Source organism: Microbacterium sp. MYb45 (assembly GCF_002979655.1).
Lineage (GTDB): Bacteria > Actinomycetota > Actinomycetes > Actinomycetales > Microbacteriaceae > Microbacterium.
Map to the genome: position 1 here is coordinate 1 of NZ_PCPG01000014.1, position 57,671 is coordinate 57,671.

Sequence of the window (57,671 nt, forward strand, 5' to 3'; positions counted from 1 at the left end):
GCGTCGCCGACATCGGCCCCCTGTGCGGCGATCCCGTAGATCGCCTTCAACGTGGGCACCCCGGTCTGCACGCGGATGGCCCTGTATCCCTGTTCCTGGTGCGCGCGGATCGAGTCGAACAGCTCCGGCAGTTCCTTGCCCGACGCGTGCCCGTACGCCATCAGGCCGTTCCGCGACGCTCCCCCGAGCAGCTGGTAGACGGGGAGGCCGGCGACCTTGCCCTTGATGTCCCACAGCGCCATGTCCACTGCGGCGATCGCGGCCATCGTCACCGGGCCCCGCCGCCAATACGCGCTCCGGTACAGGAACTGCCAGGTGTCCTCGATGCGCGACTCGTCCGCCCCGATCAGCAACGGCACCACGTGCTCGGTCAGATACGCGACGACGGCGAGCTCCCGGCCGTTCAACGTCGCATCCCCCAGCCCGGTCACGCCGTCGGTGGTCGTGATCTTGAGTGTGACGAAGTTGCGGTCGGGACTCGTGACGATCACGTCAGCCCTGTCGATGGTCATGTGCTTCTCCTCTGCGTGAAGGCGGTAGGTCAGGCGTCCGCGCCGGGCTTGCGTCCGTCGAGCCCCCGCCAGCGCTGGCGCAGAGCGAACGCGGCGGACTTCGGCCGGCGCTCGCGGGTGAAGATGCCCTTCTTGTTGCCACCCACGCGGTGCAGGCCGTTCGTCGTGGCGAAGTCGGCGAAGTTCCAGATCTGCTCGCCGACGAACTGCGGGAAGCGATCGAAGACGCGGTGGTACATCGCGAGCAGGTCGGTCTGGTACTCCTCTGTCCACACCTGGTCCCACACCGAGTGCAGACCCGGCATCGTGTCAGCGCCGTACTCCAGCATCATGATCGGCTTGCCGGTGCGGTCGATCCAGCCTTGGATGTCGCCCTGCAGATACATCTCGGCCGTGGCGAGGTCGCCCGCGTTGATGTACCAGCCGTAGTAGCGGTTGAGGCTCACGACGTCGAACAGATCGATGATCTGGTCGTTCTTGAAGGTCGCGAACATGACCATCGAGTAGGTGATCGGACGCGTCGGGTCGAGCTCGCGCACCAGGTCCACCAGCGGCTCGAAGTACTCGCGTGCGCCGTCTTCGTTCGAGGCGGGCTCGTTGGCGATGCACCACAACACGACGGACGGGTGGTTCTTGTCGCGTCCGATCAGCTCACGCAGGTGCTGCGCGTGCGCCGCGTGCGTCTCCGCCCCGGCATACTGCTCCGAGAAGGTGGGGAACGGCGGGGTGCCGCTCAGCCCGCCGACGACACCCATGTTCAGCCCCACGGCCGCTGTCTCGTCGATCACCAGGATGCCGTGGCGGTCGGCGAAGTCCAGGACGTCCTCGGCGTACGGGTAGTGCGAGGTGCGGAACGAGTTGGCGCCCGTCCACTCCATCAGCTGGAAGTCGTGCACCATGTAGGCGTCGTCATGACCCTTGCCACGCACGAACGTGTCTTCGTGCTTGCCGAATCCGGTGAAGTAGAACGGCTCCCCGTTGACGAGGAATTCCTCGCCGCGCACCCCGACCGTGCGCACTCCGACGGCCAGCGAGTACGTGTCGAGCACGACGCCGGCGTCGACGGCCTCGACCGTCAGTTCGTAGAGGTAGGCGGCGCCCGGCTTCCAGAGCACGACGTCTGCGATCTCGAGACGTCCCTCCGGGCCGGATGCCGTCGCCACGACGACGCCGGTGGCGTCCGCCAGGCTCACCCGCACGTCGGCACCGCCGACCGTCTCGACGCGGTAGTCGACAAAACCGGTCGAACCCTCGAAGGTCGTCACGACCGTGACGTCATCGACGTGCACCTGCGGCAGTGAGTACAGCGACACCGATCGGGCGAGGCCCGCGTAGTTGTAGAAGTCGTGGAAGTAAGTCTGGGTCTTGGCACCGGTCATGCCGACCTCGATCTTGCCCGGCGGGATGGTGGTGTTGCTGAGATCGGGGCTGACCGCGACCGTGAGCCGGAACGCGGTGCCCGGCTTCACGACATCGGTGACGTCGATGTCGAACGGTGTGTACCCGCCGACGTGTCCACCGACGAGCTGGTCGTCGACATAGACCTTCGCCGAGTGCGTGGCGGCGTCGAAACGCAGGAGGATCCGCTCCCCCGCCCAGCCGCGCGGCACCTGCACCGACCGCTGGTAGTAGACCCAGCCGACGTGATCGCGGATGGCCGGATCGGTGAAGAGATCGTTGTAACTCGCCGGAACGGCTGCTTCGAGAGGCGTGTCGAGAGCGGCGAGCCAGGGCTCCTCCGGGAGGCGGGAGTCGATCCCGAACTTCCAGACTCCGTCGAGCTTGACGAGGTCACGGGTCGCGGTGGCGATGGGCTTGAGCATCAAGGGCCTTTCGTGCGCTTCTTTGCGTTCTTGGTTTCAGTACAGCAGAGTTCAGAAGAAATGGCAACCGATTGCCAGTCAGATGGTCTCCCCGGCGTCGGCGAGCAGAGTGCTGCCCGTCATGACCATCGAGAGGTCGCTGGCGCAGAACAGCACTACGCGTGCGATGTCGTCGGGGGTTCCCTGACGGCCGATCAGACTCTGCGACATCGCCGACGGCATGGTGGAGGGATCGATGCCGGCGGCCGCCATCTGCTCGATCGCCGCGGCCGCCATCGCCATGTTCCCCTCGGTGGGCACGTAGCTGGGGGCGACACCGAGCACGCGGATGCCCTGGGGTGCGAGCTCGAGGGCGAGCTGCTTCGTGAGCCCCCGCACCGCGTGCTTCGACGAGACGTAGGCCGACAGGCCGGGCGCAGTCCCGCGGAAGCCCGCGGTCGAGACGATGTTGACGATCACGCCGCCCTGCGGCATCCGACGGGCCGCCTCGCGCGCGCCGTTGCGCACACCTCGGGTGTTGACCGCGAAGACCTGCTCCCAGGTCTCGTCGCTCATCTCGAGCAGCGACTGGCTGGGGAAGATCCCGGCGTTGTTCACCCAGATGTCCGGGACACCGACCTCAGCCGCCGCGGCGTCGGTCGCCGCAGCCATCGACGCCGCATCGGTCACATCCATTCGCACGCCCACCGTCCGCACCGAGAAGCGCTCGCCGATCTCGCCCGCCGCCGCGCGCGAGCGACCCTCGTCGACGTCGGCGATCACGATGCTCGCACCGGCCTCGGCGAGCCGATCCGCGATGGCACGGCCGAGGCCCTGAGCGCCTCCTGTGACGAGCGCGGTGCGGCCCGCCAGATCGATCAGCGAGGCGAGGGGGTTCGACGAGACATCAGGGAAGGGAAAGGACATCATTGCTCCGTTTCGAATGGGCGGTGATCAGCGGACGCTGCGCACCGAGAGGGTGATGACGAGCCCGCCGGCGAAGGCGAGCGCGGCAGCGAGGATATACAGCGCGGTGAAGTTCTCGGCTCCGGCGCCGATGGCCAGCACCGCCCCGCCGAGCACTGGGGCGAAGACCCCCGGGATCTTCTGCGCGAACAGGGCGATGGCCATGTAGCGGCCAGCTTCCCTCTCGCGATCGGGGAGCACGTCGAGCAGCAGCGCCTGGGCGACGGCCGAGAAGGTGGCGATTCCGAGAGAGTTCAGCAGGGTGCCGACCATGAGAGTCGGCAGATCGTGGGCGAACGCCGAGACGCTGCATCCCGCCGCGAAGAGAGCGGCTCCCGCGAGGATGAACGGCTTGCGCCTGCCCACCCGATCGCTCAGCCATCCGCCTCCGAGTGAGCCGAGGGTGGCCGTCACGATGCTCGACGCCGAGACGATCGCGAGCACTCCGGCGACATCGGGTACCCGCAGCTCGAGTCGCTGGGCGACGAAGAACACGGTGAAGCTGGTGGTGAGGGTCAGCCCCGAGAAGAAGATGAAGCGGCCGAGCCAGTTCCAGGCGAAGTCCGGCGCCGTCCGCGGGTCGAAGCCGTAGCTGCGCAGCAGTCCGCCGACGGTCAGCCGCCGCTCGAACACCATCCCCCTGCTGTCGGGATCGCGCACGACGGCGAGGAACGCGACCACCAGCACGACGCCGATCGCAGCAGGGAGCGCGAACACGAGGAGGACCTGGTCGCGGAAGAATCCGACGAGGATGATGCCGACGACGGGCGCGACCTGCATCGTGACGCCCGTGAGGCCCGAGACGCGACCGCGTTGGTGGGGCGGCAGGCGATCGGCCTGCCAGTTCCCGAGCGAGGCGGCCGCGGTTCCCCACCCGACGGTCGAGAGCGTCCATCCGATCGCGAGCACGCTGAGATTCGGGGCGAGGGCCATGACCGGCACCGAGGCCGCGCCGATCAGCAGACCGATCACGGTGAACGGACGCCGCCGCCCCCAGCGGCTGCGCAGCCTGTCACTGAGGACACCGGTGAGCGGCGCGAGCACCAGAGTGGCGGCCGACCCGACCGCGAGGACGACGCCGAGGGCTTCGGTGCGCCCGGGCGCCAGCTGATCGAGACGCACGGCAAGCGAGTACGCCATCGGCACGATCATCGCCATGCCAGCCCCGAAGGTCGCGGCGACGAGCAAGACGATCGACCACGCCGAGACGTTCCCCGCCTCGATCACATCGGAAGAAGGATCCGGCACGACCGCAGAGGGAGGCTGCGGGAGCGCGAGGTTGCCCTCGGGAACGCGCCCCGCAGCCCCCGCAGGGCCTTCGCCCTGGGAATCGTCGACGTCGACGGTCATCTGCTCGGCCTCTGTGCGTGGCTTCGGTCAGGCCAGACCGTTGCGCTTCGCGACCTCGCCCAGCCAACCGAGGCTCGGCTTGGGCGTGCGGACGAACGTCTCGCGATCGACGGCGATCAGGCCGAAGGTCGGAGCCCAGTGACCCCACTCGAAGTTGTCGAGCAGCGTCCAGTGCAGGTAGCCGCGCACGTCGATGCCCTCGTCGATCGTGTCGGCGAGTCCGCGCAGCGCAGCATCCGTGTAGCGGATCCGCTGGGTGTCGTCGGCCGTGGCGATGCCGTTCTCGGTCACGATCACGGTGACGCCCTCGGAGACCTCCCATGCGTGGCGCACGGCCATGGCGAGCGAGTCGGGGCGGAAGGCGGTGCCGACGAGGGTGTTGTCGGGGTGCGGCGGGTGCGGCACAAGACCGTCGGCATCGACCTCCTGCGACGAGTACGCCTGCACTCCGACGAAGTCGTCGCCGCGGGACCCCTCCCAATAGACGTCTTCCTTGCCGTAGCGGATCTGCTTCAGCTTCTCCTCGCCACCGGGGGCCGCGGTGAGCGCGCCTGCGGCGATGGTCCAGCCGACCTTGGCGTTCGTCTTGGCGCGCACGATCTCTCGGGCGGCATGGTGGATCTCGACGAACGCGCGGCCGATCTCGGGGTCTGCGTCCTGGAGGAAGGAGCCGTGCTGCTTCTTCTCTTCTTTCTTTTCCGCAGGTGCGTCACGCTCGACTGCATCCGCCTCGACCGTGGGGCTCTGCCACTGTCCGCCCTGAGCGGCCATGCGGCGCATCGCCGTCATGATGGCCGCCTGCATGTTCGGCTCGTTCATGGTCGCGACCCACTCGACGCCGTCGAGGATCGTGGTGGCCTGGGTCACGAAGCTCAGGAAGCGATCCTTCGCCTTCGGCGACGTCCACCCGCCGTCGTTCGCGAACCAGCGCGGCGTCGTGAAGTGCTGCAGCGTGACGAAGGGGGTGACATCGCGCGAGAGGCAGTAGTCGATCACTCGACGGTAGTGCGCGAGCTCTGCGCGAGAGAACTGGCCCTCGATCGGCTCGATGCGCGACCATTCCAGGCTGAAGCGGTAGGTGTCGAGGCCGGCGTCGGCGAGCAGGTCGATGTCCTCGCGGAAGCGGTGGTAGCTGTCGACGGCGTCGCCGGAGGGTTCCATGCCCGGCATGGTCAGCTCGCGCTCCCACCAGTCGCTGTTGACGTTGTTGCCTTCGATCTGGTGTCCGGCGGTGGCGGCGCCCCAGAGGAAGCCGGTGGGGAAGTTCGTCATTGAGGGATCCTCTCGATCGTGAGCAATCGTGACAACCGATTGCCAGCTAACGGTAACATAAAATAGTAAGTCCTCACTATTTTTCTCGCCGGAGGTATCGATGGCCCAGTACGCCAAGACCGCAGCCGTCCGCCGCGGCATCCTCGACGCCTGCCTCACGATCTTCGGCGAGTCCGGGTTCCACGGGGCCTCGATGGCCGAGATCGCTCGTGGGGCGGGCATCAGCCACACCGGGCTGCTGCATCACTTCCCCCGCAAGGAGGACCTGCTCATGGCGGTTCTCACGCTGCAGGACGAGCGCAGCGCCGACTATCTCGCACGCAATGAGGTCTTGAGCGCCGGAGCCGATCCGCTCGATGTGCTCCGCGGCATGGCTACGACTTTGATCGAACGGGATCAGCGGGTCGGCCTGGTGGAGCTGAGCGCCGTGCTCACCGGAGAGGCCACGGCGCCCGCTCACCCGGCGCACGACTACTTCGAGACGCGCTACCGCAACATCCGCTCGTTCGTGACTCGCCTGTTCAGCCGGCTTGGTGATGAAGGGCGCCTGTCGACGGACCTGCCCCCGGCACACCTCGCAGCGATCACGATCGGCGCGATGGACGGGCTGCACACGCAGTGGCTCTTCGATCGTTCGGCGATCGACGTAGATACCTGCGTCACGTCGCTGATGTCGACCTTCGTGCCGGAGCTGCGGCCTCGCTCGCAGGACTGATCACTCCGCAGCGGCACCCGACTCGTACTCGAAGCGACTGACGACGACCTGGTCTCCGAGAGCCTCGACACCGATGACCCTGCCCGTGAATCCACCGGCCACCTCGGTCGACAGATAGCGGCCGTCGAGTGTGGCCAGTTCGACGAATCCCTCCGCCGAGACCAGGCCGGTGCGCAGCAGGTCGGGTCCACGACGCGCACCGCGCTCGGCTTCGAACTCCGTGGCTCTGATCTCGAGCACCGCATCCACCGGAGCTTCCGCGCGCGCGACGACGTCGCTCAGCGGCCCGATGACGATGCGTGCGCGCACCTCTGCGCCGCGGCGTTCGATCAGCAGCTGGTGCGCGTCGTCCATGCGCACCGAGAGCGCGACGTCGCCCGTCGCGTGCAGGCGGGCCGACCAGAGTTCGTCTTCGGCACGCACCGCGAGCAGCCTTTCGGCACTCTCGGCGAGCGCGTCCCTCCCCCGCTCGAGGAGCAGGCCGTCGGTGCTCGTGCGGGCGAACGACGACGGTGAGATTCCCGGCGATATCCACCGCGGATGCAGTTCCTCGCCTCTGAAGTCCTCGACGAACGAGGTCTTCGCAAGCGGCACCTCGTAGCGCGCTTCGTCGATGACGGGCCACGCGTCGACCCAGTCCACCCCCGCGAGGAAAGTCTCGCGCCCGTTGGTGTGCCAGCGCGGGAAGGTGCCGCGGGGCCGGGTCGCGAGGAACACGAGGGCCCAAGTGCCATCGGCGAGCTCGACGAGATCGGAGTGCCCTGTCGACTGCACGGCCGCGCTCGTGCTGCGGTGCGTGAGGATCGGATTCGTCGGCGCAGGCTCGAAGGGTCCGCTGATGCTCGAGGAACGTGCGACCGTCACCATATGGCCGGGCCCCGTACCACCCTCGGCGACCAGGAGGTACCACCACTCCCCGCGGCGGATCAGGTGAGGCCCTTCGGCGTGCGCGCCGCCCGTTCCCGCCCACAGCGACCGCGGCTCCGACAGCACGTCACCGGTCAGCGGATCGATGACGGCCTGCGAGATGCCGCCGCGCATCACGTCGCTCCAGGTCACGAAGCAGGTGCCGTCGTCATCCCAGGCGATGTCGGGGTCGATGCCGATGAGACCGGCGACGTAGACGGGTTCGCTCCACGGGCCGGTCGGGTCCTCGGCGTGCACGAGGATGTGTCCGCGCCCGACCTCGTGGATGTTCGTCGTGATCATCCAGAACCGGCCGTCGTGATGCCTCAGTGTCGGGGCATAGATCCCGCCGCTCGCGCCCGCGAGTCCGGTGCGCACGTCGAGGTGCTCGGGGCGATCGAGGATGTTGCCGATCTGCGTCCACGAGACCAGGTCACGGGAGTGGAACAGCGGCACGCCCGGCGAGTACTCGAAGCTGGAGTTCGCGAGGTAGTAGTCGTCGCCGACGCGGCAGATCGACGGATCCGGGTGGTAACCGGGGATGATCGGATTCTGGATCATGATGCCTCCATGATTCGGCGGCGCTCGAGGCGCCGATCGCGCTGACGTGCAGGGTCAGCGACCGGCGCCGCGAGCAGCAGCTTCTGCGTGTAGGGATGGTCGGGGGTCGAGGTCACATGCTCGGCCGATCCGGTCTCCACCAAGTCGCCGCGGTACAGCACGGCCACCCGGTGACTGATGTGGCGGACGACCGAGAGGTCGTGCGACACGAAGAGATAGGCGACCCCGGTCGCTCGCTGGATCTCGACGAACAGATCGAGCACGCGCGCCTGGGTCGAGAGGTCCAGAGCAGACACCGGCTCATCGCACACGATCAGGCGAGGCTCGGGAGCCAGCGCGCGCGCGATGGCTACACGCTGACGCTGACCGCCCGAGAACTCCCGGGGCAGTCGCTCGACGGCATCCGAGGGCAACCCGACCTGGTCGAGCAGGGTCTTGACCCGCGAGCGGGCATCCTTCGCCGTCGCGCCCTGGATCACCAGCGGCTCGGCGAGGATGTCGCCGATAGTCATCGACGGGTTGAGCGACGTGTACGGGTCTTGGAACACCACCTGGATGTCACGAGACAGGCGACGGCGATCCCGAGGTGAGATCCCGGCGATCGACGTCCCGTCGAACCGGATGTCCCCGCCGGACGGCTTCACCAGGCCGAGCACCGCGCGTCCGATCGTGGTCTTGCCCGATCCGGATTCGCCGACCAGCCCCAGGGTCTCCCCCGGCGCGACGTCGAGCGAGACGCCGTGCAGCACCTCCACCGGTTTGGCCCGCCATCCCCGTCCAGGGAAGGCGACGCGAAGCTCATCGACCTCGAGGAGGCTCATCGGTCAGTCCTTTCATCGGAGACCGCGACGGGCGGATCGGTGCGAACCGTGCTCTCGTCGAGGATCGAACCGAGCAGCATCTTCGTGTACTCGTGCGTCGGGCGCGAGAAAACCTCCGCAGCGGTGCCGGACTCGACGATCACGCCGTTCTGCATCACCGCGATGCGATCGCAGAGGTCGGCGACGACGCCGAAGTTGTGAGTGACCAGGAGGATCGCCATGTCGAGCTCGGACTGCAGGTCTCGCAGCAGGTCGAGGATCTCGGCCTGCACCGTGACATCCAGCGCGGTCGTCGGCTCGTCGGCGATCAGCAGCTTCGGCCGACTCGCGACGGCGCCGGCGATCAGCACTCGCTGCGCCATGCCGCCCGAGATCTGATGGGGGTAGGAATCGAAGGTGCGCTTCGGGTCAGCGATGCCTACCCGCTCGAGCAGCGCGAGCACCCGACCGGATGCCTCCGCGCGCGTCACACCGAGCGCCGACCGCACGCCCTCGACGAGCTGTGCGCCGACCTTGTACGACGGGTCGAGGTTCGACATGGGTTCCTGGGGGATGTACGCGATCTCCTTACCGCGCAGCGGACGCATCTGCGCATCCGTGAGTCCGACGAGCTCGCGCCCGTCGAAGCGGATCGACCCGCGGGTGATCACCGCCTCGTTGGGCAGCACCCCCAGCGAGGCGAAGGCTGTCTGTGATTTCCCCGACCCGGATTCGCCGACCAGCCCGACGATCTGTCCGCGGGCGATCGACAGGTCGACGCCGCGTACGACCTCGTTCAGGCCGCCGCTCGGACGCGGATAGGCGATGGCGAGGTCGTTGATCTCGAGCAGCCCCGTCCGCGCGGCCGTCGCCTCTCCGGCACTGTCGAGCACACGCTGACCGCGACCCACCTTGGCCGGTTTCGGCATGGATCCTTCGAGGATGTCGCGCAGAGCGTTCCCGAGCAGCACGAGTGACGCCGTGATGACGCCGAGCAGCAAACTCGGCCAGAGGAACTGTGTAGGAGCGATGTAGAGGTTGCGGAAGCCAGACGAGATCATCGAGCCGAAGCTCGGGATCTGCAGCGAACCGACGCCGAGGAAGGCGAGACCCGACTGCACCGCGATCGCAGAGCCCGCCATGAAGGCCGCGGCGATGATGATCGGCCCTCTCACGACGAAGAGCACGTGGCGACCGAGGATGCGCAGGTTGCCGAGCCCCGACACCCGGGCGGCATCGACATAGAGCTCGTTCTTCACCCCCAGCACGAGATTGCGGACGATGCGGTAGATGCCCGGCGACAGCAGCACGCCGAAGATCAGCATCGTGAAGCGGTAGTCACCGCCGGTGACCGGCATCAGGATGATCAGCAGCAGGATGCCGGGGAACGTCATGATGAGGTTGAACAGCCACTCGGTGGTGGCCCGCGTGACGGTACCGAAGTAGCCGCCGATGAGACCGGCTACGACTCCGACGACCAGAGCCACACCGGCTCCGATCAGAGCCGAGATGGCCGCCGTGTTGATGGAGTGGAGCAGGCGCGAGAGGATGTCGCGACCGGCCTCGTCGGCACCGAGCAGGTACCCGGGGGTGCCGACCGGCGCGTTGATCATCGAGAGCTCGGCGTCGTTCGGGCCGTGCGGTGCGAGCCAGGGCGTGAGCAGACCGAGCAGGAAGATCACGGCGAGAAGCCCGAGCGTCACGACCGCCTGCGGGTCGCGCAGAATACGGCGCCAGGTCGACGTGCGGGTCTTCGCCGCATTCTCGAGGGTGACGAGCACCTCGGTGCTGGGAGGCGTCACGGTACCGGTGGTGGTCTGGGGTGGGCGTTCGTCGCTCAATGGACTCTCGCTTTCGGGTTCAACCAGCCGTTGGCCAGGTCGGTGAGGAGGTTGACGACGGTGACGAGCAGCACACCGAAGGCAGTGATGCCCATGATCACGGGGATGTCGCCCTGAAGAGAGGCGTTGAACGCGAAGCTGCCGTAGCCCGGAAGAGCGAAGACGTTCTCGATGATGAGTGCACCGCCGAACATCTGGATGAACTCCAGCGACATCACCGTGAGCGCCGGGCTCGCGGCGTTGCGCAGCGCGTGCTTGATGACGATCGATGTCGTCGACGATCCCCGCGTACGCAGGGTTCGGATGTAGTCGCGACGGAGCTCGTCGATCATGCGGCCACGTACCTGAGCCGCCATGTTGGCCACACCGCCGATGGTGAGCACGATCACCGGGATCGTGATGCTGCGGACCCATGCAGCGGGATCCTCCGCGAACGGAGTGAATCCCGTTGCCGGAAGCCACTTGAGCTGCACGGCGAAGACCACCACGAGGACGATCGCCAGAAGGAGCCCGGGGACGATGTACCCGATGAGGGAGATCCCCTGGGCGATGCGGTCGACGATCCCGCCGCGCGATGCCGCCCAGACTCCGAGGAAGACGGAGAGGATGACCGTCAGGATCAGCGCTGGGACGATGATCGAGAGCGTGACCGCGAGCCGCTGCAGGACCGACGGACCGACCGGCAGCGATGTGTACACGGAGACACCGAAGTCGCCCTGCACGGCGTGGATCAGCCAGTCGAAGTACTGCACGAGGACGGGTCGATCCCACCCCTTGGCGGCGATCAGATCGTCGACCACCTCGGGCGTCGCCGACGTGCCGAGGATCGCCTGAGCCACGTCACGGAACGAGGTGCTGAGGAGCAGGAAGGTGATGAGGGTGACCAGTATCGCGAGTACGACGCCGGCGCCGAGTCGGCGGAGGATATAGCTGAGCATCAAGAGACTCCCGGTGTGTGGTGGGGATGCGGCGCGCCGCACCCCCACCCGTCACTCACTCGGTGACGTCGAACTGTCGGATGGTTGCGAGCGTGTTCGCCTTGCCGACGTACGTGATCCCGTCAGCGGTCGCCCACGTCGCGCCGATGTAGGCGATCGGGGCGACGAGCGCCTGATCCACGACGTACTCGTTCAGCTCCTTGTAGACCGGGAGAGCATCCGCGAAGTCGACGGTGTTGTTGATCTCGTCGAAGTAGCCATCGAGCGTCGGATCGGTGTACCCGGTCGGGTTGCCGAAGCCGGCGGCGCCGATCGTGGTCGCGAGATCTGCCGAGTCCGAGTTGAATCCGAGGATCTGGTAGTACAGCCCGTAGTCACCGGAACGGGCAGCTGCCTGCGCCTGCTGCGGCGGCACGGTCACCCACTCGAGGGTCAGACCGATGTCAGCGAACGCCTGCGTCAGCACGGGCTCGATAGTCGTGCTCAAGAAGGTGCTCGGGATCTGGAAGGTCTCGCCGGCGTAGCCCGCCTCTTCGACGAGCTCCTTGCCCTTCTCGGGGTCGTACTCGTACTCGTCGTTCAGCTTCTCGTCGTAGATCTCGCCGAACGGGCTGACCAGTTGAGTCGTGGCGATGCCCACTCCGCTGAAGATGCCCTTGAGAACGCCCTCGCGGTCGATCGCCATGTTGATCGCCTGACGAACCTTCACGTCACCGAGCGCGGGGAACTTCTCGCCTGCGCGATCGAGGATGTTGAGGTAACCCACGGCCACCGCGTCGTTCACCGTGATGGTGAACTTGCTAGCGTCGAGCTGCGAGACGACCTGCGACTGCACGGTCGCCGCGTTGAGCTCGCCCGCCTGCAGTGCATTGAGCGATGCCGTCGGATCCTGCAGCACCTTGACGGTTAGCGTCTTGAACGGCACGTTGTCGGCATCCCAGTAGTCATCGCGCTTGACGAGGACGTAGCTGCTGCCCGGGACCGTCTTTCCGACATCGAGGGTGAACGGGCCGGAGCCGATTGGATCCGTGGCCGTGCGCTCTTCGTCCATGGTCGCCGGGTCACCGATGGCGCCGGGCCCCTGGGCGAGGTTGTCGAGGAACTGGGGGTCGAATGCCGAGAAGCTGATGACGACCGTCTTGTCGTCCTCGGCCACGACGTCGGCGACCGCGGCGAGGCGGCTCTGCACGGCTCCCGGCGTCGCCTTCGAACGCAGCAACGTCGCGGTGACGGCCGCAGCATCGACCGGGTCCCCGGAGCTGAAGGTCATGCCGTCGCGCAGAGTGAGGGTCAGCTGAGTGCCGTCCTCGTTGTACTCCCACTTCTCGGCGGCGCCTGGAAGCAGTTCACCGGTCTCCGGGTCCTTGCGCAGCAGGGTGTCAAGGACCGACGACCAGACGAACATCTGCTGTCCGTCGACGATCTGAGCGGGATCGAGCGAGTTGGGGGCAGACACCGCGGCGACTGCGAGGTCCTTCTCGACGACGGCCGCCGACGTGCCTTCGGGCGTCGAGTCGGTTCCGGCAGCGCAGCCGGTGACCGCGAGTGCGGTGATGAGGATCGCAGCGGGCAGAGCCACACGGCGACGGTGCTTACGGGTGTTCCACATTGTTCATACTCCTTTGGATGAAACGACATGATGCGCAACCGCTTGTCACTGAGGGTGAAGCGGACAAGGACGGCAGCGGCTGGTGCCAGTAAAGCAGGGTTTGGGATTGATGACAACCGATTGCCAACTTGTTACCGAAGCGTGAGATCGCCGATCGATCGTCGGCTCGCGAGCACTGCGTCGACGAACCCCGCGTCGGCGCTGAGCACGGGGCTGAGGTCGGTTATCGCGCATTCGACGGACGAGCGGTCCGTTCCCCGTCCGTCGATCGCCAGCCATGCGGCTACGACCTTCGCACACGCGTCGGCGGAACGTCCCGCGCTGCGTTCACGCTCAGCCACCGGCGCGATACGCACCCGCATCTTGGTATCGGCATCGAGACCGATCTGCGCGAGAAGATGCCGGATGCGAGGGTTTCGGAAGCGATCGAGCAGCGCCAGGCGGTACTCCCGCAGTCCGAGTTCCGGGGGAAGATGTCGGCAGGCTTCGTCCCAGTACGCCTCGACAGCACGAAGACAGTCCGCGTCTGCGATGGCGTCGGAAACCGTGTGATTTCCGCGAAGCCGACCGAGCGAGGCGAGAAGGGTGTGAGCACCGTTCAGCAGCCAGAGTTTTCGCGCCTCCCACGGTTCGAGCTCGTCGGTGAAGCGAGCTCCCGCCGCCTCCCACTGCGGTCGGCCCGCAGGGAACTCCCCGGCGATGACCCAGTCGGAGAACGGCTCGGCGACGACCGGCGCACGATCACCGTAGCGCTCCGCGAGCTCAGCCGCCTCATCGTCCGTGAGTCGGGGCGTGATCCGATCCACAGAACTCGACACGAACGACACGTGCGCATCGATCCAGTCGACGAGACCCGGCACCCCGGCTGCCACTGCGCGGACCGCATGTCGGAGCACTTCCCCGTTCTCAGGCAGGTTGTCGCAGGAGACCAGAGCGACCGCCCCGGAGTCCGCGCGCCGGCGCGCCTCGAGACCGAGCACCAAACGACCGATAGCGGTGACAGGGCGCACGCTGGCGAGGCCATCGCCGACCGAGTCTGCGAGCAGGGCTCGATCGAGAGACGCCTGCTCATCGGCGTAGGCGGCCTCGGTGATCGTCAGACTGACGATGGCTGTCGCGGGAGCTGCGAGGTCGTTCACAAAGGACGGGATGTCGGTGCCCGGATGGGCCCGGACGATACTGCCGATCCGTTCCGCATCGTCGCCTTCCGGCGAGCGCACGACCAGTGTGTAGAGGCCGTCCTGGGCGGTGAGGTCATCCGCGAGGCCGGCGCTTCGTCCGGTGTACGCCGCGATCCCCCACCCCGCTGCATCCGCGGCATGGGCCGTATACCAGGCCAGATGGGAGCGATGGAAGGCGCCGAGCCCCATGTGCACGATCCGCACGGGCGGAGCCGGCGACTCGCGCACGCCGAGTGTCGTGGCGCTCACAGCTTGAACACCCGCTTCGGCTGCGGACCGACGATGTCGCCGATGATCGCGGCCGCCGCCTCCTCGCTCACCCGACCCTCGGCCACGAGGCGGGCCAGGAAGGCGGCATCCGCCCGGCGAGCCGTGTCGTGCCGGGCGGGGATCGAGAGGAACGCGCGGGTATCGTCGATGAACCCTGACCCCCGCGAGAATCCTGCGGTCTCGGTGACCGCCGACCGGAATCGGGCCATCGCGTCGGGGGCGTCGAGGAACCACCACGGCGCGCCGATATAGACGCTCGGATAGAAGCCGGCCAGCGGCGCGACCTCCCTCGAATAGACAGTTTCGTCGACCGCGAACAGCACAAGGTGCAGGTCGCGCTCGAGCCCGAACCGCTCGAGCAGAGGTCGCAGGCCGCCGACGAAGTCGGTGCGACGGGGAATGTCGTGGCCGGTGTCGGGCCCGAACCTCCCTGAGGTCGCCGTGTTGTGGTTGCGGACGACCCCGGCGTGAATCGTCATGACCAGACCGTCGTCGACGCTCATCCGGGCCATCTGCAGCAGCATGTGGGCACGGAAGGCGTGGCGATCGGCGGCATCCGCATCTCCGGCCATCACTCGGGCGAACAGCGCCTGCCCCTCGGCGGCGTCGAGATCGAGGGTGTCGGGGACCTCGACGCCGTGGTCGGCCGAGACGGCCCCGTGTTCGATGAAGTACCGCCTGCGCTGTTCGAGCGCTGCGAGGTAGCCGGCGAAGGTGCTCGTCTGCCCCGTGGTTTCGAGCAGGCGTCGGACGTTCTCGGCGAAGCCCACGGCGTCCGGGTCGAGGTAGCGGTCGGGCCGGAAGGTGGGAACGACCCTGCCGACCGCGCCCTCGGCGGCGAGCGCCGCGTGCCCTGCAAGGTCGTCGAGCGGATCGTCGGTCGTCGCGAGCACCTCGATGCCGAAGCTGTCGAAGAGGGCGCGTGGGCGCATGCCCGGCTCGAGGAGCTTGGCGGCGATGTGGTCGTAGGCGTCGTCAGCGGTCGCGGCCGTGAGCGGCGTCCGCAAATCGAGCACGTTCTCGAGCGACTCGGTCAGCCAGTACCCCGACGCCGTGCCGGCAAACAGCGGCCAGCGCTCGGCGAACAGCCGCCACACCTCCCGCGGATCTGCGGGCGCCCCGCCGACGCCGAGCTCATCGAGCCCGACACCCGAGGCATGCAGCAGCCGGGTGACGTAGTGGTCGTGCGTGATCAGCAACGATGCCGGGTCGGCGAAGGGGCGGTCCTCGACGAGCCACTCCACGGGCACGTGGCCGTGCGGCGAGACGATGGGCGCGGACGACACGCGCTCGTAGAGGGATCGTGCGACGGAGCGCGTCGCCGGGTCGGCGGGAAGCAGGCGGTCGCGGTCGCGGCGTTGCGGCTGGAGCATTTCTCTATCAGACCGGTTTCCGGTGATTTTGTCAATCGGTTGCCAAATTCCTTGCTCTCCTGCCGGCATACCCCGACGAGACGGCTGGCGTACGATCGGGGAACCGGATGCCGGTCGCAGCGAGGGGAACCGCACACCATGTCGATGGACGATCCGACCACACCCGATGAGGCGCCAGGCAGCGGTGGCGCCCCTGCCCGCCGAGCGACCATCTACGACATCGCACAGCGGGTCGGCCTCAATCCCTCGACCGTCTCCCGCGCTCTGAACAAGCCGGGTCGCACGAACGCGTCGACCGAGGAGAAGATCCGCGCAGCGGCCGCCGAGCTCGGCTACCGCGCCAACCCGATGGCGAGAGCTCTTCCCACCGGGCGCTCGGGCACCTTCGCGATCGTGCTCCCCGATATCACGAATCCGGTGCACTTCGAGCTGATCCGCGGCGCGGAGCAGGTCGCGCGCGCCGGCGGCTTCACCCTCGTCGTGTCGGAGACCGAGGCCGCAGCAGACATCGAACGAGAGACCATCGAGACTCTGCAGTCGTCCGTCGACGGTCTGCTCGTCGTCGCGTCGCGCCTCGACGATGCAGCCCTCGCAGACCTGGCTCGCGTGAAGCCGATCGTGGCGGCCAACCACTCGGCACCGTCCCTGCCGAGCGTCATCCCCGACCTGGCGATGGGACTGACCGCAGCCATCGACCATCTGCGAGATCTCGGGCATCGGTCGGTCGCGTACCTCGGCCTGGGCGGCCTGCAGATCAATCGCTCCCGTTGGGAGCTCACGCTCGACCTGGCGATGTCGCGTGACATCTCGCTGGTGGAGATCGCCGTGGACTCGCCGACCGTAGACGCAGGTGCGGATGCGCTCCGGCGCGTGCGCGCCAGCGGCGTGACCGCCGTTCTGGCTTACAACGACCTGGTCGCTCATGGTCTGCTCCGAGCGGCCCGCGGCGCCGGCCTCACGCTGCCCGAGGCGTTCAGCGTGATCGGGTTCGACGACATCTTCAGCGCCGAGCTCGCCGTCCCCGCGCTGACGACACTCCGCTCTCCGCTGCGGGAGATCGGCACGAGGGCCATGGAGACACTCATCGACCCCGAGCGGAATCGCATCCCCTCGAAGGTCGTCCTTCCGCTGGATCTCGTCGTGCGCGAGTCGACTGCACGACCCGTCGAGCGACCTCAGTAGGGACGAAGCGTCCCATCCATCAGCGACAGATGGGACGCTCACGGCCCCTCACCCGCCGTTGGACTGCCGGATGCCCTCCCCGTAGGCCTCGAAGGTGTGCACGAAGCCACCGGCTGGGCCGCTGACCACCACGTAGCCATCCGTCGTGCCGGGCGCGATGGCGATGTTCGTCGCCGACTCCAGCCCCTCACCCGGCACGCGGATCCTGCCGATCTGCTCACCGGTCTTGGCGAAGACCACGATCTCGGCCTTCTCGTGGAACATCTGATAGATGTTGCCCTCCGCGTCGACCGCGGTCGAGTCGATGCGTCCGATCCCGCCGTCGACGTGGATCGCGGGATACGCCGAGACGACCCGGGTGCGCGTCTCGTCGAGAGCGAAGTAGTCGATCCGGTTCGCGTTGTACTGCGCGACCCAGAGCCCCGCATCCTCCTCGTCGAAGACGATGCCGTTCGGGGAGGGCAGATCGCCCGCGAGGGTCGACGCCTGCCCGTCGGCGCCGATCCTCACCACACGCCCCGGGGTCTCCCATCCGGGACCGTCCATGCCGCGGGTGTCGGTCACGAACATCGTGCCGTCGGGATGGAACGCGATGTCGTCGGGCAGCATCGCGATGCCGTCGACGTCGCCAGAGAAGTGCACCTGCGGGTCTTCTCCCTCTGCCGTGATGCTCATGACGCCACCGCCGAGGAAGTCGGTGAGGTACAGGCGACCGTCACTCGGGTGGAACTGCGCCGAGGTGAACGCGCTCGTCTCATCGGTGAACACCTGATCGACCGTGCGCTCCTCGACGTCGACGCGCAGGACCTTCGCCTCCCCGGCGGGCGCCATCACGTCGACCATGAACAGCGGCCCGTCTTCGTGAAAAGTCGGCCCCTCGAGCAGCGTCCCACCGGTGAGCTCATGCGGCTCCGTCACCTGGAGCAGCTCTTCCGAGCGCTGTTCCGCAGCAGGCCCCTCGGCCGCATCCGTCTGCGCCGCATCCGGAGCGGCGGGCGCACACCCCACCAAGAGGGCCACCACCCCGACCGCGCCTGCCGCAGTCGCCAGCACCGCCCTCATGCCGACACCCCGATCTCCGCCGACTCGCGCACGCGTTCGTCCGCATCGTCGACGACGAGCAGTTCCGCCATGTCTCCCGCACGCCACTCGCGCAGCAGGCGGTGGAACGCGACCGGTCCCGGCGAGTACGTGAGCCCGCCGATCGTGCGCGAACCCTCTCCGTTGTAATAGCCGGGCGTGCACTGGGCCTGGAACTCCGATACATCTCTCGAGGTCTCCACGACCGTGCGGCACCAGGCGTCCTCGGCCTCGGCGGTCGGCTCGATGCGGCGCGCACCGACCTGCTGCGCACGCGCGATCACAGTCGTGATGTGCAGCGCCTGCTCCTGCAGGATGTGCACGAAGTTCACCGAGTTCGCGTTCTGCATCGGGCCGAGCTGGAACAGGTTGGGGAACCCGTGGGTGGTGAATCCGTGCAGCGTCCGCGGCCCCATCCCCCAGGCCTCGAGAAGGGCTCGACCTCCCCGCCCGGACACGGGCAGGGTGCCCGACACCACCCCTGAGACCCCGACGTCGAATCCGGTGGCGAAGATGAGGCAGTCCACCTCGTACTCCGCGTCGCCGACCACGATCGACGTCTCCGTGAGCGCCGTGATGCCGTGCGTGTCGGCCGTGTCGACGAGCGTCACGTTCGGGCGGTTGAAGGCCTGCAGGTAGAGATCGCTGAACCCCGGCCGCTTGCACATGTACCGGTACCAGGGCTTGAGGGCGTCTGCGGTGGCGGGGTCATCGACGGTCGCATCCACTCGAGCTCGCAGAGAATCCATCTTCGCGGCGTCATCGAGCTCCTCCTGCAGCAGGCGGTCCTCCTCCGTCAGAGTCCCGTCGACACTGCCGGAGAGGATGCTCCGCTGCAGCCGCTGCGTCGACGTCCACCCGTCCTGCACGAGGGGCTCGACGGGCTCGCCGGCCAGCACCTCGAGGAAGTTGTCCATCCGCTTGCGCTGCCAGCCGGGAGATAGCGTCGCCACCCACTCCGGATCCGTGGGCCGGTTGTCACGCACATCGACGGTCGATGGCGTGCGCTGGAAGACCAACAGCTCACGCGCATGCTCGGCGAGGTGCGGGATCACCTGAAGCCCTGTCGCGCCCGTGCCCACCACGGCGACCCGCTTGTCGGCGAGCTTCGTCAGCCCGCCGTCCGCCGATCCGCCCGTGTAGGCGTAGTCCCAGCGGCTGGTGTGGAAGGTGTGACCCGTGAAGCGCTCGAAACCCGGGATGGCGGGGAGCTTCGGCTGCGTCAACGTGCCGGAGGAGGTGATCACGTAGCGCGCGCGGAACACATCGCCTCGGTCGGTCTCGATGGCCCACTCGGATGCATCCTCGTCCCAGGTCAGACCGGTCGCACGGGTGTGGCCGATGAAGTCGCGGTAGAGGTCATAGTGCTCCGCGATTCGGACCGCATGCTGACGGATCTCTTCGCCCGGCGCATAGCGCCTGCTCGGGATGTAGCCGGTCTCCTCCAGGAGTGGCATGTAGACGTACGACTCGATGTCGCAGTGGATGCCCGGGTAGCGGTTCCAGTACCAGGTTCCCCCGACGTCTCCTGCCTCGTCCATGAGGCGAACAGAGTCGATCCCCGCATCACGCAGCCCGGCGCCGGTGAGCAGCCCGCCGAAACCCGCTCCGATCACGAGCGCCTGGACGCGGTCACGCAGCGGCTCGCGCTCCACGCGCGGCGTGTACGGATCCTTCGCGTAGTAGCCGTATTCGCCGAGAGCCGATCGATACTGGGTCGCTCCATCGGGGCGGACCCGCCGCTCCCTCTCCTGCGCGTACTTCTCTCGCAGCGCCTGGAGATGCTGGGTCTCACCCTCGGTGCTCTGTGCCTCGTCCGTCATGGTTCCGTCCTCCTGTCGCCGGGGCGCGGGCGCAGGTCGGCGCGAACTGGGGACGGCGCGAACATGAACCCGACACGACCCCGGATCGGTTCCTTGTCAGAAGGTTAGCCTGAGGCTAAGTAAATATCGCTGGGAATACCCCCAGAGCGCGTTACGGTACAGGTGTGAGCGATGACCGGAGGCGTGCGGAGGCACTGGAGAACATCGATGCCCTCACCCTGGCGGTCTCGGTGCGCTCACTTCCCCGGATGATCGGCTCCCTGCTGAGCACGCAGCTGACGATCCAGCAGCTCAAGGTGCTGACATCCATCGTCGTGTCGGATCGCAGCACGATCAGTGGCCTCGCGTCGTCGTTCGAGGTGTCACTCGCGACGATGTCGAAGCTCGTCGAGCGGCTCGTCGACCAGGGGCTCGTCGAACGGCTCACGGATGCCGTCGACCAGCGCGTGCGACGCTTGATGCCCACGCCTCTCGGGCGAGATGTGATCGGGAAGATCATGGCGGCTCGCCCCGAGATGGGCGCGGACATCCTTGACGGGCTGACGATCGACGAGCTGGAATCGCTTGCCGTCGGCCTGCGGGCGATCAATCGACAGCTGCAGGCCGCGGCGACACGCGACGGCTGATCCGCGCCCTCAGCGAGCCCCGGCGCGACCGCCCGTGCCCGAGAAGGAACCGGGTCCGGCCGCCCGCGTCGTCCCGTCGGGGAAGACCACGGTCGCGCGACTCCCTGCCGGGATGTCCGCCTCGACCACCAGCTCGTCCCCCTCGATGCGCCACTCCACCCGGATCCGCCCCTGAGGGCTGTCGAGGTGTCCCTTCGCCCAGGTGACCCCGCCGCCCGGGAGCGGCGCGATCGTGAACGACTCCCAGGCGATCGACCCCGGACCCTGACGGAGACCGAGCGTGTGGGTATGCAGGAAGCGGATGACCGCACCCTTGCTGTAGTGGTTCAGTGACTCATGGGCGACACCTTCGCCGTCGATGCCTTCCCAGTCCTCCCAGACCGTCGTCGCACCCCTGTCGATCATGTACATCCATGAGGGTGCGCTCCGCTGGAAGAGCAGGTCATAGGCGACATCCGCATGCCCACTGTCGGCGAGCACCGGCAGCAGGTCTCCCGTCGAGAGGAATCCGGTGCCGAGATGGGTACCGGCGTCGCGGATGAGTTCAACGAGGCGCTGCGCGGCGGCCGGGCGCAGCGATTCGGGAATGAGCCCGAACGAGAGCGCCCGCACGTAGGCGGCCTGGGTGTCCTGCACCGTACGCCCGTCATCGGTGACGAACTCGGTACGCCACGCGTCGAGCACGCGCTCGGCGATCGCGGCATACTTCGCCGATTCGCCCGTTCGGCCGAGCACGGCCGCGGCATCCGCGAGGATATGAGCGGAGCGATACAGGTAGGCGGTTCCCACCTCTCCCTTGTCGGCCATGAACCAGGCCATGGGGTTCGTCTTGATCGGGTCGAGACGCGACCCGTCCTCCGCCTTCGCGACGGGCTCGGTCCACTCCCCCCAGTGGAATGTGCCGTCCCACAGATACTCCTCGTGCGGCTGCGGCTCGGCAGAGCGCTCGACGCGAGAATGATGCCGATTCGCACGGGCGGCCCCGAGCTCCCACTCCACCCACCGCACCATCGCGTCCCAGTTCTCCTCGAGAACTCGAACGTCGCCGTATGCGGAGTACATCTCCCACGGGACGAAGGTGATCGCGTCACCCCACCCGGAGGAGCCCGTCATCATGGCGAACTGGTCGTCGAGCTTGTGCTTGATGCGACGGCCGTCAGGCGAGAAGTTCGCGACGCGACCGTCGTCGAGCTGATCGTCGCGCACCGACTGCAGCCACTTGCGAGTGAATCCGAGCACGTCGTACAGGCGCGCAGCGGTCGGCGCGAACACCTGGTAGTCGCCCGTCCACGCTAGACGCTCACGGGTCGGGCAGTCGGTCGGCACATCCACCGCATTGCCGCGGAAACTCCAGTCGGCGATGTCGTGCAGCCGGTTGAGGTCGGGATCACTCGACTCGAAAGATGCGGTGCGACGCAGATCCGTCTGCACGACCTGCATCTGCGCGGACGCCGGGTCGAACGGAGCGCCGTGGCGCGTGATCCTGGCGTACTGGAATCCGTGCACCGTGTGACGCGGCTCGAAGATCTCTCCGCCTCCGGCGGAGACCACTTCGTCGTGCTGCACGAAGACGACGTCGGGCTCCCCCGGCTTCGTGGAATCGAGGTGCGACGTGTCGAGATCGCCATCCGGCCCCACGTACTCGCCGTAGTCGACGACGGTGCGGATGCCCGCAGGCCCCAGATCCGCCAGCCGCAGCCAGCCGGAGGCGTTCTGACCGAAGTCGAGCACCCAGGTGTCGTCCGCGAGGCGGGTCGCGTTCACCGCGTCGCGCGTCTCCACGACCCGGACGGGTGGAGCCGGCGACCACGAGATCGACGGACCTTCGACCGCGCCGACGATCACGGCTTCCGCAGACCCGGCATCCGCACGGAAATCGGTCGTCTGCCCGTCCATCAGGTCGGCGCGGATCACTCTGGACCGAGCGCTGGTCCAGTCTCCGTCGGTGCGGATCACCTGTCGCGAGCCGTCGGAAAGCCCGAGGTGAAGTTCAGCTCGCGCTGCGAGAGTCGTGCCCCACCCCGCCGGCAGACGGAACGCCCCGACCTGCCCGCGATACCAGCCGTCGGAGAGCTCGATCTCGAGCGAGTTCTCGCCATCGCTCAGCATCCGTGTCACATCGGCAGCCTGTGCGTAGAGGGTGCGGTCGTACGAGGTCGACCCCGGCGACAGCTCGGCCGTGCCGACCCGCTCGCCGTTGATGCGAGCTTCGTAGACGCCGAGTGCGGTCGAGTACAGCCGCGCCGAGACGATGCCACTGGCCCCGAAGGTGTGAGCGAGCGTGTGAGCACCCCGCGCCCCGTATCCGGGATCGTCGTGTTCGACGGGACTGATCCACTCGGCGGTCCAATCCGCGTCGAGCAGTCCGCACTCGAAGGATGCCCAGTCCGACCATTCCGAGAGACGATCCCCGTGGTTCGCACGTGCGCGCCACTGGACCCGCTGACCGCTCGACAGCGGAACCCACGGCCAGTCGATGAAGAGGTGCGCGTCGGCGCCGAGCGGCACCAGTGCCCGACGCTCACCGTCGACGATCGCCTCGAGCTCGAACCCGGTCCACGCCGCCGCGGCGACCGGGACCGTGAACGACAGCCGCGGCGCACCCTCGGAGACGGTGAACTCGTCGCCGCCGCTGTCGATCCGCAGATCGTAGGGCGCGGTGGGCACGGATGCCGGGTTCGATGTGAGCGTCATCTCAACGCACTCCCTTGACCTTGAACATGATGATCAGACCGCCGATGAGGGCGAACACTGCGCCGATCAAGTAGAGCAGCGTGTAGTTCTTCTCGGCGCCCACGGCCCCGATCGTGATGATCAGCGGAGCGACCAGCGGGGCGATCGCGCTGGGGATCTTCTGGGCGAACGCCACGACGGCCATGTAGCGGCCGGACTCGGCGCGGTCGGGAATGATCGCGTACACGATCGCCTGGTCGACGGTGGCGAACACCGCGATCGCGAGCTGCATGAGGACGGCACCGATGATCAGCTGCGGCAGCGACCACGCGAAGGCCTCGGCGAGCGCACCGCCGATGAAGATGAACGCGGCGATCAGCACGAAGAGTCGACGTCGCTTGAGCTTGTCCGAGAGGAAACCTCCCAGCAGCGCGCCACCAGCGGCGGCGACGACTCCGAGCATGCCGACGGTGGCGACGACACCCGCGACCTCGCGCACCGGCAGGTCGAGACGCTGGGCATAGAAGAACGTGCCGAAGGTCGTGTTGAAGTACAGGCCGATGAAGAACACCATGCGGCCGACCCAGTTCCAGGCGAAGTCCGGGTACTTGCGAGCGTTGAAGCCGTAGCCCGCGATGACCTTCTTGAGCGTGACGCTCGAGTCGACGACCAGGTCCTTCGAGCTGCCCTCCTTCTTGAAGGTCGGGAGCAGCACGAGCAGCACGACGCCGATCACGGCGGGAACGAAGAACACCAGGAAGGTGCTGTACGACACGGCGTAGGCGATTCCGATGCCGAGCACCGGCGCGACCTGGGTCATCAGACCCGTCAGGGCCGAGACCTTGCCGCGCTGCTCCTCGGGCAGCTTGTCGGCCTGCAGAGTCTGGATCGCCGCGCCGGCAGTCGACCAGCCGGTCATGGCGATGACCCAGCCGGCACCGACGAGCAGCAGGTTGGGGGCGAAGCCGATGATGACCGCGCCGACGAGACCGAGGGCAGCGCCGAGGAACAGGAAGGGGGTGCGTCGCCCGAAGCGCGACCGGGTGCGGTCGCTCCAGATGCCGATCATGGGGCTGAGCACGAGGAAGATGAGCTGCGCGGTGCCGGTGACGTAGCCGAGCACCTCTTCGTGCCCCGGAGCGAGCTCGGTGATGCGCAGTGCGAGCCCGTAGGCCAGCGGCACCATCATCGCGATGGATGCACCGAAATTGGCCAGCATCAGCCAGAAGATGTACCCGCCGCTGACCTTGGCGGTCGGCTCGGAGCCGACGGGGGTTCCCTCCAGCGGAGTGCCGTCAGGCGTGTTCCCGCCTACCGGCTGTGCCGCAGCGATCGAGTCGATCGTGTCGCTGCGGTCGAATTCACTCTTGGTCACCTGGACTCCTTCATCGTTCAGTGATCCGCGGCGCCCATCAGTGGGCGTCGTCGCGAGATGTGATCGAAATCCGTTTGGCAACCGATTGTCGATCCTGAGCGATAGTAACCACTTTGGTAACAGAAGGCAAAAGTGAGAGGGTGGGAACATGACGTCGCCGCTGACAGCCGAGCCCTCCCCGCGCCGCCGAGGGCAGAGTGCTTCCACCCCGGCGAGACGCGCGGAGATCGTCGAGGCCGCGCTCGCGAGCTTCGCCGAACACGGCTACGAACGGGCATCCCTCCGTGACATCGCCAGTCGCGCAGGCCTCACCCACGCGGCACTGCTGCGCCATTTCTCCGGCAAGGAGGAGCTGCTGCCCGCCGCCCTCGCCCAGCGCGAAGAGCACGAGGAAGACCTCGCCGCTCGGATCATGACGGCGCACGTGCCCGGCGAGCAGATCCTGAGCGCTGTACTGGCCGACGAGTTCGCGCACCCCGACTTCCAGCGCAACTGGATGGCACTCACGGTGGCCGCCACGAACCCGGAGCATCCGGCGCACGGCTTCTTCCTCGGACGCCGTGAGCGCATGCGCTCGCGCTTCACCGACGGCCCGCTGCCCACGAAAGAGGATGAACTGCTGACGGCGGACGAGAAGATCACCCTCGTCCTCGCGATGGTCGACGGTCTTCGCATTCAGGCTCTGCTCGACCCGACGCGAGATGCCCTCGGGCTGCTGGCGACCTTCATGAAGCTCATCGCTGCCCAGCCGCCCACGGCATCGTCGGAGGGCGCGCAGTGAACGAGCGCCCGCTGAAGGCGATCCAGCAGATCCAACTCGGCACTGTGCTCTCGACCGAGCAGCAGGCACGCGAGACGCTGGGGCTGCTCGAGCGTGCCGGGTTCGAAGGCATCGAGCTGAACGGCTTCATGACCCGCCCGACGCCCCTGTTCGTTCGGGCGCTGACGAGAGCATCCGGGATGCCGGTCGGCCGCGGCGGACGGCTCGATTGGCCGGAGCTCATTCGCGGCACGTCACTGAAGGTCGTCGGCCTCCATGAGGACCTCGGCACTGTCGAGCGCGAGCCGGATGCTGTGATCTCGCGAGCGGCGAGCTTCGACACCAGACACGTCGTCATCACCGGCATGCACCGGTTCGACTACACCGACGAGGCACAGGTACGAGATCTTGCCCTGCGGCTCAACGTCGCGGGCCGCATGCTCGCCGCCGGCGACGTCTCCCTTCTCTACCACAATCACAATGTCGAGTTCCGTCGCCTGCCATCGGGGCGCACGGCATTCTCCGTCCTCATCGCAGAGACGGACCCCGCAGCCGTCAACTTCGAGTTCGACTGCTATTGGCCGACGACGGCAGGGGTAGACGCCCTCGCACTCATGCGCGAACTCGGCGAGCGGGTCGTACTGTGCCACACCACCGACCGCGGCACCCGCCGCAGAGGCTCTTCGCTGACCCCGATCGACAAAGCGGATGCCGTCGAGCTGGGCCTCGGGAACATGGACATCCCCTCGTTCATCGAGCAGGCGAAGCTCGCGGGAACACGGGCGGTGATCCTCGAGACACATCGCAACTGGATCGAAGGATCACCGATCAGAAGCTTTCAGACGAGCGCCGAACTCCTGAACCGTCACCTCTGACCGCGGCCACCACCTCATCCCGTCACCAACCGTGAGGCCGCCGCGTACGTTGTCACTCGGAGACGGTTACCGCTGCGTTACCGCAAACCTCCCTCCGAGCATGACGAAGGCCCCTCATCCCAGTGTTTCCAAGGGATTCGGGGCCTTCGCGGTGGCGGTGACGGTGGGATTTGAACCCACGGTAGGGGGTTACCCTACACAACTTTTCGAGAGTTGCACCTTCGGCCGCTCGGACACGTCACCGCGGAATAGCTTACGCGACGCGGGGCGAGCGCGCGAATCGAGCGATGCGGGTCACCAGGCGGCGGCGACCTCGGCGTGGGTGCGCAGGATGCCCTCGGTCGAGCCGGCGGGTGCGCGACCGATGCCGCACTCGGTCGCGACGCCGAACTCGCCCGCGTACGGGGTGGCTGCGGCGATGCGGCGCGCGGCCCCTTCCGCGCCGTCCTCCCGGTGCACGAGCCCGAGATACAGCTCGTTCACGGGCGCGAGGTCGGCGAGCGGCGCGAAGTAGGCGGCATCGTCGTGAGCGATCGGCACGGGCAGGTGGAGCCACGTCAGCGGGCGGGCGGATGCCGCGGCCACGGCGTTCGCATAGCGCACGAGGTTCGCAGCATCCGTCGGCTCGAAGAAGTGCTTCTCCCCCGCGTCGCCGTAGCAGAGGTGCACGCCCACCTCGACTCCTGCGGGCACGGCGTCGACCAGCGCGGCCAGGCGCTCGACGAGCCCGTCGAACGGATCGCCGGGCCACCATGCCTCCATGACCGCGCCGTAGCCGGCCGCGCGCTCGATGATGCCCATCTCGCTGGCGACGTCCCACTGCACCGCGAGGTCCTCGTGCGGGATCGCCGCGAGGACCTCATCGAGCTCCCGGAGGATGGCTGCGGTGTACACGGGTTCGATCGCGGCCCGATCGTCGCCGTGGAAGAACGAGGAGATCACGGCCAGCGGGGTCGGCAGCGACACCTGGAATCGGATGCCGGCGGGCACAGCTCCCTCGGCGCGGAGACGCGCGAACACGGCGTACGACTCGATCGCAGCGGCGGCGTAGCCGAGCGGCGGCAGGGCGATGCTCGCGGCATCCACTCCCTCGGCGATGCGCAGGCCACGCGCGTCGATCCCTGCGGGGAACGGGATGGGCTCGTCGCCGATGCGCTCGATGCCGTCGGCCCGGCCGATCACGTCGGGCTGGAACATGATCCAGTGGAATCGCGTGCCGACCTCGCCGTCCGGGATGCGGCGGAGCCGATCGCCGAGAAGCTCTGCCGCCGTGCGCATCGTGGTCTCGGCGTCGTCGAAGTTCACACTGCCCACGAGGAGGGCGCCCTGCGGCTGAGTCATGCCCTCAGAATATCGGCGCGCAGGACCGGCGCCCTCGTGCTTTTGCACGGCGGGATCCCTCCGCGCGCGCGGCCGAACCGGGTTAGGATTGCCTAAGAACCCGCCGCCTGTGGGGGCAGCGATGACGGGAAGGGTACTCATCATGGGCTTCATCACGTCCGAGGCACTGGCCGAGACGGGCTACGTCGTCCTCGACGACCACACGTCGGCCGCCGATCCGGCCGAATGGCTCGATCTGGAGTACGTCGGGTGGCGCTCCTCGGGCATCACGCGCTTCGCCCCGCTCACCAGCTACGCAGGCGACGTCGACTGCAACGGCTTCTGGAACCACACCCCGCCGCGGGCCGACAAAGACGGCGTCTGGGTCGAGTCGCAGATCGCGATCGCCCCCACGCTCCAGCGCCGGGCACAGGAGCCGGGCTCCGGCATCGGCCGCTGCCGCGTGATCGAGCTGCAGCCCAACGAGTACGCCGACGCGATCTACAACCTGCATCAGGACGACAACAACCGCCTCAACGAAGAAGGCACCGGCTGGGTGGTCCGCGGGTTCTTCAACCTCTCGGACGACACCGAGTCGATGCTGATCCTGCGCTCCGACCGCTTCGACCCGGCGACCGAGATCCGCCTGCCGCTGCGCGCGGGCTCGCGCATCATCGTCGACACCCAGCGCTTCTGGCACGCGGTCTGGCACCGCGGCACCGCCCCGCGCTACGCCCTCATCACGTCGTGGACGAGCGGACCCGAGCTCGACGCGTACATCGCCGCGAACCACGGCGACCCGCATCCGCCGACCGTCGACCTCGACCCTCAGTTCGTCGACGACGCGCAGGTCGAGCTGCACCGCCGCATCGAGGAGCGCCGCCGCGCCTTCGAGGCACAGGGCATCGTGATGGAACCGCCCGTCGACATGAGCGTCTGACCGCTCATGTCCGGCACGCTCGACGCTACCCTCGGCCTATGACCTCCGCCGCCGTGCTCACCGTGTCCGATCGCGGTGCGGCAGGCACCCGCGCCGACACGGCCGGTCCCCTCGCCGTCGCCGCGCTCCGCGAAGCGGGGTTCGACTGCGCCGACCCTGTGATCATCCCCGACGGCGCGGATGCCGTCGAGCAGGCGCTGCACGAACTCCTCGCCCGCGGTCTGCGGCTCATCGTCACCACCGGCGGCACCGGCATCGCCGCGCGCGACGAGACCCCCGAGGGCACCGCACGCGTGCTCGAGCGACAGCTTCCGGGAATCCCGGAAGAGCTGCGGCGGCAGGGTGCCGCGAGGTTCCCCGCCGCGATGCTCAGCCGCGGCCTCGCCGGCACCGCGCAGGGCGCGCTGATCGTGAACCTGCCCGGCTCCCCCGGCGGCGTCGCCGACGGCATGCCGGTCATCCTGTCGGTCGCCCCGCACGTGATCGCCCAGCTCGACGGAGAGGACCACCGATGACCGTCACCCTTGCCGCGATCAGCGACACAGCCCTGTCTCTCGATGCGCACCTCGCCGCGGTGGACGACGCCCGCGCGGGCGCGGTCACGACGTTCCTCGGACGCGTCCGCGACCACGACCCGGATGCCGCCGGCGAGGTCGTCGCCCTCGAGTACTCCTCGCACCCGGATGCCGAGCGGATCCTTCGCGACCTCGCCGAACGCGCCGTCGCCGCAGGTGTCAGCGGAGAGGCGATCGTCGCCGTGAGCCACCGCATCGGCCGCCTGCCCGTCGGCTCGGCCGCTGTCGTCGTCGCGGTCGCCGCCGCACATCGCGACGAGGCGTTCGTGGTGTGCCGCGAGATCATCGAGGCCATCAAGCGCGAGCTCCCGGTCTGGAAGCGTCAGGTCGAGGCCGACGGCACCACCGCCTGGAAGGGTATCGGCGGCTGAGCCTCAGCCTCCGGCGAACGGAGGCAGCACGTCGACGGTCCCCACCCCCGCCAGCGCGAAGTCGTCGTCCACCCTGGCGCCGTCCACGAGCAGCGCACAGCGGTCGAGGATCGCTCCGAGTGCCGGATGCGCGTCCACCAGCTCGGCCCGCAGCGCGCCGAGGGTCACAGCATCCGAGGGCTCCGTCGCCCGGCCCGCCGCATCCTCCGCTGCCGCGAAGTAGCGCACCGTCGCCATCAGCTCTGCTCCTGAGCCGCATGCGCGTTCGCGAGCTCGACGATCGCGGCGACCGCGGCCCGCACATCGTCGGGCGAGCCGCCCGCACGACCGGCGACCAGACCGGCGACGAAGGCGCTGAACGGCGCGGCCGGGCGCGCGACCCCGTTCGCGACATCTCTCGCGAGGTCGAGGATCAGCGCGACCGGCACATCGTCCGCCCCCAGGTCGAATCGTTCGCGCAGCTCGGCCGCCCAGGCGTCGAGCGCCTCCGGAGGAAGAGTGCGGCTGTTCTCGGTCATGGCGTCTCCTCGAATTCCTGTCGTGCGCGAGCCAGGTCGGCGGGCGAGTCGATGTCGGCGGTGGTCCCCTCCTGGTCGACGACCCACTCGATGGCGAGACCGCCGAGGAGGGCGTGGACCGAGGCGTTCCGGTCGGTCTCGATCACGTCGAGCGCGCCGCGGACCGATGCCGTGCGATACAGGCCGGCCAGCCACTGCGGCTGCCCGTCTGCAGAGAACACGACACCGTCGACGGATGCCGCTGCCCCCGCATCATCGGCGCGGTGGGAGAGCAAGCCGTGCACGACCGCATCCGGTCGCGCGAGGTCCCCGGCGAGGATCAGCACCCTCTCCGCCGGCATCCGCGCGAGTCCCGCAGCGATCCCCGCCACCGGGCCGCCGAGCGGCGGCTCCTCCCGCGTCCAGACCACGTCGGCCGACTCCTCGAGCACCGGACCGACCGCCACGATCGGCCCGACCCCGCCTGCGACCAGCGCTTCCACGGTGCGGGCGAACAGCGATCGCCCCTCCAGCGTGAGAAGAGGCTTCGCGATGCCGCCCATCCGGCGACCCTCGCCGCCGACGAGCAGCACGGCGCCGACCCCGGCGTGCGGCGACGTGGTCACTCCCCGGGCCTCCGCCAGGACCCGCTGCGCCCACCCTCCTTGGCGACGATGCGCACGTTCTCGATCGTCACGGCGCGATCCACACCCTTGATCATGTCGACGACGGCGAGAGCGGCGACCGAGACGGCGGTGAGCGCCTCCATCTCGACCCCGGTGCGATCGGCCGTGCGCACGGTGGCGCTGATCCGGATCCCGGTGTCTTCGATGTCGAGGTCGACGACCGCGCCGTGCACGCCGATGACATGTGCGAGCGGCAGCAGTTCGGGCGTGCGCTTGGCCGCCTGGATGCCGGCGATGCGCGCCACCGCGAGCACATCACCCTTGGGCACGGTGCCGTCACGGAGCAGGGCGACCGTCTCCGGCGCGCAGCGCACGAAACCCGCGGCGGTCGCGGCCCGCACGGTCGGCTGCTTCTCGGTCACATCGACCATGCGCGCATGGCCGGCCGAATCCAGGTGGGTGAAGGTCATGACAGCTCCAGCACGTCGATGAGGTCGCCGACTGAGACCTGTTCGGTCTCGGCGGCGACGATGGCATAGGCGGTGGCGGCCCCGAGGCCGACCGCGAGGTGCGAGCCGGATCCCCCGCGGGTCGCCGGATGCACGCGGCCCTCCGCGTCGATCACGGCGGGCAGATACTGACGACGACCGGGAGGGGTGCGCCACCCGACGCCCGCGGCGAGACGTCTCCGTGGGCGCTGGATATCGCGGCGACCCTGCAGACGCAGCAACGCCGGCCGCACCAGCACCTCGAAAGAGACGGCCACGCTCACCGGATTACCGGGCAGGCCGAACAGCAGCATCCCCTCAGCCGTCGCCCCGAACCCCTGGGGCTTGCCCGGCTGCATCGCGACCTTCACGAACTCCATCGCGTCGCTCAGCCCCTGCCGCACCGGCTCGTATGCACCGGCGCTCACGCCCCCGGAGAAGATCACGGCATCGAGCCCGAGCGCGGTCGCACGGGCCACAGCCTCGGCGGGGCCCGCGCCTTCGTCGCCGACGACCTCCCGGAACACGACCTCGGCCCCGGCCTCGGCTACGAGCCCGGCGAGCAGCAGCCCGTTCGATTCCGGAATCTGCCCTCGGGCCAGCGGCTCCCCCGGCGGGACGAGCTCGGCGCCGGTCGAGACGATGGCCACCTGCGGCCGCGGGGCGACGGCGACCCGAGCGATGCCGACGGATGCCAGTGCGGCCAGCTGCCGGGCGCCGAGCAGCGTGCCCGGCTCGAGAACGACGGCGCCGACCGCGGCATCGGCCCCCGCCCGCCGCACATGCGCGCCCTCCGCCGGTGCGCGAACCACCCGGATGTCCCCCAGCGAGTCGGCGAGGCCACCCACGGTGTCTTCGAAAGGCACGACTGTGTCGGCCGCAGCCGGCACCGGAGCGCCGGTCATGATGCGGGCGGCCGTGCCCCGAGCGAGTGGGGGATCCTCCGCGCTGCCCGCCGGGACGTCCGCCACGACCCGCAGCACGGCCGGATGCTCCGAGGATGCCGTGGCGACGTCGGCGAAACGCACCGCGAAGCCGTCCATCGCGGAGTTGTCGAACACGGGGACGGGGTTCTGCGCGCGAGCAGGCTCCGTCAGCGTGAAGCCGATCGCCTCGTCCAGAGTCCGGGTGACCGCCGGACGACTCCGCACGGCGGCGAGCACCACAGCGAGCTGCTCTTCGACCGTGCGCATGCCGCTCATCGCGCGCTCCAGGCGTCCATGCCGCCGGTCAGCACCACGGCGTCGACCCCGGCGTCCCGCAGGGCTGCCGCAGCGCGCACTGCCCGTAGTCCGCGCTGGCACACGACCACGATCCGGCCCTCGGCGGAAAAAGCCTCGGGACGACCGAGCACTTCCGCCAGCGGCGCGTGCCGGGAGCCGGGGATCGCCCCGAAGGAGACCTCATCCGCCTCGCGCACATCGAGCACGAACGCTCCGGCGGTGACCTCGTCGTCGAGTGCGTCCGCGGCGACGTGAGGTACCGCCGGGCGCGCGGGAACCGAGGTCGCCTCGCTGGTCGTCGCCGCACCGGCCCTCTCCGCGCGCCCGCGCAGCGGAACCTCACTCATCCGTCCCCGCAGCGCGTCGATCAGCAGCACGCGACCGAACAGCGGCTCCCCGATGCCGGCGATGAGCTTGATGGCTTCCATCGCGAGCACCGAACCCACCTGGAGGCAGAGCGCCCCGAGCACTCCCACCGCCGCGCAGCTCGGCAGTTCGCCGACCCCCTCGGGCGGGTACAGGTCGCTCAGCACGACCGGCGGCACTCCGGCGGGTGGTGCCGACCAGAACACCGTCACCTGCGCGGCGAACTCCTGCACCACACCCCACACCAGCGGCACCCCGAGCCGCTCGCACGCGGCAGCGACGAGCGTGCGGGTCTCGAACGTGTCGGACCCGTCGATCACGAGGTCGGCCTCGGACAACAGCGCCTCGGCATTGGCCGCGGTGAGTCGTTCGCGCACGGGACGAACGGTCGTCTCCGGCGCGAGATCCGCCGCGACGCGCACCGCGCTGTCGACCTTGGGCGCGTCGACGTCGGCCAGGCGGTGCAGCACCTGACGCTGCAGGTTCGAGAACTCGACCACGTCGTCGTCGATGACCGTGAGGGTGCCGACGCCGGCTGCGGCGAGCGCGAGCACGACGGGAGATCCGAGCCCACCCACACCGACGACGGTGACGTGGGCCGCGCGCAACCGTCGCTGTCCGATTTCGCCGAGGTCGGCGAGGACGAGGTGCCGGGCGGTCCGCTGTGCTTCCGCGGCGCTGAGTGCTGCGACGGGCTCGACGAGCGGAGGCAGCGGCATGCGCTCAGGCTACCCCGGGACGCGTGGCAGCGGGCCCTCCGAGCGCCGGAGAAATCCCCCGCCGAAGGACCGATGATGCGGCAGATCTCCGCGGATGCGGAATATGCACGGCAGATGGCCTGGATCTGCGGAACTCGCGCCTTTAGGCTCGGTCTGTGACCACCTATCGCATCGCCGAAGCCGCACGGCTGCTCGGCGTGAGCGACGACACGGTGCGGCGGTGGGTCGACCAGGACGCACTGCCGGTCACCGCCGACAGTCCCGCCCGCATCCCCGGTGCGGCCCTCGCCCAGCACGCGGTCGCCCTCGCCGCGGCCCCACCCACTCCGGGCGATGTGCTCTCCAGCGCCCGCAACCGCTTCACGGGACTCGTCACCCGCGTGCAGATCGACGGCGTCATGGCGCAGGTCGACATCCAGGCGGGTCCGCATCGATTCGTTTCCCTGCTCTCGGCCGAGGCCGTTCGCGAGCTCGATCTGCAGCCGGGGTCTCTCGCCGTCGCGGTGATCAAGGCCACCACCGTGATCGTGGAGACGCCGCGGTGAACCACCGGCTCCTCACCGGGTCGGCAGCGCTGGTCCTCGCCCTGCTGCTGGGCGGCTGCTCTGCCGTCTCCTCCGCCGATCCGTCGCCCTCCCCCGCCGAGGGAGAGCTCACCGGCGAGGTCACCGTCTTCGCCGCGGCCTCGCTGAGCCCGGTCTTCGACGAGATCGCCGCGGCCTTCACCGCGGAGCACCCGACGGTCGACGTGGCTCCGATCGTCTACGACGGGTCGAGCGTGCTCGTGACGCAGCTCGCCGAGGGCGCACACGCCGATGTCCTCGCCACCGCCGACGAACGCACGATGCAGACGCTCATCGACACCGGCCTCGCCGACGACCCGGAGCCGTTCGCGACGAACACCCTCGTGGTCGCGGTGCCCGCAGGAAACCCCGCCGGCATCACCTCTCTCGCCGACCTCGCAGACGCGACCACCGTGCTGTGTGCGCCCGAGGTGCCCTGCGGGGCGGCATCGCAGACGCTGCTCGACGCCGCCGGCGTCTCGGTCACGGCGGCGAGCCTCGAGCAGAACGTCTCCGCGGTCCTGCAGAAGATCGTCGCCGGCGAAGCGGACGCCGGTCTGGTCTACGCGACCGACGTGGTGGGCGCAGACGTCGAGAGCTTCGCTCCGGAGGGCAGCGACGAGGTCGTGAACCGCTACCCGATCGTCGCACTCGACGGAGCCACGGATGCCGGAGGAGCATTCACCGAGTTCGTGCGGGGTCCGGTCGGCCGCGGGATCCTCGCCGACCACGGCTTCGGTACGCCGTGATCGGGGATCGGCCCGCGAGGCGGAGCATGACGGGGATGCGACGGGTCGACACGGGAGCGGCGCCCCCTTTCCTCCTCGTCGCGCCCGCCGTGCTCGGCATCTTCCTGCTCGCGCTGCCGCTGGTCGCCCTGCTCACGCGCGCGTCCTGGTCGACCTTCTGGACCGACATCACCTCCACGGTGGCACTGGATGCCCTCCGCCTCTCACTCATCACCGGACTCGCCGCGACCGCGCTGTGCATCGTGCTCGGCCTCCCGCTCGCGCTTCTCATCGCCCGCTCGGGGCCGCGCACCTCCGCCCTGCTGCGGGCTCTCGTCGCGGTGCCGCTCGTGCTCCCGCCGATGGTGGGCGGGGTCGCCCTGCTGTTCCTCCTCGGCCGCTCCAGTCCGCTCGGGGGCCTCATCGCCGCGTGGTTCGGCACCGGCATCCCGTTCACGCCGGCGGCCGTGGTGCTCGCGCAGGCGTTCGTGGCGCTGCCGTTCCTGGTGCTCGCCGTCGAGGGGACGATCCGCAGCACGGGGAGCCGATACGAGCGCACCGCTGCCACACTCGGGGCCTCGCCGAGCACGGTGCTGTGGCGGGTCACGCTGCCCCTCGCCGCGCCCGGCATCGTGGTCGGGGTGATCCTCTGCTTCGCCCGCGCCATCGGCGAGTTCGGGGCCACGGCCCTGTTCGCCGGCAACGCCCCCGGCGTGACGCAGACCATGCCGCTCGCGATCTACACCGCCTTCAACGGGGCCGGTGCCGGCCGCGAGACGGCGGTGGCCCTGTCGATCCTGCTGCTGGGGACCGCCGTCGTCGTGCTGCTGCTCGTGCGGGCGTGGCGGCCGGGGGCCCTCCGATGACCGGCGACGTCGGCTCGCTTGACCACGGCGCCCTCGACACTCACGTCATCGTGCGGCATGCGGGTCTCGATGCCGCGCTCCGCGTCGCCGCGGGCGAGTTCGTCGCGATCATGGGCCCGAGCGGCGCCGGCAAGACCTCCCTCCTGGAGGCGGTCGCCGGGCTCGTGCGACTCGACGAGGGGCACGTCGACCTCGATGGGATCCGCCTCTCCGGACCGCGGCAGCACACGCCGCCGTCACGCCGTGCGATCGGCCTGCTCGGGCAGGACGCCCTGCTGTTCCCGCACATGACCGCGGCAGAGAACATCGCGTTCGCCGCCAGGGCCGCCGGACGCACCCGCGAGGAGTCCACCCGACGCGCGACGGAGTGGCTGAACCGCATCGGCCTCGCCGGGTATGGCGATCGGCGGCCCGACGAGCTCTCCGGCGGACAGCGCCAGCGCATCGCCCTCGCCCGAGCCCTCGCCGCCTCGCCGCGGCTGCTGCTGCTCGACGAGCCGTTCACCTCGCTCGACGTCGAGGCCGCGGCCCAGCTGCGCGAGGTCGTGCGCGAACAGCGCGGAGCCACCACGACGATCCTCGTCTCCCACGGCATCCTCGACGCCCAGGCTCTCGCGGAGCGGCTGGTGATCGTGCAGGCCGGGCGCATCGTTCAGGATGCCGCCGTCGCTGAAGTGCTCGCTTCCCCGGCGACCCCTTTCGCGGCCGCCGTCGCCGATTCGGCACGCTGACTTCCGCACGCGCCGCGCCTGCCGGAAGCTGAGCGGCGAGCGATCAGCCGCCGATGGCGTTCATCCCGCGCGCGGGCTGCAGGAATGAGGGGTCGTTGATGGCGTGACCGGGGAGCTTCGCCCACACGCATCCGCGGAGCACAGCGTCGATCGCCGCGTCGGAGTCGCCGCCCCCAAGCCGGTCCGCGCGCAGGACCGGGAGGAGGTCGAACTCATCGGCGGAGAACAGGCAGTTGCGCAATTGTCCGTCGGCCGTGAGCCGCAGGCGGTCGCAGTCTCCGCAGAACGGGGCCGTCACCGACGCGATCACGCCGACCGTGTGCTCGCCGTCCAGCAGCCACCGCTCGGCCGGCGCACCCCCTCGGCCCGGCATCTCGGACAGCTCCCACCGCTGCGAGAGCGCGGCGAGGATCTCGTCTCGCGTCACCATCGTGCCGCGATCCCACTCATGCCCCGCGTCGAGGGGCATCTGCTCGATGAAGCGCATCTCGGCACCGTGCGCGATCGCGAAGTCGACGAGGTCGCAGAGCTCGTCGTCGTTCACCCCCCGCATGGCGACCGCGTTCAGCTTGAGTGGACGAAGGTCCGATGCGGCCGCCGCTTCGATACCGCGGCGCACATCATCGAGCCGGTCGCGGCGGGTCAACGCGGCGAACCGCTCGGGCCGCACGGTGTCGATCGAGATGTTGAGACGCTGCAGCCCGGCCGCGATCAGGTCGTCCAGCGCGTCGTCGAGACGGATGCCGTTCGTCGTCATCGCCACCTGCACCGGCCCGTCGACGGACTCGATCGCGCTGAGGCGTCGCACCACCTCGACGATGTCGCGCCGCAGCAACGGCTCCCCGCCGGTGAGCCGGAACGTGGTGATGCCGGCCGCGGCGGCGACGCGGGCGACCTGCACGATCTCGTCGACCGAGAGGATCGACTCGCGCGCGAGCCATTCGTTCCCCTGCTCCGGCATGCAGTAGGTGCAGCGCAACGAACAGCGATCGGTGAGCGAGATCCGAAGGTCGCGATGGACACGACCGTGCGTGTCGACCAGGGGCCCGTCGGCGCGCATCTCGGGCACGACGGGAACGCGACGGCCGATCTGCACCGGGATCGCGCTCATGGCCTCTCCCTTCGCGGACGGAGTGATCTTCTTCCGAGCGTACGCCGCCTGCTCACGCGAGTTCCCCGGACTCGAGCCGGCCCGCGAGCTGCGGGGTGTGCGTGTGCAGCATCCGCCATACCGTCAGATGCATCCATACGGCGCACGCCGCGGTCAGGACGAAGAGGATCGCGAAGGTGCTGGTCGGAAGCCCCGTGAGCGCCAGGGTGTAGGCGAAGACCGGCGGGAGGATGAAACCGCCGAGACCACCGAGCATGCCCACGAGCCCGCCGACCGAGCCCACATCGGCGGGGAAGTAGTCGGGAATGTGCTTGTACACGGCGGCCTTGCCCACCCCCATCGCGCATCCGAGCACGAAGACCAACGACGCGAAGGCCGCGAGCGGCATCGCGAACGGCAGCGCCGTCGCCGACCCGTCGACGGTCTGCACGACCAGGTGTCCCGAGGGCAGCGACAGGAAGAAGAGCACCGCCAGCATCACGGTGAACGTCGCGTACATGACGCGTCGAGCCCCGAACCGATCGGAGAACCACCCGCCCAGCGGACGAAGCAGCGAGGCCGGGAAGATGAAGCTCGCCGTCAGGAGCGCAGCCACCGCCAGATCCAGACCGTAGTTGTCGACGTAGTACAGCGGAAGCCAGGCCGAGAGGGCGACGTACGCGCCGAAGACGACCACGTAGTAGAGGCTGAAGCGCCAGACGCGCAGATGCTTCAGCGGTCGCAGCTGCGAGCGCAGCGACCGCCCTTGCCCGGGGAGCAGATCGGGACGGGGCGCGAGGAACCACACCAGCACCGCCATGATCACCAGGAGCACGGCGTACATCACGGGCACGAGTCGCCATCCGCCCACGATCCAGCCGAGGTAGGTGGAGCCGGCCGTCGCCGCGATGAGCCCCGGGCCGATGAGCTTCGTCACCGACGCCCCGACGTTGCCCGCACCGAACACGCCGAGGGCGAACCCCTTCCGCGCATCGGGCCACCAGGCGTTGTTCCACGAGACGCCGGCGCTGAACGAGTTCCCCGCGATGCCGACGAGGAACGCGAGTACGAGGAGTACCCCGTAGTCGTGCGCGAAGGAGACGAGGAACGTCGGCACCGCGGCGGCCAGCAGCATGACGGCGAACACCCGACGCCCACCGAAACGGTCGGTGATGATGCCGGCCGGCAGCCGCCAGATCGATCCGTTGAGCACCGCGACCGCGGTGAGCCAGGAGAGCTGCACATCGGACAGCCCGAACTCGTCTCGGATCGGGATGCCGAGGATGCCGAACATCAGCCAGACGGCGAACATCAGCGTGAAGGCGATGGTGGAGAGCGTCAGGACGCTCACAGCACCCGGACGCGGGGTGACAGACACAGCGGTGGTCCCTTCCGAGGCCTAGAGCTTGCGGAGCTTGTCGGGATCCGGTGCCTGCACGGGGTCCCAGCCGCGGCGCACCTGCCGCGCACCGCGCTGGTCGTCACGGGACCGGTACACGATGTAGGGGCGGAACAGGTACCCGACCGGTGCCGAGAACACGTGCACGAGACGCGTGAACGGCCACAGTGCGAAGAGCGCGAAAGCCGTGACGACATGGATCTGGAAGAGCAGCGGCACGTCGGTCATGAGTTCGGGCTGCGGCTGGAAGAAGAGGATCGACCGGATCCACGGCGAGATCGTCTCGCGATAGTGGAAGCCGGAGCCGAACACCTGGAACACCACCGTCGCGAGGGTGCCGAAGCCGAGCGTCGCCCCGAGGAACACGTACATCACCTTGTCCATCGCCGTGGTGGCGAGGAACACGGGCCCGACCGTCCGCCGTCGGTAGATGAGGATCGCCAGGCCGGCGAGCGTCAGGATCGCGGCGATCGTTCCGAGCGACGTCGCGCCGAAGTGGTAGATCTCCTCGGAGATGCCGATCGCGTAGAGCCATTCGCGCGGGACGAGAAGACCGACGACGTGCCCGGCGATGACCATGAGGATGCCCAGGTGGAACATCGGAGATCCCCAGCGGAGAAGCCGGTTCTCGTAGGTCTGGCTCGAACGCGTGGTCCAGCCGAACTTGTCGTACCGGTAGCGCCAGATGTGGCCGACGATGAAGACGGCGATCGCCGCGTACGGGATCGCCACCCAGAGGATGAAGCCGGCCGCGTTCATGACTCTCCTCGCTGCGACACGGGTGCGAAGGGTGCCAGGTTGCCGAGGAAGCTCAACCCGACGGTCTCGGTGGGAGGCCCCTCGCTCACGAGCGCGAGGAATCGTTCCCGGGTGCGGGCGTCGACGGGCGGAAGCGACAGCGTGATCGCACGTACCACGGCGGCCCATTCGCTGCCCATCGCCTCGAGGGCGGCCCGCAGCACCTCGATCCCCTCACGGTGCGAGGCGATGAGTGCCTCCGCGATCGGCGAATCACTCAGGGCCGAGAACTCCAGCACGGCCGGCAGATAGTCCGGCAGCTCCTGCGCGTCGAACTCCCACCCTGCCGCACGATAGGCCTCGAGGAACGTGACGAGCGCTGTCCCTCGTTTACGGGTGTCCCCCGTGGCGTAGTAGCTCAGGTAGAGACTGCATTTGCGCTTGAGGTCGAACGTGACCACGTACCGTCGCTGCCACTCGGTCGTGCCCGCGGCTGTCGCAGCCGCGATGAACCCCGTCAGCGCTTCCGCGATCGCTGTGGGCAGAGCGGCCGCACGCTCCTGCAGGAGCGGGAGCCGGGCGAACCAGGCATCGTCGGGATAGTCGAGCAGCAGCGACGCGATCATGTGCGCGGTCGCACGCCGATCGGCGGAGAGCGCCACCGGGGCGATCTCCGCCGGCAGCTCGCGCCGCGGGGTCACGCGCGGCAGGATCGTGCTCATGACTCGTCCCCTCCGTCGGGATCGCCCTTGCCCGTCGTGCGCACGGGCCCTGTCGACTGCGGAGGGAACAGCCCATCCGTGCCGCCGTTGCCATCCCAGTTGAGGAGGTTCACGCGGCCGGGCGTCGAAGGCCGGTCCGCGCTCTGCCGATCGGCCAGCATGTGGAAGTTCTCCACGGCGACGGGAACGGATTGGCCGCTGGAGAGTCCGAACGGCCCCGCCCCGCCCATGCCGGGCCCGCCGTCGAAGTCGAGCGAGCACGCCATCTCCTCCAGCGAGTGTGCCTGCTCCGCATGGGCCGAGGGGATGACGTAGCGATCCTCGTACTTCGCGATCGCGAGCAGGCGGTACATGGCCTCGACCTCTTCGCCCGTCATCCCGACCGCCTTGGCGATGCGCTCGTCGCGCACATCGTCGATGCTGACCCCGCGCATGTAGGAGCGCATCGCCGCGAGCCGACGGAGCGCATGCTCGACCGGCCCTCTCTCCCCTGCACTGAAGAGCTCGGCGAGGTAGCCGAGCGGGATCCGGAGCTTGTCGATCGCCGCGAACAGCGTGCGCGCGTCTTCACCGTCGTTGCCGGAACCCGAGATCACGTCCACGACGGGCGAGAGCGGCGGGATGTACCAGACCATCGGCATCGTCCGGTACTCGGGGTGCAGCGGCAGCGCCACCTCGTACTCCTGGATCAGCCGCCAGATCGGGCTGCGCTGGGCGGCCTCGATCCAGTCCTCCTGGATGCCGTCCCGTCGCGCCTGCTCGATCACGGCCGGATCGTTCGGATCCAGCAGGATGCTGCGCTGCGCCGCGAGGAGTGCCTTGTCGTCCTCCACACTCGCCGCCTCTGCCACGCGGTCCGCGTCGTAGAGCACGAGCCCGAGATAACGGAGCCGCCCCACGCAGGTCTCGGAGCACACGGTCGGCAGGCCGACCTCGATGCGCGGGTAGCACATCGTGCATTTCTCGGCCTTGCCCGTCTTGTGATTGAAGTAGACCTTCTTGTACGGGCAGCCGGACACGCACATCCGCCATCCGCGGCACTGGTCCTGGTCGACGAGGACGATCCCGTCTTCCGCACGCTTGTACATCGCGCCCGAGGGACAGGAGGCGACGCACGACGGGTTGAGGCAGTGCTCGCAGATGCGCGGCAGGTAGAACATGAACGCCTTCGAGAACTCCGCCTCGACCTGCTCGCTCATCTTCTGGAGGATCGGGTCGTCCTGCATGGTCTCCATCGACCCGCCGAGGTCGTCGTCCCAGTTCGCCGACCACGAGATCTTCATGTTCTCGCCGGTGAGGAGGCTCTTCGGCCGAGCGACCGGCACCTGCGCACCCTTCGGCGCGTTGATGAGCATGTCGTAGTCGTAGGTCCACGGCTCGTAGTAGTCGTGGATCTCGGGCAGCTTCGGGTTGGAGAAGATGCGTGCCAGCTTCGCCAGACGACCGCCGCTGCGCAGCTTGAGGCGCCCCCGCTTCGTGCGCGTCCACCCGCCGCCCCAGCGCTCCTGGTCCTCGTAGCTGCGGGGGTAGCCGACGCCGGGGCGGGTCTCGACGTTGTTGAACCAGACGTATTCCACACCGGTGCGATTGGTCCAGGCCTGCTTGCACGTGACCGAGCAGGTGTGACATCCGATGCACTTGTCGAGGTTCATCACCATCGACATCTGCGCCATGACCTTCATCAGTACTCGACCTCCTGGTCGCGACGACGGATCGTCGTGATCTCATCTCGCTGATTCCCCGTCGGACCGAGGTAGTTGAACGCCCACGCCAACTGCGCGTAGCCCCCGATCAGATGGCTGGGCTTGAGCAGGATGCGCGTGAGGGAGTTGTGGATACCTCCGCGCTGACCGCTCGTCTCGGCGATCGGCACATCCACCGTGCGATCCTTCGCGTGGTACATGTACACCGTGCCCTCCGGCATCCGGTGCGAGACGTTCGCCCGTGCGACGACGACGCCGTTGCGGTTGTACGACTCGATCCAGTCGTTGTCGCGCACGCCGATCTTGTCGGCGTCCTGCGGGCTCATCCAGATGGTGGGACCTCCCCGCGACAGCGACAGCATGAAGAGGTTGTCCTGGTACTCCGAGTGGATGGACCACTTGGAGTGCGGAGTCAGATACCGCACCGCGACCTCAGCCTGGCCCGTCGCACCTCGTTGGGTGCTCCGCCCGGTCGCGCCGACCTTCGGGTCGTCGAACAGCCGGTGCATGTCCAGCGGCGGCCGGAACGTCGGCAGGTTCTCGCCGAGCTCCTCCATCCAGTCGTGGTCGAGATAGAAATGCTGGCGCCCGGTCAGGGTGTGCCACGGCTTCAGATGCTCGACGTTGATCGCGAAGGCCGTGTAGCGCCGCCCGCCATGCTCCGATCCGGACCACTCCGGCGAGGTGATAACGCTCCGCGGCTGCACCTGAACGTCGGCGAACGTGATGCGCTTGCCCTCCTCCTCTTCGGCGAGGAAGGCCATCTGCTGGCCGGTCCGCTTCTCGAGCTCGCGGAACCCCTGTACGGCCAGTCGGCCGTTGCTCGTTCCGGAGAACGCCAGGATCATCTCGCAGACGCGCTTGTCCGTGTCGAGCCGCACGCGCCCGGCCGCCGGCCCGGATGGGAACACCCCGTTGGACTGTGCCAGCGACGCGATCTCCCTGTCGGGTCGATAGGTGATCGCCTTCGTCGTCATGCCCAGCTTCGCGGTGAGCGGTCCGAGCGACTTCCAGCGCGCGGCGAGCGCGGGATAGTCGCGTTCGACGGGGATGAGCTTCGTCATCGTCACGCCCGGCACGAGAGGCGCGTCCTGCGGGACCACGCCGTGCGCGTACGCCATCACGTCGGGGGTGTCGTGCTGCAGCGGGGAGGCCACGATGTCGCGGCGCACACCCAGATGCCCCTCGCAGAGCTCGCTGAATCGCTCGGCGAGCTCGCCGAACAGGTCGTAGTCCGTCTTTGTCTGCCACGGCGGGTTGATGGCCGGGTTGAACGAGTGCAGGAACGGATGCATGTCGGTCGACGACAGGTCGTACTTCTCGTACCAGGTCGCCGCGGGGAAGACGAGGTCGGAGAACAGCGTCGTCGAGGTCATGCGAAAGTCGGCCGTCATGAGCAGATCGAGCTTGCCGACCGGTGCGTCCTCCCGCCACACGATGTCGCGCGGACGAGAGCCTTCCTCCGTCTCGGAAGCGCGGATGGCCGAGTCCGTCCCGAGCAGGTGCTTGAGGAAGTACTCGTTGCCCTTGCCCGACGACCCGAGGATGTTCGCCCGCCACACCGACACGACCCGGGGGAAGTTCTCCGGTGCGTCCGGGTCTTCGACGGCATAGTGCAGTGATCCGTCGTTCAGCGAGTCGACGATGTGCTGCGCGGGCTCCTTGCCCGCGACTTCGGCCTCGTCGCACAGGTCGAGCGGATTCCGGGAGAAGGTCGGGTAGCTCGGCATCCATCCGCGCTTGACCGACTCGACCAGGCAGTCGGCCGTCGTGCGGCCGGCGAAGGCCCCGCGTGCGAGAGGCGACGAGAGCTGATCCGCGGGCAGCCCGTCGTAGCGCCACTGGTCGGTCGCGAGGTACCAGAAGGCCGTGCCGATCATCTGCCGGGGCGGGCGGTTCCAGTCACCGGCGGTCGCATACTGCGAGTACCCGGTGATGGGCCGCACCTTCTCCTGGCCGACGTAGTGCGCCCACCCTCCGCCGTTGACGCCCTGACACCCCGTCATGGTGGTCAGCGCCAGGAACGTGCGGTAGATCGTGTCGGAGTGGAACCAGTGGTTCGTCCCGGCCCCCATCAGGATCATGGATCGACCCCCGGAGCGTTCGGCGTTGTCGGCGAACTCCCGACCGATGCGCGTCGCCTGCTCGGCGGGCACGGCGGTGATCTCTTCCTGCCACGCCGGTGTGCCCGGAGACGTCGGGTCGTCGTAGCCGGTCGGCCATTCTCCGGGGATGCCGTCGCGACCGACACCGTACTGCGCGAGCATGAGGTCGAACACGGTCGTCACGAGCTTGCCTGCGACTTCGCGGGTCGGTACTCCGCGGACGACGACTCCGGAGCCGCCGGCGTGTTCGGCGCCGGCCTCGGGCGGGAGGTCGAAGCGAGGAAGGGCGACCTCGGCGGCCGCTCCATCCCACGACGCGAGGTCGGCGATGGAGAGCGGAGGTTCGACGCCCTCGAGGTCGAGGTTCCACTTCCCCTCGTCCTCGGGCGTGAACCGGTGTCCGAGCGACCCGTTCGGCACGACGGCGTCGCCGTGCTCGTCGAGGAGCACTGTCTTGAAATCCGCGCGAACGGCGGCAGCCTCTGTACCGCCGAGGTCGCTCGCGGTCAGGAACTTTCCGGCGACGAGCTTGTCGCCGTTCCGCTCGAGCGTCACCAGGTACGGAGCATCCGTGAACCGGCGCATGTAGTCCTCGAAGCGTTCGGTGCGCTTCTGCACGAAGTGCTCGGTGAGGATGACGTGCCCCATCGCGAGCGCCAGTGCCGCATCGGTGCCGGGGTGCGGAGCGACCCACTCATCGGCGAACTTGGTGTTGTCGGTGTAGTCGGGCGAGACCGTGACGACCTTCTGGCCGCGGTAGCGGGCCTCGGCCATGAAGTGCGCATCCGGTGTTCGCGTGACCGGCACGTTCGAGCCCCACATGATCAGGTATCCCGCGTTCCACCAGTCGGCGGACTCGGGCACGTCGGTCTGATCGCCGAAGACCTGGGGGCTCGCGACGGGCAGATCCGCGTACCAGTCGTAGAACGAGAGGATCGACCCGCCGAGCAGGTTGAGGAACCGGGCTCCGGCGCCGTGCGACACCATCGACATCGCCGGGATCGGAGAGAAGCCCGCGACGCGGTCGGGGCCGTAGGTCTTGACGGTGTGCACATGGGCCGCCGCCGCGATCTCGAGCGCCTCGTCCCAGGTGGTGCGCACGAGTCCGCCCTTGCCGCGCGCGCTCTTGTACGAGCGCGCGGCTTCGGGGTCTTCGACGATCGACGCCCACGCCGTCACGGGGTCGCCGTGGTGCGCCTTCGCCGCCCGATACAGTTCGGCGAGCGTGTCGCGGATGTAGGGATAGCGCACGCGGGTCGGCGAGTAGGTGTACCAGCTGAAGGCCGCGCCGCGCGGACAGCCCCGCGGCTCGTACTCCGGCGAATCGGGGCCGACCGAGGGGTAGTCGGTCTGCTGCGCCTCCCACGTGATGATGCCGTCTTTGACGTACACCTTCCACGAGCACGACCCGGTGCAGTTGACGCCGTGCGTCGACCGCACCACCTTGTCGTGCGCCCACCGGTCGCGGTAGAACACATCGCCGGAGCGGCCTCCTTCGAGGAAGAGCGATCGAAGGTCTTGTGAGACCTCGCCGCGACGGAGGAACCGCCCCATGCCGAGCAGCGCGTCGGCGAGGGGACCATCGGTGGCCGGATGGATGTCATGCGTGGTCGGTGTCATGGCGCAACTCTCAGATCGTGCGGTCAGCTCTTGGCGGGCGCGCCCGGACGCGCGTAGTAGTACCAGGTCAGCGCCGTGCAGAACAGGCACCAGGCGCCGCAGATCACGAAGAACGCGAACGGGGCGACGGCCGACAACGACATCCCGACGATGAACGGTCCGAACGCCGCCACCGCCGAGGTGAAGCCCACGACGCCGCCCGCCTGGCGCTTCGGGAACAGCATCGGCATCTGCTTGAACGTGCCCGCATTGCCCAGGCCGGCGAAGAAGAAGATCGTGATCATTCCGGCCATGAATCCCCAGAACTCGTTCACGTCCGTCGGCGCGAGGAAGAACAGCGTGATGATCGTCCCGGCCGTCATGCCGATGCCCGAGATGAACGTGAACGGCGCCCCGCCGAACCGGTCGCACAGTGGGCCGGCGACTGCGCGCACGAGGGCGCCGAGTGCCGGACCGATCCACATGTAGGCGAGCGGGTCCGGCGCGTTCTCGAACCCGCCGTAGACGTTGACGATGATGAGTCCCATCTGCGCCGCGAGCCCCGCATAGGCACCGAAGGTCATCATGTAGATCGCGGTCATGATCCACGTGTGCTTAAGGCGGAAGATGTCGAGCTGATCCCGGAAGTTCGCCTGCACCGGAACGCGCCGGAGGAAGACGAAGGCGAGGATGCTCGCCAGCACCGCCCAGGGGATCAGGACGAGGCCGCCGTTGTGCAGCCACATGTTCGCACCGCCGTCGACCGTGGACTGCGGGTCGAGGAACCAGGTGCCCAGGAGCCCGAAACCGATCACCCACGGAACCAGCACCTGGACGACGCCGATGCCGAAGTTGCCGATGCCTGCCTGGAGCCCGAGCGCCGTGCCCTGCATCCGCTTCGGGAAGAAGTAGCTGGTCGACGGCATGTAGCCCGAGAAGACGCCGCCGCCGATCCCCGCCGCGAAGGCGAGCGCCAGGAGCACTGCATAGGGCGTCGACGTGTCGCGCACCGCGAGCGTCCACCCGAGCATGGGGAGGGCGAGCAAAAGCGAGCTCCATCCCACCAGCGCCCTGGTGCCCACGATGGGCGGGAGGAACATGAAGGCGAAGCGGAGGAGACCGCCGGCCAGACCGGGGATCGCCGCCAGCCAGTAGAGCTGCCCCTGGTCGAGGTCGAAGCCGATGGCGTTCAGCCGTGGGGCGATCGCGCTGACCAGGTACCAGGTCGCGAAGCCGAGCAGCAGCGAGTAGGTCGTGATCCAGAGCGTGCGCCAGGCGAGGGATCTGTCCCACGTGGCATCGTCTTCCGGATTCCAGTTGGACAGGTCCTTGGCGAGTGCTTCCCCGGATTTCACGTGCACGATCCCTTCAGAAGACGCAATGTAACGTGTTACATCCAGTATCGTCCGCAGTGTCGTCGTGAAGTGCACTCCGAACCGTGTTTAATCGACGCCCGCAGCAGATCTCCCGCGGTGACTCGTTCCCGGCTCGGGCCGGTCCGCCGCGGCAGTGCGCCCAGTATCCACCTGGCACTGCCGCTCGACAAGGGGTTCTGCGTCGACCCCGGAACTGCGCCTCGGCTCAGCGCGTGCGCCCACCCTCGAGCCGCACGACGCGATCGACCGTGCCTGCGGGCGGTGCCACGTGCGAGATCAACAGCACCGACTGCTCCCCCGCCGCCTCGAGCAGGTCGCGCAGCAGCGCGTCGGACGCGTCGGGGTCGACTCCCGCCGTGGGCTCGTCCAGCACCAGCACGGGGAACCCACGCAGCAGGGCGCGGGCGAGCGCGAGGCGCTGCGCCTGACCACCCGACACGAGCACGCCACGGTCGCCGACCCTCGCGTCGAGGCCACCACGCTCCCGGGCCCACTCCCCGAGGCCGACCCGGTCGAGCACGGCATACAGTTCGTCGTCGGTCGCCGTGTCGCGCGCGAAGAGCAGGTTCTGGCGGATGTCCTCATCGAACAGCTGGGGGCTCTGCTCGCAGAGGCCGATGGCCCGACGCAGCGCCGGTCCGGACATCTCCGCCGCGTCCTGCCCGTCGATCAGGTACTCGCCCTGCACGCGGAGGAAGCCGACGAGCGCAGCCGCCAGCGAGCTCTTCCCCGCCCCGCTCGGCCCTGCCACCAGCACCCGCTCCCCTGGCCGCAGATCGAGGTCGACCCCCGTGAGCGCAGGAGCACCGCCGGGCCAGTTCGCGCGAACGCCACGCATCCGGATCGTCGGCGTACCGTCAAACTCGACGTCGTCGCCCGCGTCTGGGCGGAGCTCGTCGGGCATCCGCTCCGGCAACGTGTCGACGATGCGCTCCGCGCTCGAACGGACGCTCCGCCATGACGCCGCGGCCACCGGCACCGCGCCGAAGATCTCGAACACCACCATCGGCACCAGGACTGCGACGGCCAGCCACGGCCCGTCGATGGAACCGTCGACGAGTCCGGGCGCGGCAGCGGCGAGCGCCCACACGGATGCCGCGCCGGCGACCGCAGAGACGACGCCCGCGGCGATGGCCTGCGCGAATGAGGCGCGGTCGACGACGCGTCGCAGGGCGGAATCCGCCGCCGCGATCCGCTCGCGCGCCTGCGCCTCGGCACCGTAGGCCAGGAGCACGTCGAGGCTGCCGAAGTAGTCGACCAGCGCGGCCGAGAGCTCGGCCCGTCGCACGGACACGAGCGCTTCGGCACGCGAGCCGAACACCCAGCCGAGTCCGATCGCCGCGGCCGCAGCGGCCAACAGGCACACCGCCAGCGTGAGGGCGGCCGGCGGCGAGACGAATGCGATGAAGCCCACGGCCCCGACCGCCACGACCGCGGCGACCCCGAGCGGCTGCACCACACGCAGCGGCAGGTTCTGCAGGTTCTCGACGTCGTCCACCAGGGCGGTGAGCATCTGTCCGCGATCCGTCGCACCGAGACCGGCCGGAGAGAGCGGTGTCAGTCTCCGCACCATGTCGGCCCGCGTCGAGGCGAGCTGTCGCAGCGCAGCATCGTGGCCGCTCAGCCGCTCGAGATAGCGGGTGACGGCGCGGGACACCGCGAAGAACCGCACGCCGACGACCGCGATCGACAGCGGGACGAGCGAGTCGACGATGGACGCGCTCACGATCAGCCAGCCGCTGACCGCCAGCAGGCTCACGGCGGCGGCGGCCGACAACACGCCCCAGACGAGGCCGGGGACGAAGCGTCCGATCGGCGGCTGCGCGAGCTGCAGGACACCGCGGATCCGTTCGCGACGTGTCGACCCGCTCATGCGTTCACCCCCAGCGTCACGATGTGATCGGCGATGTCCCGCGCGGTCCGACGGTGCGACACCAGGAGGATGCTCGCCCCGGCATCCGCTCGTGCGCGCAGCGAACGCCAGAGCCGGTCCTCGGTGTCGGGGTCGAGAGCACTCGAGGGCTCGTCGAGCGCGAGCATCCGGCACGGGTCGGACGCCTGACGGTACAGCGCTCTGGCGACAGCGACGCGCTGCGCCTGACCGCCCGACAGACCGCTGCCCTGCACGCCGAGTTCGAGGGCGGGGTCGATGCCCTCCGCACAGGCGTCGTCGAGCGCCACTCGGATGCGGTCGGCATCCGGTTCCGGATCGCCGAGTGCGACGTTCGCCGCCACCGTCCCCCGCATCAGCCCCGGAGTCTGCCCGGCCCAGGCGAGCCAGGCCGCCGGGGAGAGCCCACGGAGGTCGTGCCCGGCGAAGGTGGCCATCCCGTCGAAGTCGGCCGCGCCCCGGAGTGCCGCGAGCAGGGAGGACTTGCCCGCGCCGCTCGGCCCCTCGATCAGCGTGATCGTTCCGGGCTCGGCGGTGAACGACACGGGAGGCAGGTCCCGCACGCGCAGCCCTTCGACCACGAGGGCTCCCGCATCCGCCGGTCCCGCCGGCCCCACCGGTCCCGCCGGTCCCGCCGGTCCCACTTGCAGGATCGATTCACGGATGCCGGACGATTCGCCGGCGATTCCTCCTGCATCCGTGGAACCGTCCTGCATCTGTACCCGGGCCCGCGCCGCGTCGAGCACCTCGAACACGTCTTCGGTCGCCGCGACCCCCTCGGCGGCCGCGTGGAACTGCACCCCCACCTGTCGGATCGGCAGGAACGCCTCGGGTGCGAGCAGCAGCACGAACAGCCCGACCTCGAGTGTCAGGTCGCCCGACAGCAGCCGGAACCCGACCGACACCGCGATCAGTGCGACCGCGAGCGAGGCCAGCAGCTCCATCGCGAAGCCGGACAGGAACGAGAACCGCAGCACCTTCATGGTCTCGCGGCGATACTCGTCGGCGGTGACCTCGATGCGGTCGGCAGCGCGCCGATCACGCCCGAACAGCCGCAGCGTCGACAGCCCCTGCACCGTGTCGGCGAAGCGGGCGGCGAGGCGCTGCAGCGTCTGCCACTGCCGCGTCTGCACGGTGCGGGTCGCCATCCCGATGAGGATCAGGAACAGCGGGATCAGCGGCAGGGTGATGATCGCGGTGAGCCCGCTCGGCCAGTCCTTCCACCACATCACGGCCACCACCACCGGCGTCGCGATCACGGTCAGCACGAGCTGCGGGATGTAGCGGGCGAAGTACGCGTCGAGCGCTTCCAGTCCGTGTCCCGCGGTCACGGCGAGCTCGGTCTGGTTCCGCTGCGCGAGCCACCCCGGTCCCAATCGACCGACTGCGGAGATCAGGGCCGAGCGCAGCTGCATCCCGGTCTTCGCGGCGGCCCGGGTGCCCGCGGCATCCGAGGCGGCGATCAGCAGCCCGCGCAGCAGCGCCGTGAGCAGCAACCAGATCAGGGATGCCGAGACGTCACGCCCCGCGATCGCCCCGGTGACGGCATCCGTCAGCAGCCAGGCGAAGACGATAACGACCGCCGTCTGGACGACGCCGATCAACGCGGATGCCGCGAGGAACCCCCTCGCGGCACCCGCGTAGCGCAGCAGTCTCGGATCGACGGGTTTCACGCGTGCGCCGGAGCCCCCTCGATGGACTTCCGGGTGACGCGCTTACGGAACACCCAGTAGGTCCACGCCTGGTACGCGAGCACGAGCGGCATCGCGATCAGGGCGGTCCAGCTCATGATCTGCAGCGTATACGGGGTGCTGGATGCGTTGGCGATCGTGAGGCTGTAGGCCGGGTCGATCGTCGACGGCATCACGAACGGGAACAGGGCGGCGAACAGCATCACCACGGCGAACAGCACCGTGAGCATGCCGGAGAAGAACGCCCAGCCGTCGCGCCGAACGAGCGAGAGCCCGACAGCTGCGATGAGACTGACCGCCGCGAGCGCACCGGCACCGATGACGAGCCAGAGTAGCGGAGCCTCGCGCCCCATCGCGATCGCGACCGTCCAGATCACCGTTGCGGCCGCCACGAGGATGGTCGGGATGGCCGCCCTCTTCGCCAGGCGCCGCGCATCCTCGTGCACCTGACCGTCGGTCTTGAGCGCGACGAAAAGCACGCCGTGCAGGAAGAACAGCAGCAGCGTGGTGACGCCGACCAGCAGGGCATACGGGTTCAGCAGCGCGAAGAAGCCGCCGACGTAGATGTGGTTCTCGTCGATCGCGACGCCCTGCACGATGTTGCCGAAGGCGACGCCCCACAGCAGCGCCGGCACGACCGAGCCGATCACGATCATCCGGTCGAAGCCGGCCTTCCACTTCGCGCTGTCGCGCTGGTGCCGGTACTCGAACGAGACGCCGCGCAGGATCAGCGCGAGCAGGATCAGCAGCAGCGGCAGGTAGAACCCGCTGAACAGCGTCGCGTACCACTCGGGGAACGACGCGAACAGCACGGCGCCGGCGACGATGACCCAGGTCTCGTTGAGATCCCAGACCGGACCGATCGTGTTGATGACCTGACGGCGCGAGACGTCGTCCTTGCCGAGGAACGGCAGCGACATGCCGACTCCGAAGTCGAACCCGTCGAGCACGAAGTAGCCCACGAAGAAGAAGGCGACGATGAAGAACCAGAGTGTTGCGAGATCCATGATGCTCCTCCCTCTCAGTAGACGACCGACGGCAGCTGGGCCGTCTCCTCGTGCGGTTGCTCGTCGGTGTCCGGTCCCTTCTGCGCGGCCCGGATGATGAGGCGGATCTCGACGACGGCGAGCGCCGCGTAGATCGCCGTGAACGAGATCAGCGAGATCAGCACCTCGAGGCCGCTGACTCCCGGCGAGACACCGTCCTGGGTGGTCATCAACCCGAACACGATCCAGGGCTGTCTGCCCATCTCGGTGAAGACCCAGCCCATGATGTTGGCGGCGAGCGCGAGCGGGAACGACCAGATCGCGAGCTTCCACATCCACTGCGCCGGGGGCTTCTTGGCGCCCTTGCGGGTCAGCCAGAGGCCGGCGACGGCGACGAGTGCGGCCGCGATGCCCAGGCCGATCATCCAGCGGAACGCCCAGTACGTGATCCACAGGACCGGGGCGAAGTCCTCGAGCCCCGTCGCGGCGTACGTCTGGGCGTACTCGGCGTTCAGGTCGTTGATGCCGTGCACGCACGCGTCGAGCGTGTGCGTCGACAGCAGCGACAGCAGGTACGGCACCCGGATCGAGAACAGCTCGGAGCTGCCGTCCGGCGTGCCCAGGGTGAAGAGGCTGAAGGAGGCATCCGGTCCGCAGACCGTGTTGAACGTCGCCTCCGCTGCCGCCATCTTCATCGGCTGCGCGGCGTACATCGCGAGTCCGAGCTGGTCTCCTGTGAGCACGACCCCGGCGGTCGAGACGATCATCGCCCACAGCCCGAACTTGAGCGAGATGCGCATGGTGTCGAAGTGCTGGCCGCGCGAGAGATGCCAGGCCGACACCGAGATGACGACACCGGCGGCGAACATGAACGCGCCGAAGATCGTGTGCGGGAACGCGGCGAGCGCGACGGGGTTGGTCAGCAGGGCCCAGAAGTCGGTCAACTCGGCACGGTTGGTCGCCTCGTTGAAGGTGTAGCCGACCGGGTTCTGCATGAACGCGTTGGCCGCGATGATGAAGTACGCCGAGAGGATGCTGCCGATCGAGACGCACCAGATCGTGGCGAGGTGGAGTTTCTGCGGGAGCTTGTCCCAGCCGAAGATCCACAGTCCGATGAACGTCGCCTCGAAGAAGAACGCGAGGAGCCCCTCGAAGGCGAGCGGGGCGCCGAACACGTCGCCGACGAAGCGGGAGTAGTCCGACCAGTTCATGCCGAACTGGAACTCCTGCACGATGCCGGTGACGACGCCCATGGCGAAGTTGATCAGGAAGATCTTGCCGAAGAAGCGGGTCAGGTGCAGGTACTGGACCTTGCCGGTGCGCACCCACGCGGTCTGGAAGATCGCGGCCACCAGGGCCATGCCGATCGTCAGCGGAACGAAGAGGTAGTGGTAGACGGTCGTCAGCCCGAATTGCCATCGGGCGAGAGCGAGCGGATCAAGCCATTCCATGCGCTACTCCTGTTCTGTGAGGCCGTTGCCCCGCGCCGTGACGCCGCAGCGTCGTTCCCTCAGCCATCCGCGCCGTGGCGTCGCGCAGCTGGACGGTGCAATCCGATGCGAGGACCGCGTCGCGGACGCACTCGGCTTCGAGTGGTCCGCCGGCCTCGTTCAGCACGCTCTGCATGAGCTCGAGATGCACGCGGCACAGCATCGGACGGTCCTCCGACCGACTGGCCGCATGCGGGCACGGGCTGAGGTCGACCGAGAGGCTGCCGTCGTCGACGACCGGCTCGAAGCCGCTCTCCTCCAGGTGCTCCACCAGCGCGTCGAGCTGATACGTGGCCTCACGGCCGAGGTCGGACGCCGCGTCGGGAATCATGCTGCGCATCAGGTCCCCGCGGCGTGCGGCCGCCTTCGCCTTGTCGCGCGCCACCGGGCTGGATGCCCCCGGCGCGCCTGTGGCGGCCCGGTAGAGGGTGCGCGGTCGCCCCCGCGTCGTGCGGTGCTCGACGGTCGGGATGACGTGGCCGCCTTCGATCAGGCGCTGCAGGTGCTCGCGGACCGTGTTGGGATGCAGACCCGTGGCCTCGCACAGCTCCGCGATCGTCAGTTCGGCGCGCGCCCTCGTGCTTCCCGCCTCGAAGAGCAGGTGCAGGATCTGCACCCGGGAGTAGCTCGTATATCGGCCCGCAAACGGACCCGCCGTTGGCCATGGTCCCAGTATCCCGTGATACCGGGACTTTGCACCGGTGTCCGGCCGTGAATAAACACCTGGTCGATAGGGATGTCCGATCCCGGCGATAGCCTGGCAGCATGGCCACCCGAAAACCCGCTCCTCCAGCCTACGTCTGCACGGAATGCGGGTGGACCACCGCCAAGTGGGTCGGCCGCTGCGGCGAATGCCAGCAGTGGGGCACGGTTCAGGAGCAGGCAGCGCAGACCGGCATCCTCCGACGCGTCGGCCCCGTCGCTCCGACGGCGGATCGCGCGGCACGACCGATCACGCAGATCACGACGCAGGATGCTCCGCGGCGCTCGAGCGGCGTCGGGGAGTTCGACCGGGTGCTCGGCGGCGGCATCGTGCCCGGAGCCGCGATCCTGCTCAGCGGCGAGCCGGGCGTCGGCAAATCGACGCTATTGCTCGAGGTCGCGGCCCAGGCGGCTCGCGGCGGTCGCCGTGTCCTGTACGCGAGTGCCGAGGAGTCACCGGGCCAGGTGCGCCTTCGCGCCGAACGTACCGGCGCCCTGCACGACGAGCTGTACCTGGCGAGCGAGACCGACCTGGCGACCATCCTCGGCCACATCGACGAGGTCAAGCCGCAGCTCGTGATCGTCGACTCGGTGCAGACCGTCTCGTCGTCGCTGATCGACGGTGCCGCCGGGCAGCCGAGCCAGGTGCGCGAGGTCGCGGCGACCCTGATCCGCATCGCGAAGGACCGCGATCTGCCGATCATCATCGTGGGCCACGTGACGAAAGACGGCCAGGTCGCGGGGCCCCGTGTGCTCGAGCACCTGGTCGACGTTGTGTGCCATTTCGAGGGCGACCGGCAGACCTCGCTGCGCTTCATCCGCGCGCTCAAGAACCGCTTCGGTCCGACCGACGAGGTCGGCTGCTTCGAGATGACGGGTGACGGAATCGCCGAAGTCCCCGATCCTTCTGGGCTCTTCCTCTCGCAGGGTGCCACCGAGCCGGGAACCTGCGTCGCGATCTCCCTCGAGGGGCGCCGCGCGCTGCCCGTCGAGGTGCAAGCACTCACGGTGCCCAGCAACGCTCCGAATCCCCGCCGCATCGTGCACGGGGTCGACTCGTCGCGCGTGGCGATGGTGCTGGCGATCCTCGAACGGCGCGCGAACATCAAGACGAGCACGCTCGACGTCTACGTGTCGACCGTGGGCGGCGTGCGCTTCACCGAACCGGCCGCCGACCTCGCCATCGCCATCGCCGTGGCCGGCTCCATCCAGCAGTTCTCGGTGCCGCGCACGGTCGCCGCCGTCGGCGAGCTCAGCCTCGCGGGTGAGATCCGTCCGGTCACCCAAGCGGCGCAACGTCGATCCGAGGCCGCCCGTCTCGGTTACGAGCAGGTCGTCGACGACCGATCGAAGACCCTCCGCGCCGCGCTCGGCGATGTCCGCGCCCGCAACACGTCACGCCGTTCCGATCGCGACGTTCCGCCGTTCTGATCGACCCCGGCGGGTCGCTACAGCCCCCGAGGGCCTCGGCTCTCAGGCGTCGAGCGCCTTGAGCAGCTCGACCGGGTCCGCCTGCATCGGATGCGGGCCCGCGATGTCGAGGAACACGGTCGTGATCGGATGCGCCGCCAGGAAGCTCCGGAGCCAGTCTGACGTGTAGATGCCCACGCCGGGCGGGAGGTTGGCGGGCTTGTTCTTCGCGTCACTGAACAACAGCAGCGCGAGGTCACCGGTGTTCGCGTCACGGTAGGTCCATACCTCTCCGCTGTCGAGCGGATTGTCGCGGGCTCCCGGCTTGATCAGCGGCACGACCGTGGTGCCGTTACGGAGGGCGAGGGCGACCGCTGCGACGTCCTGCTTCTCGAGCGCCAGGGCCAGAGCCTCCGAACGGAAGTCCTCGGGGGCGGGCTTCTTCTTCCCGGGTTTCGCCTTCTTCGCTGCCATGCATCCAGCTTATGCAGAATCGACAGCGGAGATGTAAGGGGCCCTCTCGAGTCCTCCATTGGGGACTGGGGTACTCGAGAGGGCCCTCGGACTCTCGGTGCGGCGATGTCGAAGCGCTGGGGACGCTGTAGTTCGACGCCACTGGGGATGGCATGTTGCCGCATGATGCGGAGAGTCACCTCAATGGTATCCCAAAGATCCGCGCCTGTCTGCCTCAGACAGCCGAGGATGCCAAGGTCGCGCCTTTCCGCATGGGAAGCCGCTCAACGCGACGCATTTCGAAGGCGCTGCGGCGCGATCACTTCGAAGTGCGAACAGCGAACTCGAACGACGGGTCAGTACAGGAGGATCTGCGTGGTCGTGAGGCTCGTGAACCCGCCGATGGAAACCTCGACGTGGTACGAGGCTCCCCCGCCGGGAGCGCGCTGACGGTTCTCCTGGTCGCAGGTCTCGACGCTCGAGCGGGTGCGATCCCAGGTCACCGGGTCTTTGCTGGTGACGGTCGTGCCGGCGGTGAGCGTCGCGATCATGCTGCTCGGGTTCTCCTGGCAGTCCGTCGACCGCCACCAGACGTCGGCGCCGCTGGAGATCGTGAAGACCTGCGTCGTCGAGCCGACATCGAGCGTGCAGTCCTTCGTGCCCTTGTTGGTCAAGGAGATGGAGAGCTTCGGCAGGACACCCGCGGCATAGGTCTCCGCGTCCGTGACCGCCGAGACCTCGACGTCTTTCGCCTCGCAGGCGACGATCGCCGGCGTCTGCTCGGACGAAGGGCTCGGCGACGGCGACTCGGCGTCGGTCGTCGGGGTCGTGGTGGGCGTCTCCGACGACGAGGATGTCGGCTTCGGAGAGGCATCCGCGGCTGCCCAGGGCTTCGCGATCAGGAGCCAGATCCCGATGCCGATCGCGGCGACGAGCAGGATGAGCCCGATCACCACGACCAGTCGCCGACGACGATAGACGGCAGCGGAAGGACGGGGCATGGTTCCAGGTTAAGCGATCCCGCCCGTGCAGCCTGGGAGGCCGCGGCGGTGGTCTGCCGTGGGCCCTCAGAGCACCTTGAGCATGCGCGTGTTGCCGAGCGTGTTCGGCTTGACGTGCGCGAGATCGAGGAACTCCTCGACACCCGCGTCACCGCTGCGCAGCAGCTGGGAGTACACGTCGGGGTCGACGACCTGCTCGCCGATGGGAGTGAAGCCGCGGCGGCTGAAGAACTCGACCTCGAACGTGAGGCAGAACAGGCGCGACAGCCCGAGCGTGCGCGCGTTCTCCTCGAGACGATCGACGATGGCCCGGCCGACCCCGTGGTGCAGCCAGTCATCCTGCACGAGCAGGGTGCGCACCTCGCCGAGGTCTTCCCAGAACACGTGCAGCGCGCCGCAGCCGATCAGCACACCGTCGGCTTCGGCGACCACGAACTCCTGCACCGCGCCGTAGAGCACCGCCAGATCCTTGCCGAGCAGGATGCGCTGCTCCACGAGGGGCTGCAGCAGGTTGCGGATGCCGACGATGTCGGCGCTGCGGGCCGGTCGGACGATGTACTCACTCACGGGACAAGCCTAGAACCCACGACCCGTCGCCGCCTGTGCCGGACACAGGAAAGGGGCGGATGCCGCAGCATCCGCCCCTTTCGCGATTCAGCCTTCGTGATTCAGCCGGAGGTCACTCCCCGCTGGCGACCGCCAGGTCGGGGGTGCCGGCGATCGCGCCGCCGCCGGTGTTGGCACCGACCGCGACCTTCTCGCCGCGCGGGCCGTGCTCGAACAGGAACTCCCCGTCCTTCGCGTCGACCTTG

Annotated in this window: 51 protein-coding genes, 1 tRNA gene and 1 pseudogene (1 of these 53 running past the window's edge); 13 read left to right on the top strand and 40 right to left on the bottom strand. The window is 68.6% G+C overall.

The genetic code is table 11. The features are described from left to right. From CQ034_RS16370 to CQ034_RS16390, 5 genes and pseudogenes are all read right to left on the bottom strand, one after another. Positions 1-512, bottom strand: a pseudogene (locus CQ034_RS16370) (bifunctional D-altronate/D-mannonate dehydratase); the annotation flags it as partial. 29 nt (positions 513-541) lie between these two features. Continuing rightward, positions 542-2,335 carry a beta-glucuronidase gene (gene uidA, locus CQ034_RS16375; RefSeq protein WP_105711898.1) on the bottom strand — a complete coding sequence of 598 codons (1,794 nt, stop codon included), beginning with the start codon at positions 2,333-2,335 and terminating at the stop codon, positions 542-544. A 78-nt stretch (positions 2,336-2,413) separates the two neighbouring features. Beyond that, positions 2,414-3,244, bottom strand: a complete 831-nt coding sequence (locus tag CQ034_RS16380) for an SDR family NAD(P)-dependent oxidoreductase (protein ID WP_258134245.1) — start codon at positions 3,242-3,244, stop codon at positions 2,414-2,416. 24 nt (positions 3,245-3,268) lie between these two features. Then, a complete protein-coding gene (locus tag CQ034_RS16385) occupies positions 3,269-4,630 on the bottom strand; it encodes an MFS transporter (RefSeq protein WP_105711899.1) in 1,362 nt (453 codons plus the stop codon). A 27-nt stretch (positions 4,631-4,657) separates the two neighbouring features. Continuing rightward, entirely contained in the window at positions 4,658-5,902 is a 1,245-nt protein-coding gene (locus CQ034_RS16390; RefSeq protein WP_105711900.1) for a glycoside hydrolase family 1 protein, read from the bottom strand. Between the two features lie 100 nt (positions 5,903-6,002). Between CQ034_RS16390 and CQ034_RS16395 the strand changes: the two genes are divergently transcribed. Next, the gene (locus CQ034_RS16395; RefSeq protein WP_105711901.1) at positions 6,003-6,617 is read left to right on the top strand and encodes a TetR/AcrR family transcriptional regulator; all 615 of its coding nucleotides are present in this window, start codon (positions 6,003-6,005) and stop codon (positions 6,615-6,617) included. On the opposite strand, the gene CQ034_RS16400 is transcribed toward CQ034_RS16395, so the two are convergent. From CQ034_RS16400 to uxaC, 7 genes are all read right to left on the bottom strand, one after another. Beyond that, positions 6,618-8,084, bottom strand: coding sequence for a glycoside hydrolase family 43 protein (locus CQ034_RS16400; protein ID WP_105711902.1), 1,467 nt, complete (start codon positions 8,082-8,084; stop codon positions 6,618-6,620). Continuing rightward, complete coding sequence (locus CQ034_RS16405; protein WP_105711903.1) at positions 8,081-8,905, bottom strand: ATP-binding cassette domain-containing protein; 825 nt, start codon at positions 8,903-8,905, stop codon at positions 8,081-8,083. Before CQ034_RS16405 ends, CQ034_RS16400 begins: the two co-directional genes overlap by 4 nt. Next, positions 8,902-10,725, bottom strand: coding sequence for a dipeptide/oligopeptide/nickel ABC transporter permease/ATP-binding protein (locus CQ034_RS16410; protein ID WP_258134246.1), 1,824 nt, complete (start codon positions 10,723-10,725; stop codon positions 8,902-8,904). Before CQ034_RS16410 ends, CQ034_RS16405 begins: the two co-directional genes overlap by 4 nt. Beyond that, a complete protein-coding gene (locus CQ034_RS16415; RefSeq protein WP_105711904.1) occupies positions 10,722-11,663 on the bottom strand; it encodes an ABC transporter permease in 942 nt (313 codons plus the stop codon). Before CQ034_RS16415 ends, CQ034_RS16410 begins: the two co-directional genes overlap by 4 nt. Positions 11,664-11,718: 55 nt before the next feature. Continuing rightward, the gene (locus tag CQ034_RS16420; RefSeq protein WP_105711905.1) at positions 11,719-13,272 is read right to left on the bottom strand and encodes an ABC transporter substrate-binding protein; all 1,554 of its coding nucleotides are present in this window, start codon (positions 13,270-13,272) and stop codon (positions 11,719-11,721) included. Between the two features lie 131 nt (positions 13,273-13,403). Next, entirely contained in the window at positions 13,404-14,702 is a 1,299-nt protein-coding gene (locus CQ034_RS16425) for a mannitol dehydrogenase family protein (protein WP_258134247.1), read from the bottom strand. After that, positions 14,699-16,096 (bottom strand): glucuronate isomerase, encoded by a 1,398-nt coding sequence (uxaC, locus tag CQ034_RS16430; RefSeq protein WP_105711906.1) that lies wholly within the window; start codon positions 16,094-16,096, stop codon positions 14,699-14,701. The genes CQ034_RS16425 and uxaC overlap by 4 nt, the downstream gene beginning before the upstream one ends. Positions 16,097-16,240: 144 nt before the next feature. Here uxaC and CQ034_RS16435 point away from each other — a divergent pair, with 144 nt between their 5' ends. After that, positions 16,241-17,278: a LacI family DNA-binding transcriptional regulator gene (locus tag CQ034_RS16435; RefSeq protein WP_181156356.1), complete on the top strand. Its 1,038-nt coding sequence runs from the start codon at positions 16,241-16,243 to the stop codon at positions 17,276-17,278. 48 nt (positions 17,279-17,326) lie between these two features. On the opposite strand, the gene CQ034_RS16440 is transcribed toward CQ034_RS16435, so the two are convergent. Further along, positions 17,327-18,340 carry an SMP-30/gluconolactonase/LRE family protein gene (locus CQ034_RS16440; protein WP_105711908.1) on the bottom strand — a complete coding sequence of 338 codons (1,014 nt, stop codon included), beginning with the start codon at positions 18,338-18,340 and terminating at the stop codon, positions 17,327-17,329. Next, positions 18,337-20,181: an NAD(P)/FAD-dependent oxidoreductase gene (locus tag CQ034_RS16445; protein WP_105711909.1), complete on the bottom strand. Its 1,845-nt coding sequence runs from the start codon at positions 20,179-20,181 to the stop codon at positions 18,337-18,339. The genes CQ034_RS16440 and CQ034_RS16445 overlap by 4 nt, the downstream gene beginning before the upstream one ends. 164 nt (positions 20,182-20,345) lie before the next feature. Here CQ034_RS16445 and CQ034_RS16450 point away from each other — a divergent pair, with 164 nt between their 5' ends. Then, positions 20,346-20,807, top strand: a complete 462-nt coding sequence (locus CQ034_RS16450) for a MarR family transcriptional regulator (RefSeq protein ID WP_105711910.1) — start codon at positions 20,346-20,348, stop codon at positions 20,805-20,807. Between the two features lie 9 nt (positions 20,808-20,816). Here the strand turns inward: CQ034_RS16450 and CQ034_RS16455 are convergent, their stop codons facing one another. Both CQ034_RS16455 and CQ034_RS16460 read right to left on the bottom strand, forming a co-directional pair. Beyond that, on the bottom strand, positions 20,817-23,501 hold the full coding sequence (locus tag CQ034_RS16455) for a family 78 glycoside hydrolase catalytic domain (protein WP_219860805.1): 2,685 nt from the start codon (positions 23,499-23,501) through the stop codon (positions 20,817-20,819). Between the two features lies 1 nt (position 23,502). Beyond that, positions 23,503-24,855 carry an MFS transporter gene (locus tag CQ034_RS16460; RefSeq protein WP_258134248.1) on the bottom strand — a complete coding sequence of 451 codons (1,353 nt, stop codon included), beginning with the start codon at positions 24,853-24,855 and terminating at the stop codon, positions 23,503-23,505. A gap of 148 nt (positions 24,856-25,003) precedes the next feature. Between CQ034_RS16460 and CQ034_RS16465 the strand changes: the two genes are divergently transcribed. Both CQ034_RS16465 and CQ034_RS16470 read left to right on the top strand, forming a co-directional pair. Further along, complete coding sequence (locus CQ034_RS16465) at positions 25,004-25,636, top strand: TetR/AcrR family transcriptional regulator (protein WP_105711911.1); 633 nt, start codon at positions 25,004-25,006, stop codon at positions 25,634-25,636. Next, positions 25,633-26,490 (top strand): sugar phosphate isomerase/epimerase, encoded by an 858-nt coding sequence (locus CQ034_RS16470; RefSeq protein WP_105711912.1) that lies wholly within the window; start codon positions 25,633-25,635, stop codon positions 26,488-26,490. Before CQ034_RS16465 ends, CQ034_RS16470 begins: the two co-directional genes overlap by 4 nt. 152 nt (positions 26,491-26,642) lie before the next feature. Here the strand turns inward: CQ034_RS16470 and CQ034_RS16475 are convergent. Next, positions 26,643-26,733 (bottom strand) — tRNA-Ser (locus CQ034_RS16475). Positions 26,734-26,784: 51 nt separating this feature from the next. Beyond that, entirely contained in the window at positions 26,785-27,831 is a 1,047-nt protein-coding gene (locus CQ034_RS16480) for a hypothetical protein (protein ID WP_105711913.1), read from the bottom strand. 142 nt (positions 27,832-27,973) lie between these two features. On the opposite strand from CQ034_RS16480, the gene CQ034_RS16485 reads away from it, so the two are divergent. From CQ034_RS16485 to CQ034_RS16495, 3 genes are read left to right on the top strand one after another with little or no spacing between them, the layout of a single operon-like run. Continuing rightward, positions 27,974-28,750 (top strand): hypothetical protein, encoded by a 777-nt coding sequence (locus tag CQ034_RS16485; protein ID WP_308737270.1) that lies wholly within the window; start codon positions 27,974-27,976, stop codon positions 28,748-28,750. Between the two features lie 38 nt (positions 28,751-28,788). Further along, entirely contained in the window at positions 28,789-29,265 is a 477-nt protein-coding gene (locus CQ034_RS16490; protein ID WP_105711915.1) for a molybdenum cofactor biosynthesis protein B, read from the top strand. Then, entirely contained in the window at positions 29,262-29,696 is a 435-nt protein-coding gene (locus CQ034_RS16495) for a molybdenum cofactor biosynthesis protein MoaE (protein ID WP_029262418.1), read from the top strand. Before CQ034_RS16490 ends, CQ034_RS16495 begins: the two co-directional genes overlap by 4 nt. Positions 29,697-29,699: 3 nt before the next feature. Here CQ034_RS16495 and CQ034_RS16500 read toward each other — a convergent pair whose 3' ends face one another. From CQ034_RS16500 to CQ034_RS16525, 6 genes are read right to left on the bottom strand one after another with little or no spacing between them, the layout of a single operon-like run. Beyond that, positions 29,700-29,933 carry a MoaD/ThiS family protein gene (locus CQ034_RS16500; protein ID WP_105711916.1) on the bottom strand — a complete coding sequence of 78 codons (234 nt, stop codon included), beginning with the start codon at positions 29,931-29,933 and terminating at the stop codon, positions 29,700-29,702. Further along, the gene (locus tag CQ034_RS16505; protein WP_105711917.1) at positions 29,933-30,214 is read right to left on the bottom strand and encodes a DUF6457 domain-containing protein; all 282 of its coding nucleotides are present in this window, start codon (positions 30,212-30,214) and stop codon (positions 29,933-29,935) included. Before CQ034_RS16505 ends, CQ034_RS16500 begins: the two co-directional genes overlap by 1 nt. Further along, a complete protein-coding gene (locus tag CQ034_RS16510) occupies positions 30,211-30,819 on the bottom strand; it encodes a molybdenum cofactor guanylyltransferase (RefSeq protein WP_105711918.1) in 609 nt (202 codons plus the stop codon). Before CQ034_RS16510 ends, CQ034_RS16505 begins: the two co-directional genes overlap by 4 nt. Next, positions 30,816-31,289: a cyclic pyranopterin monophosphate synthase MoaC gene (gene moaC / locus CQ034_RS16515; protein WP_105711919.1), complete on the bottom strand. Its 474-nt coding sequence runs from the start codon at positions 31,287-31,289 to the stop codon at positions 30,816-30,818. The genes CQ034_RS16510 and moaC overlap by 4 nt, the downstream gene beginning before the upstream one ends. Then, on the bottom strand, positions 31,286-32,509 hold the full coding sequence (gene glp, locus CQ034_RS16520; RefSeq protein ID WP_105711920.1) for a gephyrin-like molybdotransferase Glp: 1,224 nt from the start codon (positions 32,507-32,509) through the stop codon (positions 31,286-31,288). Before glp ends, moaC begins: the two co-directional genes overlap by 4 nt. After that, positions 32,506-33,615: a ThiF family adenylyltransferase gene (locus tag CQ034_RS16525; protein WP_105711921.1), complete on the bottom strand. Its 1,110-nt coding sequence runs from the start codon at positions 33,613-33,615 to the stop codon at positions 32,506-32,508. Before CQ034_RS16525 ends, glp begins: the two co-directional genes overlap by 4 nt. A 155-nt stretch (positions 33,616-33,770) precedes the next feature. Between CQ034_RS16525 and CQ034_RS19680 the strand changes: the two genes are divergently transcribed. From CQ034_RS19680 to CQ034_RS16540, 4 genes are read left to right on the top strand one after another with little or no spacing between them, the layout of a single operon-like run. Then, positions 33,771-34,160: a molybdopterin-binding protein gene (locus CQ034_RS19680; RefSeq protein ID WP_219860806.1), complete on the top strand. Its 390-nt coding sequence runs from the start codon at positions 33,771-33,773 to the stop codon at positions 34,158-34,160. Next, positions 34,157-34,927 (top strand): molybdate ABC transporter substrate-binding protein, encoded by a 771-nt coding sequence (gene modA / locus CQ034_RS19685; RefSeq protein ID WP_219860807.1) that lies wholly within the window; start codon positions 34,157-34,159, stop codon positions 34,925-34,927. Before CQ034_RS19680 ends, modA begins: the two co-directional genes overlap by 4 nt. 26 nt (positions 34,928-34,953) lie before the next feature. Continuing rightward, positions 34,954-35,772, top strand: a complete 819-nt coding sequence (locus CQ034_RS16535) for an ABC transporter permease (protein WP_105711923.1) — start codon at positions 34,954-34,956, stop codon at positions 35,770-35,772. Next, positions 35,769-36,503: a sulfate/molybdate ABC transporter ATP-binding protein gene (locus CQ034_RS16540; RefSeq protein WP_146114864.1), complete on the top strand. Its 735-nt coding sequence runs from the start codon at positions 35,769-35,771 to the stop codon at positions 36,501-36,503. Before CQ034_RS16535 ends, CQ034_RS16540 begins: the two co-directional genes overlap by 4 nt. Before the next feature lie 43 nt (positions 36,504-36,546). Here CQ034_RS16540 and moaA read toward each other — a convergent pair whose 3' ends face one another. The 12 genes from moaA to CQ034_RS16600 all read right to left on the bottom strand — a co-directional run bounded on the left by moaA (position 36,547) and on the right by CQ034_RS16600 (position 53,909). Beyond that, on the bottom strand, positions 36,547-37,563 hold the full coding sequence (moaA, locus tag CQ034_RS16545) for a GTP 3',8-cyclase MoaA (protein ID WP_374956821.1): 1,017 nt from the start codon (positions 37,561-37,563) through the stop codon (positions 36,547-36,549). A gap of 103 nt (positions 37,564-37,666) precedes the next feature. After that, positions 37,667-38,971: a nitrate/nitrite transporter gene (locus CQ034_RS16550; protein WP_258134249.1), complete on the bottom strand. Its 1,305-nt coding sequence runs from the start codon at positions 38,969-38,971 to the stop codon at positions 37,667-37,669. Between the two features lie 21 nt (positions 38,972-38,992). Then, positions 38,993-39,751, bottom strand: a complete 759-nt coding sequence (narI, locus tag CQ034_RS16555; RefSeq protein ID WP_105711926.1) for a respiratory nitrate reductase subunit gamma — start codon at positions 39,749-39,751, stop codon at positions 38,993-38,995. Then, complete coding sequence (gene narJ, locus CQ034_RS16560; protein ID WP_029262432.1) at positions 39,748-40,452, bottom strand: nitrate reductase molybdenum cofactor assembly chaperone; 705 nt, start codon at positions 40,450-40,452, stop codon at positions 39,748-39,750. The genes narI and narJ overlap by 4 nt, the downstream gene beginning before the upstream one ends. After that, positions 40,449-42,134, bottom strand: coding sequence for a nitrate reductase subunit beta (gene narH / locus CQ034_RS16565; RefSeq protein WP_029262433.1), 1,686 nt, complete (start codon positions 42,132-42,134; stop codon positions 40,449-40,451). The genes narJ and narH overlap by 4 nt, the downstream gene beginning before the upstream one ends. Then, entirely contained in the window at positions 42,134-45,880 is a 3,747-nt protein-coding gene (locus CQ034_RS16570; protein ID WP_105711927.1) for a nitrate reductase subunit alpha, read from the bottom strand. Before CQ034_RS16570 ends, narH begins: the two co-directional genes overlap by 1 nt. 23 nt (positions 45,881-45,903) lie before the next feature. Then, on the bottom strand, positions 45,904-47,214 hold the full coding sequence (locus CQ034_RS16575; protein WP_105711968.1) for an MFS transporter: 1,311 nt from the start codon (positions 47,212-47,214) through the stop codon (positions 45,904-45,906). Positions 47,215-47,440: 226 nt separating this feature from the next. Next, positions 47,441-49,108 (bottom strand): thiol reductant ABC exporter subunit CydC, encoded by a 1,668-nt coding sequence (cydC, locus tag CQ034_RS16580; protein ID WP_105711928.1) that lies wholly within the window; start codon positions 49,106-49,108, stop codon positions 47,441-47,443. Further along, on the bottom strand, positions 49,105-50,799 hold the full coding sequence (gene cydD / locus CQ034_RS16585) for a thiol reductant ABC exporter subunit CydD (RefSeq protein WP_105711929.1): 1,695 nt from the start codon (positions 50,797-50,799) through the stop codon (positions 49,105-49,107). The genes cydC and cydD overlap by 4 nt, the downstream gene beginning before the upstream one ends. Next, on the bottom strand, positions 50,796-51,824 hold the full coding sequence (gene cydB, locus CQ034_RS16590) for a cytochrome d ubiquinol oxidase subunit II (protein WP_029262438.1): 1,029 nt from the start codon (positions 51,822-51,824) through the stop codon (positions 50,796-50,798). The genes cydD and cydB overlap by 4 nt, the downstream gene beginning before the upstream one ends. A gap of 14 nt (positions 51,825-51,838) precedes the next feature. Continuing rightward, positions 51,839-53,254 (bottom strand): cytochrome ubiquinol oxidase subunit I, encoded by a 1,416-nt coding sequence (locus CQ034_RS16595; RefSeq protein WP_029262439.1) that lies wholly within the window; start codon positions 53,252-53,254, stop codon positions 51,839-51,841. Beyond that, positions 53,241-53,909 carry a helix-turn-helix domain-containing protein gene (locus CQ034_RS16600; protein ID WP_105711930.1) on the bottom strand — a complete coding sequence of 223 codons (669 nt, stop codon included), beginning with the start codon at positions 53,907-53,909 and terminating at the stop codon, positions 53,241-53,243. Before CQ034_RS16600 ends, CQ034_RS16595 begins: the two co-directional genes overlap by 14 nt. Positions 53,910-54,058: 149 nt before the next feature. On the opposite strand from CQ034_RS16600, the gene radA reads away from it, so the two are divergent. Then, on the top strand, positions 54,059-55,426 hold the full coding sequence (gene radA / locus CQ034_RS16605; protein ID WP_105711931.1) for a DNA repair protein RadA: 1,368 nt from the start codon (positions 54,059-54,061) through the stop codon (positions 55,424-55,426). A gap of 42 nt (positions 55,427-55,468) precedes the next feature. On the opposite strand, the gene CQ034_RS16610 is transcribed toward radA, so the two are convergent. The 4 genes from CQ034_RS16610 to CQ034_RS16625 form a co-directional block, all read right to left on the bottom strand. Next, a complete protein-coding gene (locus CQ034_RS16610; RefSeq protein ID WP_029262442.1) occupies positions 55,469-55,879 on the bottom strand; it encodes a hypothetical protein in 411 nt (136 codons plus the stop codon). A 335-nt stretch (positions 55,880-56,214) separates the two neighbouring features. Continuing rightward, entirely contained in the window at positions 56,215-56,859 is a 645-nt protein-coding gene (locus tag CQ034_RS16615) for a hypothetical protein (protein WP_105711932.1), read from the bottom strand. A 66-nt stretch (positions 56,860-56,925) separates the two neighbouring features. Further along, complete coding sequence (locus tag CQ034_RS16620) at positions 56,926-57,426, bottom strand: amino-acid N-acetyltransferase (RefSeq protein WP_029262444.1); 501 nt, start codon at positions 57,424-57,426, stop codon at positions 56,926-56,928. Positions 57,427-57,538: 112 nt separating this feature from the next. Beyond that, positions 57,539-57,671, bottom strand: the end of a protein-coding gene (locus CQ034_RS16625) for an ATP-dependent Clp protease ATP-binding subunit (RefSeq protein WP_029262445.1). It continues 2,399 nt past the right edge of the window; only the last 133 of its 2,532 coding nucleotides appear in the window; its start codon lies beyond the right edge, outside the window — the gene reads right to left on this strand; the stop codon is at positions 57,539-57,541.

Bases quoted from the DNA above. Each gene is read 5' to 3' on its own strand.
- uidA (WP_105711898.1), bottom strand. From the start codon at position 2,335: ATGCTCAAGCCCATCGCCACCGCGACCCGTGACCTCGTCAAGCTCGAC.
- CQ034_RS16380 (WP_258134245.1), bottom strand. From the start codon at position 3,244: ATGATGTCCTTTCCCTTCCCTGATGTCTCGTCGAACCCCCTCGCCTCG.
- CQ034_RS16385 (WP_105711899.1), bottom strand. From the start codon at position 4,630: ATGACCGTCGACGTCGACGATTCCCAGGGCGAAGGCCCTGCGGGGGCT.
- CQ034_RS16390 (WP_105711900.1), bottom strand. From the start codon at position 5,902: ATGACGAACTTCCCCACCGGCTTCCTCTGGGGCGCCGCCACCGCCGGA.
- CQ034_RS16395 (WP_105711901.1), top strand. From the start codon at position 6,003: ATGGCCCAGTACGCCAAGACCGCAGCCGTCCGCCGCGGCATCCTCGAC.
- CQ034_RS16400 (WP_105711902.1), bottom strand. From the start codon at position 8,084: ATGATCCAGAATCCGATCATCCCCGGTTACCACCCGGATCCGTCGATC.
- CQ034_RS16405 (WP_105711903.1), bottom strand. From the start codon at position 8,905: ATGAGCCTCCTCGAGGTCGATGAGCTTCGCGTCGCCTTCCCTGGACGG.
- CQ034_RS16415 (WP_105711904.1), bottom strand. From the start codon at position 11,663: ATGCTCAGCTATATCCTCCGCCGACTCGGCGCCGGCGTCGTACTCGCG.
- CQ034_RS16420 (WP_105711905.1), bottom strand. From the start codon at position 13,272: ATGTGGAACACCCGTAAGCACCGTCGCCGTGTGGCTCTGCCCGCTGCG.
- uxaC (WP_105711906.1), bottom strand. From the start codon at position 16,096: ATGCTCCAGCCGCAACGCCGCGACCGCGACCGCCTGCTTCCCGCCGAC.
- CQ034_RS16435 (WP_181156356.1), top strand. From the start codon at position 16,241: ATGGACGATCCGACCACACCCGATGAGGCGCCAGGCAGCGGTGGCGCC.
- CQ034_RS16440 (WP_105711908.1), bottom strand. From the start codon at position 18,340: ATGAGGGCGGTGCTGGCGACTGCGGCAGGCGCGGTCGGGGTGGTGGCC.
- CQ034_RS16445 (WP_105711909.1), bottom strand. From the start codon at position 20,181: ATGACGGACGAGGCACAGAGCACCGAGGGTGAGACCCAGCATCTCCAG.
- CQ034_RS16455 (WP_219860805.1), bottom strand. From the start codon at position 23,501: ATGACGCTCACATCGAACCCGGCATCCGTGCCCACCGCGCCCTACGAT.
- CQ034_RS16465 (WP_105711911.1), top strand. From the start codon at position 25,004: ATGACGTCGCCGCTGACAGCCGAGCCCTCCCCGCGCCGCCGAGGGCAG.
- CQ034_RS16480 (WP_105711913.1), bottom strand. From the start codon at position 27,831: ATGACTCAGCCGCAGGGCGCCCTCCTCGTGGGCAGTGTGAACTTCGAC.
- CQ034_RS16485 (WP_308737270.1), top strand. From the start codon at position 27,974: ATGGGCTTCATCACGTCCGAGGCACTGGCCGAGACGGGCTACGTCGTC.
- CQ034_RS16490 (WP_105711915.1), top strand. From the start codon at position 28,789: ATGACCTCCGCCGCCGTGCTCACCGTGTCCGATCGCGGTGCGGCAGGC.
- CQ034_RS16495 (WP_029262418.1), top strand. From the start codon at position 29,262: ATGACCGTCACCCTTGCCGCGATCAGCGACACAGCCCTGTCTCTCGAT.
- CQ034_RS16500 (WP_105711916.1), bottom strand. From the start codon at position 29,933: ATGGCGACGGTGCGCTACTTCGCGGCAGCGGAGGATGCGGCGGGCCGG.
- CQ034_RS16505 (WP_105711917.1), bottom strand. From the start codon at position 30,214: ATGACCGAGAACAGCCGCACTCTTCCTCCGGAGGCGCTCGACGCCTGG.
- moaC (WP_105711919.1), bottom strand. From the start codon at position 31,289: ATGACCTTCACCCACCTGGATTCGGCCGGCCATGCGCGCATGGTCGAT.
- glp (WP_105711920.1), bottom strand. From the start codon at position 32,509: ATGAGCGGCATGCGCACGGTCGAAGAGCAGCTCGCTGTGGTGCTCGCC.
- CQ034_RS16525 (WP_105711921.1), bottom strand. From the start codon at position 33,615: ATGCCGCTGCCTCCGCTCGTCGAGCCCGTCGCAGCACTCAGCGCCGCG.
- CQ034_RS16535 (WP_105711923.1), top strand. From the start codon at position 34,954: ATGACGGGGATGCGACGGGTCGACACGGGAGCGGCGCCCCCTTTCCTC.
- CQ034_RS16540 (WP_146114864.1), top strand. From the start codon at position 35,769: ATGACCGGCGACGTCGGCTCGCTTGACCACGGCGCCCTCGACACTCAC.
- moaA (WP_374956821.1), bottom strand. From the start codon at position 37,563: ATGCGCGCCGACGGGCCCCTGGTCGACACGCACGGTCGTGTCCATCGC.
- narI (WP_105711926.1), bottom strand. From the start codon at position 39,751: ATGAACGCGGCCGGCTTCATCCTCTGGGTGGCGATCCCGTACGCGGCG.
- narJ (WP_029262432.1), bottom strand. From the start codon at position 40,452: ATGAGCACGATCCTGCCGCGCGTGACCCCGCGGCGCGAGCTGCCGGCG.
- narH (WP_029262433.1), bottom strand. From the start codon at position 42,134: ATGAAGGTCATGGCGCAGATGTCGATGGTGATGAACCTCGACAAGTGC.
- CQ034_RS16570 (WP_105711927.1), bottom strand. From the start codon at position 45,880: ATGACACCGACCACGCATGACATCCATCCGGCCACCGATGGTCCCCTC.
- cydC (WP_105711928.1), bottom strand. From the start codon at position 49,108: ATGAGCGGGTCGACACGTCGCGAACGGATCCGCGGTGTCCTGCAGCTC.
- cydB (WP_029262438.1), bottom strand. From the start codon at position 51,824: ATGGATCTCGCAACACTCTGGTTCTTCATCGTCGCCTTCTTCTTCGTG.
- CQ034_RS16595 (WP_029262439.1), bottom strand. From the start codon at position 53,254: ATGGAATGGCTTGATCCGCTCGCTCTCGCCCGATGGCAATTCGGGCTG.
- radA (WP_105711931.1), top strand. From the start codon at position 54,059: ATGGCCACCCGAAAACCCGCTCCTCCAGCCTACGTCTGCACGGAATGC.
- CQ034_RS16610 (WP_029262442.1), bottom strand. From the start codon at position 55,879: ATGGCAGCGAAGAAGGCGAAACCCGGGAAGAAGAAGCCCGCCCCCGAG.
- CQ034_RS16615 (WP_105711932.1), bottom strand. From the start codon at position 56,859: ATGCCCCGTCCTTCCGCTGCCGTCTATCGTCGTCGGCGACTGGTCGTG.